This is a genomic window from Filomicrobium sp., from assembly GCF_025698805.1.
GTDB lineage: Bacteria > Pseudomonadota > Alphaproteobacteria > Rhizobiales > Hyphomicrobiaceae > Filomicrobium > Filomicrobium insigne.
The window spans coordinates 1-57,671 of sequence record NZ_JAILWT010000009.1 but is presented as its reverse complement, the minus strand read 5'-3'; the positions used below and the strand labels follow the sequence as shown (position 1 = coordinate 57,671).

Genomic DNA, 57,671 nt, shown 5'->3' with positions numbered 1-57,671 from the left:
CGGCGCTACGACAACGCCCGCCATGGCGATGTCAACAGCCGTGCCCGCGCCGTTGATCTCCTCAACTACTCACTTACCTCGCAGCTTATCCCAGTGCAGCTGCTGAGAGGTGCAGGGGTTCACGCCCTCAAGGCACTCTCTCCTCTGCGCCGCCGCATCATGGCTGCAGGCCTCGCGCCTGCCGGTGATCCGCCGCCGCTCATGCGTGAAGCCGACACGCGAGACGCAACGTTTGCGAGCAGGCGCACAACACTGTAAAGGCTACCCGGCCCGCGCGGATTAGGCTCCTGAAAGCCAGGGGATCAACCGGCGGGCGCGCATCGTCTCTGGAAAGAATCTGTCACGAACCCGCATGAAACCCGCCGCTCGCTTTCGCGACATTCAGTTTCGCCTGGAATACGTCGTACTGCGCTGCGTCATCGCTGTCGTGCGGGCGCTTCCTCTGGAAGTCGCGACATCCGCATCTGCAAGGGCGTGGCGCCTTCTGGCTCCCCGCATCAACCCCAAACGACACAATCGCGCGCTGGCCAATCTCGCGATCGCCTTCCCTGAGAAGAGCGAAGAGGAACGGCTCGCGATCTGTATGGCCCATTGGGAGAATCTCGGCCGCGTCATGGCTGAGACCATGCAGATCGATCGTATCATCGCCGAACCCGATCGCATCGTCATCACGAGCGCCGCAATGTTCGGTCGTTACCGTGACAAGCTAGGCCCGGCAATCGGCATCTCGCTACATATGGGCAATTGGGAATTGGCGATCTGGCCGCTGACGCTCGCGAACGCCAATCCCGCCGCGATCTACCGTTCCGTCAACAACCCATATGTCGACGAATACCTACGCGCACAACGCAAAGATCTTTACACTGGCGGCCTGTTCGGGCGGGGCAAAGTCGAAGGGGACCACGGCGACGACCGCAAAACGGCGCGCGTGATTACGGACTACGTGAGGAAGGGCGGCCGCCTCGGAATGGTCTGCGATCTCTATGACCGCACCGGAATCCCAGTGCCGTTTTTCGGCCAGCCAGCCAAAACACAAGCCATCGGAGCCATGATTGCGCGTCGCGTCGGCGCACGTCTCTGGCTCTCACGCTGCAAGCGTATTGGGACCTCGAGCCGCTTCGAAATCGAATTGAAGGAACTCCGCGTCCCTCGCACCGCTAATCAGTCCGAAGACATCAAATGGATCATGACAGCGATGCAGCAGGAGTTCGAAGCCTGGATCCGGGAAAGTCCCGAACAATGGATGTGGTCGAACCGGCGCTGGAGCTAACAAACCCACACCGAAGCTTTAGCCTTCACAAACAAAAAGCGGCCAGCCTGATCGGCCAGCCGCTTTTCGTAATGACATAACCGCGGGATCACCCGCGACGCCGGATTAGCGCGAGTAGAACTCGACCACCAGGTTCGGCTCCATCTGCACCGGATAAGGCACGTCGGAAAGAGCCGGCACGCGTAGAAGCTTCGCGACCATCTTACCGTGGTCAGCTTCGATATAGTCAGGTACGTCGCGCTCAGCGCTCTGGCTAGCTTCAAGCACCAGCGCCATCTGCTTACCCTTCTCACGAACTTCGATCACGTCGCCGATGCGAACGCGGAAGCTCGGAATGGTCACGCGGCGGCCATTGACTGAAACATGGCCATGGCTGACGAACTGACGCGCAGCAAAGACCGTCGGTACAAACTTGGCGCGATAAATCACAGCATCAAGACGGCGCTCGAGAAGACCGATGATATGCTCCGACGTCGAGCCCTTGAGACGCACAGCTTCTTTGTAAATGCGGAGAAACTGGCTCTCGGTGATGTTGCCGTAGTAGCCCTTGAGCTTCTGCTTGGCGCGGAGCTGCTGGCCGAAGTCGGAAAGCTTGCCGCCACGACGATCGCCGTGCTGACCAGGCTTGGATTCACGCTTGTTTACCGGGCTCTTCGGGCGGCCCCAGATGTTCTCGCCCATACGACGGTCAAGTTTATGCTTGGCGCGAATGCGCTTCGTCATTTCTTAGCACTCCAATTTAAGTTGCATATAGTTTTTGATTTGGAGCGCCCCTTCCTCTGCGCCGACCGGAAGGCCGGAGCCGACAGGTAAAGACGGAGACGCATTGAACCGGAAGTCCAAATCGCCGCCAATACCGCAGGTGCGCAAAAAACAACACGGGGCCGACCATAGCCCCGTGAAGACCTCAAGCGTTTACAACCGGAACACGCGGACGTCAACCGGCTAAAAACGTACGCTATTTCTTGGCTGCGTTGTCGAATTTGCAGATATCGGCGTTGAGATCCGGGCCCGCCTTAACGTAGGTGGCGATCACTTCCGTAACCTTGGCCTTCTGCTCTTCGGTGCAAGTCGCCGCCGCGGGCGCCTTGCTTTCTTCGACGACAACTTCCTTATCGCCATCCTTTTCAACGAGCTTGATCTTGCCCGTCAGCAGCATGACGGTCGTCAGGTGAAGCTGGGAAATGTAGACAAGCTGCTGCTCGCTCCAGGACTTTTTATTGACCTCACGCCGCATCAACGACTGATAGTTACAGATCTGCTCCTCCTTGAGGTCGCAGATCTGCGCATGTGCCGAAAGCCGTCCGACACGAATAACCTCACGCGCAACGTCTATCGGGACCATGACCGCATCCTTCTTGGTCTTATCGATCATGATCGTATCGCCGTTGGGCGGAGTAAACTGTGAAGGCACCAACTGCCACGCATAGTTCATGAACGTGCGCACGGACTTTTCGCTAAGTTCCTGTGCGTAGGCCGGAAACAAAACAGCCACCACGCAGGCGATCCCGCCAACAAGACCCAGCCCCGCCTTACGATTCATCCGCATCTCCAATCAGCCCCCGTCTGCCCGCCGCAGATTTGATTTGCTCGCTTTATTGACGTGTACGTCGCTCAAAATTCCGGATGTGTCATGCTTTTTCATGAGCGTAACCGCGCACGTGGGCTTCAGCTTGAGTTGCCGAGCCTCGCTGTTGTCCATGCCACACCCGCCGGGCATCGCTCTGCTGAAAACTTGGCTTGAATAAGGCGGTTGCTGCTTAAGATTTTCGCGCGGGACCCTTGCCACGGACCAGTGTGGCAACAACGCCACGAAGGGTGCGGATTTCCTGCGCGGTTGGCTCCATACGTGTGAACAAGGTGCGCAAATTGCGTACGACCATCGGCCGCCGTTCGACCGGGTTAAAGAAGCCGTGCCGATCAAGCTCACTCTCCAGATGTTCGAAGAAGCCAAGCTGCTCCTGTTTCGTCGCCGGACGATCTGCTCCCATATTAAGTCCGGTTTGAAGCGGCTTTTCGTAAGTCGTGACACGCCCGAGGCTTTGCTCTTCGCGGCCCTGCATCCAGGTATAACCCAGAATCAAAACGGCCTGTGCGAGGTTCAAGGACGCGAATTCGGCGTTCACAGGGATCATGATGAGGGCGTCGGCATCAGCCAGTTCTGCAGTTTCCAACCCATTCCGCTCTCGCCCAAATAACATACCGCAACGCTGTCCCTCGGAGATTCTCCGTGACATTTCCGTAACAGCCTGATCTGGCGTTAAAATGGGTTTCCGAAGGTCGCGTTGCCGCGCGGTCGTTGCACAAACCCAGGTCAGATCCGCCGTAGCATCAGAGAGTTTCTCGAAGGCAACCGCGTCGTCGATAACGTAATTCGCCCCTGATGCAGCAATCCGCGCTTTTTCATTCGGCCATCCATCGCGCGGGGCAACGAGACGCAGCTCATCGAGCCCAAAATTCGCCATGGCGCGCGCCACCATACCGATATTGTCTGCAAGTTGCGGCTCCATCAGAATAACCGCCGGGGTCTGCCCTTCTTCGGCGAAAGGGGTCCCCTGAATGTGGGCGCGACGAATACCGTGACGTAGTTTGCGAATAACGCGCCGCGCCCAATACCAATACTTTTCGCCAGACCACGTTTCGGCCAGGGTCTCAAGACTCTCGGATTGCGCAGTACGGACGCCAGGCCCCTCTAATCGTAACGAACCATCGCCGATAATAATGGCCGCGTGATCCCGAGCGAACGCGTCAAAACTGGTTAAACCCTGACTTTCCGTACGGCGACGGCATCCCGGACAACTCGCTTTGTCGGCCTCACATCGCCGCTCGGCGCAATAACGCAGCACATCATCAAGGCTGGTCCGATCTAATCCCGTCAGAGAAAATTGATCCAAGGCACCGTCGATGGAGCCTTCATGGCAGGCATGTACAACAGCGCCAACCGATACGGACGAACCTGAGATAACCGGAACTGGTAGATCACCAGTTATGTCGACTGATATTTTCAAACCGTCGTTGCGAACGTGTTTCAAGTTTCTTGCGGCTCCTGGTGGGAGTTTGCTGAAGGTTGGATTAGCCCTTCGGTCTGCTTGTTGTGCCTTGGGCGGACGGCTAAGGTGCGCCGCGAAACCCCGAATTAAGGCAGTTGAGGCCCAGATCATATGCAAAAAATCAAGGTGACCGGCACCGTCGTTGAGCTCGACGGCGATGAGATGACGCGCATCATTTGGCAGTTCATCAAAGATAAGCTGATCCACCCGTATCTTGACGTCAATCTCGAGTACTACGATCTGGGCATCGAAGAGCGCGATAGAACGGACGATCAAATCACCGTCGACGCTGCCAACGCCATTAAGAAGCACGGTGTCGGCGTCAAGTGCGCAACGATCACGCCGGACGAAGCACGCGTCGAGGAATTCGGCCTCAAGCGCATGTACCGCTCGCCCAACGGCACGATCCGTAACATCCTTGGCGGCGTTATCTTCCGCGAACCGATTATCTGCAAAAACGTGCCGCGGCTGGTTCCCGGCTGGACGCAACCGATCGTCGTCGGCCGTCACGCATTCGGCGACCAATATCGCGCAACAGATTTCAAGTTCCCAGGCGCCGGCACTCTAACGATCAAATTTGTTGGCGAAGACGGACAGGTGATTGAGCACGAGGTGTTCAAGTCCCCCGGCTCCGGCGTTGCCATGGCCATGTACAATCTCGACGAAGCAATTAAAGACTTCGCGCGCGCATCAATGAACTATGGCCTGGCGCGGAATTACCCCGTCTATCTGTCAACGAAGAACACGATCCTGAAAGCCTACGACGGTCGCTTCAAGGACATCTTCCAGGAGATCTACGAGAAAGAATTCCAGGATAAATTCAAGGCCGCCGGGATCACCTACGAGCACCGTCTCATTGACGACATGGTCGCCTGCGCGATGAAGTGGTCGGGCGGTTATATCTGGGCATGTAAGAACTACGACGGCGACGTTCAGTCCGACACGGTCGCGCAAGGTTTCGGTTCGTTGGGCCTGATGACCTCCGTTCTGATGTCTCCAGATGGCCGTACCGTCGAAGCCGAAGCCGCCCATGGGACGGTGACGCGTCACTATCGCCAACACCAGGAGGGTCGTGAAACCTCGACCAATTCCATCGCATCGATCTTCGCCTGGACCAGAGGCTTGATGCATCGCGCGAAACTCGATGGCAATGAAGAACTCGCCAAGTTCGCGACAACCCTTGAAAAGGTATGTGTCGACACGGTTGAAAGCGGCTTCATGACGAAGGATCTCGCTTTGTTGGTCGGCCCCGACCAGGCATGGCTGACCACAACCGGCTTCCTCGACAAGGTCGATGAAAACCTCAAGATCGCGATGGGCGCCGTCTGATACGCCGCACACAAATTTCGCGACGAAAAAAAGCCCTGACAGTTTATGACTGTCAGGGCTTTCCTATAGGAGAACGCAGAGCTTAGCGGGCTGCTTGTTCCAGGAGCTTGTTGGTAGCAGCGATCGCTTTTGTGATCGCGTCGTCGCAGCTTACATACGCGGGCGTTGCTTCATTCCAGTTGCAGTTCTTGATCTCGCTAATGAGCTTCTCAGCAAAACGCTGTGCCTGCTGCATCGAGCTTTCCAGTTCGCCGCAGATCGGCTTGAGGGCGGGTTTCGAAGCCGCCAAGTGCCGCGCGTCCTCGATAGCAGAAGAGACAGGGAACTTGCCGCTGACAGATTGTGCAGATTCGGTACCAAGCAGAACCGAGCAAAGCTGCCGCTTCCAGATCGTGACATCGGCGCCAAAGCGGATGAGACCAAAGTTCTCCACCGGCAGCATCTCACTGGCCGCAAACGTGTTGGCAGTCAGCTTCTCAGACTCTTGCAAACGCTTGCCAATCGCTTCGACTTCATCTTTGTTTTTATTGGCCTTCTCGGAAATCTGAACAACGTTTTGGCTGATCTCCGATGTCGCAGCTTCCTGCTGCTGAATGAGGTTGAACAACCCGCGGATCCGCTCGGAAACTTCGCTAACCTCGTCTCCGACATTCTCGATAATCGAGCTGACCTGGCGAACGATATCACTGCCCGCCTCGACGGACTTCAGGCTCTCTTTAACCGCAACGCTGATCTCGGCCATCTCATTCGTCAATGCCTCAACGCAATTGCGAATTTGCTGGGTCGCCTTGCCTGTCTCCACCGAGAGTTCTTTTACTTCGGAAGCAACAACGGCAAATCCGCGACCGGCCTCTCCGGCACGCGCAGCTTCGATCGTGGCGTTGAGCGCGAGAAGGTTTGTCTGACGGGCAATCGAATCGATAGCACCTGTCATGGAATTGATCTGGTCGACAGCGGTCTGCAACTCAGCGACGCGCTCTCCGATATGGCTGGAACGCTGCTGAATAGCCTGCATCGCATCGATCGCGCCGCGGCTGTCGTCAGTACAGCACCGCATCGTATCCCGCGCGGATTCCGCTTGCGTTGTACTGGTGCGTGAAGATTCCGCCAACTCGCTGATAGACGCCGCGAGCTCGACGACGGCGCCCGAAATCGATTTGGTCGAGTCCGCGACTTCGCGGAAGTCGTGATAGACCCAGCCCATATTTATGGCGGACTCGCCGGCCTGTGCACCCAGCTGGCTCACAGCCTGCAGCTGTGCAGAATTTGACTTCTTCACAAGCGCGACAAGCTGTTCCAGCGTTTCTCCCAAGCGTCCATCAGCGGCAATCTTTGCCGTTAGATTAGAGCGTACGAGATCCTCAAGAGCAGCCAGCACTTGATTATCGACAACTGCCATAGAAGGGGCCGCCGATGTTTGAATGATCTCGCGGTCCTGCGTCGGTTTTCTCTGAAACGATAGCACGGACTTCTCCGTTCGAAATTTCGGATATGGGGATGCTGATAAACTCAGAAAATCACGGAAAAAGCGTTCCTCGGGCAGGAGACTATAGTGCAGGGCTTAACTTGAGCTTAATTATAATACAGCCTCAAACCGAAGCCGTTGCCGCGACATCGGTCGTCGCTACATAGACACAATTCACGCGTTTTTTTCAGTAAAGCGTTTTTCGAACCAATATTTTGAGTTTGTTTTATTTTTTGAGGTTTTTCATGCCTGAAGAAGAGCAGACAACCCGCATTCGCAAAAAGCGCTTACGGCTCGGCTCATTTGGTCAGGTTGTAGCGGTCGCCAGCAGCTTGTTCGCAATGGCATTGCTATACTTGGGCTATGATCTTTTAAGAACGAATCTGACGCCCTGCGAAGCTATCTTTCAGCAAACGTCCGTTGGATTGGCGACAAAGGTTTCCTTCCTGAAAACCGAAGGCGAATTGAAGATCGGTCGCGAACAACTGACCGAGCTCGATGAACGGGCTCAAATGACGGCAATCAATCTAAAGACCTGCTGCACAGTCCTCGACGCCGGACGCCTCGATCCTGAGCAGTTCCTGCAGTGCAAGGCAAACGCACGTGATTACGAATCGCGCGTTGAAGACATCGTTGCGCTCGTACGTACGGCAATGCAGGCAACTGACACGCCGTCGTCTTCCCCAATAACGCCTACTGCGGCCGCAGCATCCCCGACGAATACAGCGACGAGCACGTCCAAACAACAGGTCGACCAAGCCATTGCAAAGAAAGTCAGCGAAGCCCGGCAAGCTTCCAAAACGTTCAACCATCAAGTTGTCGAAGTTCGAAAGGAACAGGCGCTGCAATCTCTGGAAGCCGTACCCCCTCGGCATATCGAGATCGACGCGCGGGAAAGCGAACCCAACAACGACAGCCTGTCGACCAATCAGCTTGGATTGAAGACGTGGATCGCGGCATCGATTGATCCACCGAAAGACGCAGACTTTTTCACTTTCACGACGCCTGCGGAATACCGAGACTGGATCAGGATCGAAATAGAAAATCGGTCCACAACGCTTGAGCCACGGATCGAATTGTTCGATGCAGAAAAAACCAGCCGAGGCTCTGTGCACAAGACGACCGCGGGAGCCGATATTGTTTACACATTCGTCGCCACGCCCGACACGCGTTACGCAGCTAGAGTAAGCAACCACTACGGCAACAGCGTTGGCGTCTATAATGTGCGCGTCGTTCCAACAAAGAGCTATGATGCGTTCGAACCAAATGACGGGCTGCTCACGGCAAAGCCAATCAATATCGGGGAGGGAATAGAAGCAGCGATAATGGACCCAGCCGATAGCGATTTCTTTAGCTTTGAAATCCCAGAAGGACGGGCTGAAACTGAAATACGGCTCGAAAACAGATCGACGACATTGCGCCCGGCCATTGTCATATACGACCCAGCCAAGTCTCAGATATCAGCAACATACAACACGACCGGCGGCGCCGACGTGACACAAGCATTCAAGTCCGCCCAACCTGGACGGTACCTTATTCAGGTGTACGATCACTACCGATCAGCCGCCGGCGCCTACACAATCCACATCAGCAGCAAATAAACCACCGTCGCGCTGTTTGGCGCCGTCCGCGGAGAGCCCTCTGCGTTAAGGCGGCGACTACTTCTTCGCCTTCATTTCTTGCGCCATGCGGGCATTGAGAGCACGGAAGTCCTGATCGAGTTGTGCGCAGGCCTTGGACTCTCCCTTGCAGTTCACGACCATATCGAGCGTGATGGATTCGCCCTCACGAACGGGGCGGCGACAGACCACAGCCGGATGGGCCGGATGCGAAGGCAAGGTGAAGGTCCACATGGCCCACGTCGACTTGTCCTGTAGCGCCACGTAATTGTCGTCGCGGAACACTTCAGGAAGCTTTTCCGTGGTCGACAACTCAGACTGCAATTTCTCGGGATCTGTATTGGCACGCGCGCATGGGGAAGCGTCGGCCCAGGCACCACCAGCGGCAAGACCGACGGTCGTCACAAAGACGAGAGCGGCAACGCCGCAACGCGAAACATTCATCATGTCCTGCTTCCTTCCCGTGAACTGATTGTCGTTAGCCCGCGAGGCGGGTTTCGATAGCCTTGATCGCATCGGCTGCTTTGCTGCCATCCGGACCGCCCGCCTGAGCCATGTCAGGTCGGCCGCCGCCACCTTTGCCACCGAGGGCTTCAGCACCGACACGCACCAGATCAACAGCGCTGTAGGTATCCGTCAGGTCTCCGGTCACACCAACGGCGATGCCAGCCTTACCATCTTCGGTAACACCAACCACGGCAACCACGCCAGACCCCACTTGCTTCTTACCGTCGTCGATAAGTCCGCGCAGATCCTTCGGGTTTAACCCTTCAACCGTACGCGCCAGAAGCTTGACGTCCCCCACGGTGCGAACCGCAGATCCGGAACCCGTGTCGGAAGCCCCTGAGCCGCCGAGCGCAGCCTGGCGCTTCGCATCGCTCAGTTGCCGTTCAAGCTGTTTCTTCTCCTCAAGCAGTGCACGAACGCGATCAAGAACTTCCTCCGGCCGCGTCCTAAGCATGGCCGCAGCCTCACGAAGCCGTTCGTCTTGCGACGCAAGATATGCGCGCGCGCCGTCCGAGGTCAGCGCTTCGATACGACGAACGCCGGCGGCACTCGCGGATTCACCGACGACCTTGATGAGACCGATGTCGCCGGTGCGCTTGGCATGCGTACCGCCGCACAATTCGACGGACCAAGCTTTGTTGGCCTTCTTGCCCACGGATTCGGACGCATCCCCAGGTGTATAGCCCATGGAAACGACACGAACTTCATCTCCATACTTTTCGCCGAACAGCGCCATCGCCCCCGACTCCATCGCGTCGTCGAGTGCCATCAGGCGCGTTTCAACAGGAACGTTCTGAACGACAATCTCATTGGCCCGACGCTCGACTTCGCGAATTTCATCAGCCGTCATCGGCTTGGGATGTGAGAAGTCAAACCGCAGACGCTCTGGCGCAACCAACGAGCCCTTCTGAGCAACGTGCGTTCCAAGCACCTGGCGCAAAGCCTCATGCAGAAGGTGCGTTGCAGAGTGGTTGGCGCGCGTCGCTGTCCGCCGCGCATGATCAACTTCGAGACTGACGGGTTCGCCGGTTTTGAAGGCCCCGCTCTCAACCGTGCCGAAGTGAACAAAAAGATCAGACAACCTTTTCTGCGTATCTGTAACGCGGAACACGGCGCCCTTCGGTCCGCGGATAACACCCGTGTCACCCACTTGTCCGCCGGACTCTCCGTAAAAAGGCGTTTGATTCAGGATGATCTGAGCTTCGTCACCCGCCTTGAGGGTCTTCACGGGCTTGCCGTCTTTGATGAGCGAGAGGATCTCACCCTCGGTCGCCTCCGTGTCATAACCGAGGAACTCGGTGGCGCCGACCTTATCCCGCACTTCGAACCAGACGGTTTCCGTCGCCGCTTCTCCCGATCCTTTCCAAGCTTTGCGGGCCTCGGCTTTCTGCTGCTCCATAGCCGCGTTGAAAGCAGCATGATCGACAGCGATGCCGCGCGTCCGCAATGCATCCTCGGTTAGGTCGAGTGGAAAACCGTACGTATCGTAGAGCTTGAAGGCGACATTCCCAGAGAAGACGTCTCCCTTGCCAAGGTCGCTCGAAGCTTCGCTCAATAGGCCGAGCCCTTTGATCAGAGTCGTGCGGAATTTCGTTTCTTCAAGTTTGAGCGTCTCGGTAATGAGTGCGTTAGCCCGGCTAAGTTCGGGGTACGCTTCCGCCATCTGCCGCATCAACGCCGGAACGAGCCGATGCATCAACGGCTCCGTCGCGCCAAGAAGATGAGCGTGACGCATCGCCCGTCGCATAATGCGGCGCAGGACGTAGCCACGACCATCGTTCGCAGGCAGAACGCCATCCGCAATGAGGAACGAAACCGCGCGCAAGTGATCTGCGATGACCCTGTGGCTCGCTTTGTGCTCACCCGTCGCTTCTACATTCGTCAGGTCGACCGAAGCCGCGATCAAAGCGCGAAACAGGTCTGTTTCATAGTTATCGTGAGTCCCCTGAAGAACCGCTGCGATACGCTCAAGCCCCATGCCAGTGTCAATGGAAGGGCGTGGCAGGTCGACGCGCTCCCCAGGCGTAACCTGCTCGTATTGCATGAACACGAGGTTCCAAATTTCGATGAAACGGTCACCGTCTTCGTCCGGCGAGCCGGGAGGTCCGCCAGGGATATGCTCCCCGTGATCGAAGAAAATCTCCGAACACGGCCCGCAGGGGCCCGTGTCCCCCATCTGCCAGAAATTGTCGGATGTTCCGATGCGGATAATCCGCTCATCAGGAAAGCCCGTGAGCTTCTTCCAGATATCGAACGCCTGATCGTCCTCTTTATAGACCGTGATCAGGAGACGCTTGGGATCGAGTCCAAACTCCTTGGTGATCAGGTTCCAGGCCAATTCGATGGCGACATCCTTGAAGTAATCACCAAATGAAAAGTTGCCGAGCATCTCAAAGAACGTGTGATGGCGCGCCGTATAGCCCACGTTGTCGAGATCGTTGTGCTTACCGCCCGCGCGCACACATTTTTGCGACGTGACAGCACGCACGTAGTCCCGTGTCTCATGACCGGTGAATACGTTCTTGAACTGCACCATCCCGGCGTTGGTGAACATCAACGTCGGATCATTCCGCGGGACAAGCGGCGACGACGGCACTATCGCATGGCCGTTCTTCCCGAAATATTCGAGAAATGCGCTTCGGATCTCATTAACGCCGGTCATTCATCGCCTCGTGCTAGCGGTCGTAGAAAAAACGTGGGTCTGCCCCGCGTGCTATTCCATCCTGTCAGAGAGTGCCAACTCCAAGCCCTAGAGCCTGACGCCTCACGGGATTCGCGCGAAACGCTCAGGCTGTAGACTATTTCTCATTTCCAGCGAAGCGTATTCCGCCTGATCCCCGGCGCTTGAAGTTGTGCAAGCTGCCACCCGCCACGCCCGTCAGGTTACCCGGAAAAACGCCGGAAGAAGCAATGACGGCGAAAAACGGACGCGCAGGCTCCAGAAAAGTCGTCTTATCGATGTAGCGTCGCCTTCTCCGCCATCAAGATGGAACTGGAAGGCAACCGCTGCCTGACGCTTGCCCACCCCGCACCACGGGACAGCCAAAACGGCAGTTCGTCGCCGTTTTATCGGCGCACGCGCGCCCTGTCCAGGCAAGGGCTCCGGGACACCGAAGCCCTCTAAGCCAGTCGCTCAAGGCTAAAGAACGCGAAAGGCGGAGGGTCCGCTTCAGAACCACCCCGCCAACATCGCGAAATTTCGACTTAGATCAGATCTGTGTTCAATCAGCGCCGGGCACGCGATTTACGGCCACCGGCCTGATCGTCAGTGGTTTCATCCTCGCCAACAACCGCCGGCACCTCCGCCGGTTCACTGTCCTCATCTTCAGCGACGGTAGGATCAACCAGCAAATGATCCGCGACGAGGCCCGCGTTCTCGCGGATAGCCTTTTCGATCGTAGCGGCGATTTTCGGATTTTCCTTGAGGAACGTTTTCGTATTCTCGCGCCCCTGCCCTATGCGCTGGTCACCATAAGAATACCAAGCCCCCGACTTTTCGATAATGCCGGCTTTAACGCCCAGATCAACCAACTCTCCGACCCTGGAGACACCTTCACCATACATGATGTCGAATTCGACCTGCTTGAATGGTGGCGCGACCTTGTTCTTCACGACCTTAACGCGGGTCTGATTGCCAACAACGTCGTCACGCTCTTTGATCTGGCCAATGCGACGGATGTCGAGACGAACCGAAGCGTAAAACTTGAGCGCGTTGCCACCGGTGGTCGTTTCCGGGTTTCCGAACATGACGCCGATCTTCATCCGGATCTGGTTGATGAAGATGACCATGCAGCGTGATTTGGAGATGGAAGCCGTAAGCTTGCGCAGAGCCTGGCTCATCAGACGGGCTTGAAGGCCAGGCAGACTATCACCCATTTCGCCTTCAAGTTCCGCCCTTGGCGTCAGTGCGGCCACCGAGTCAATGACCAATACATCCACGGCACCCGAACGAACGAGCGTATCGGCAATTTCCAGCGCCTGTTCACCAGCATCTGGCTGAGAAATCAGCAAATCTTCTACTTTGACGCCCAGCCGCTTCGCGTAAACCGGATCAAGCGCGTGTTCGGCATCGACGAAGGCGCAAATGCCGCCCTTTTTCTGAGCCTCGGCCACAACATGCAGAGCAAGCGTGGTTTTACCGGAGGATTCAGGACCATAAATCTCTATAATTCGGCCACGCGGCAAACCACCAATACCAAGGGCGATGTCCAACCCGATCGAGCCAGTCGGCACCGCTTCAACATCGATCGACTTGTCGTTGGCCCCGAGCCGCATGATCGAGCCCTTGCCAAAGTTCTTATCGATCTGTTCGAGCGCGGCCTGCAGCGCCTTTTGCTTATCCATAGCTCCCCCTTCGAGGACACGAAGTTCCGGCTTGCTCATAACGCGATTCCCGATGTTGTCGTGAGTTGCAGATCATGTCCGCGAGTCACAACGTACACTTTTTGTTCACTGAGAACAAGGAGAGAACATAGCGCATTTGTCAGAGCTCAGTGCGCGCACTCCGTAAGAGAAAGCGTCACCACTGATGCAGTCATAGCAAATCAGCCGGTCCAGTTAAATCGCAGGCTCCTAAAACCCGTGTGAAGACAGTGGACACACGCAATGCGTTGCAACGAAACATGATCGCCGAAGCAACAAATGAAAACGCGCGGCAAGCATAACGCTTTGCCGCGCGCTCCATAACGGAAGCTGTCAGCCGATCTACCAGAGAGATGCGAGGAGGACAGCAGCCCCGACACCGGAAAGCGTTCCGACGCCAATGATGCCGAGAAGACTTACGAACGGAAGGACGACGTCAACAACCATGATACGCACTCGCCTTATGCCCCAATGAGAAAAGTTTTCCCCAGGGCTTATGGCAATCAGATGGCAAATTGTCTCACTGGCGGCAAAATTCGTGCAGGTTCGGGGCACATCAGTGGCGTGTGTTGCAGGAATACCCCATCAGTCAGCCACAAAATCTCAAAAAATCACACCCGCCTTATGTTTCGAGCTGCTCTTTCACCTTTGCCGCGAGTTGAGGCAACGAGAACGGTTTGGGCAGGAAGGCAAACGTTTCTTCACCCAGGGCCTGCTGGAAAGCCTCGTTCGGATAGCCCGACACAAAGATGATCTTGAGGTCGGGATTCGTTTTGCGCATTTCCTTCAGCATCGTCGGCCCATCCATCGCAGGCATCACGACATCGGAAACCACGATATCGATATTGCCGTTCTGTTCGGCCATGACATCGAGGGCCTCCAGGCCATCGGAAGCTTCGAGAACCTCGTAGCCTTGGCGGGTCAAAGCCCGGACGGCGAACGAGCGTACGACATCTTCGTCTTCGACCAGCAGCACACGCCCAGCGCCCGTGAGATCAGCCTTCTGCACGCGGTTCTTGGCTTCGACTCGTTCGGTAATCGCCGCTTCGTCCTTCTCATCGAGATGGTAACGCGGCAGGTATATGCGGAACGTCGTCCCGTCACCCAGCGAGCTCTCCGCATAGATGTGACCGCCGGTTTGCTTGACGATGCCGTAGACTGTTGCCAGCCCCAAGCCCGTGCCTTTGCCGACCTCCTTCGTCGTGAAAAACGGCTCAAAAATCTTGCCAATTACATCAGGCGGAATACCGGTCCCCGTATCGCTGACCTCGATCTCCACGTATTCGCCAGGGAGCATACCCCGCTGCTGCAAGCGACGGGACTCACGTTCGGTCAGATTACGCGTGCGGATTGTGAGACGCCCACCGTCCGGCATCGCATCGCGCGCATTGACCGCGAGGTTGATGACGGCCTGCTCGAGTTGAAGTTTGTCGGTCTTGACGTACCAAAGGTCACGGCCCGACGAGAGCTTCAATTCGATCTTTTCGCCAACGGAGCGTTTTAGCAGCGAAGCCAGATCGGTCATGACCTCACCCAACTGCAGCGGCTCAACCATAAGTGTCTGCTGACGCGCCAACGCAAGCAGTTTGCCTACAAGCCCCGCGGCTCGGTTCGCCGACGACTTAATGTTCATGATGTCGGCATGCGCCGGATCGGTCGGACGATGCGTCTGCAGAAGAAAGTCGGAAAAGCCGATGATTGCCGTCAGCATGTTGTTGAAGTCGTGGGCAACAAAGCCCGCGAGCTTGCCAACAGCGTCCATCTTCTGGCTTTGCGCAAATTTAGCCTCAAGAGCTTTTTGCTCAGTAACATCAATCGCATACAGGATTGCAGCTTCCGAAGAGCTTCCCGTATGCGTCAACGGGCTCATGTAGACGCGCCGCGTAAATTCAGACTTGGCCCCGACGACGATATCCACGGGCGGTATGTTGCCGCGCCCCGACAACACCTTCTCTAGCCCGTCGCCAATCGCCTTGCTCGTATCATCATCGCCGGTACGAGCGAGAACATCGAGAGCCGCCTCGCCTATGCCGCTCGTTCCATCCACGATCATGCGAGAGAACGCAGCGTTGGTGCTCGAAATCTTTCCATCCCGCCCAATCGTGGCAATACCAATCGGGGCGGACCGGAAAAAGCGGGCAAACCGGACGCCGGCAACCTCAGTTGTGGCGTCGTCGATTTCCTCCTCGCGCCGGTCCATGACGGCAATCACCATGCCACCACCAACCGGTTGCGAAAATTCGTCTGGATCGTCCGCCAACGCGCTCAAGGCATCGTTCGCCGTTTGGCAGACAATACGCACAGGCAAGAGGCGTCCGTCTTCGCAAACGAGATCCAGATCCGTGCTGACAATCTCGTCAGGCCGGCGCCGCCGGCGCATGTCGAGGAGAAGTTCGGCACCGTCGGCCGCAAGCAGATCCGCTAACTTGCTGACGCGCGTCGAGGCCCCCAGCTTGTCGGAAACGCCGAGCCATCTCGCCAGCGTGCCGTTCATATGAACGATCGCACCGTCGTCATCAGCTGCAAGCAATCCGATTGGCATCGTCTCGTAGCGCTCAAGCTGAAGCTCGTAACCGGCGACGGCTGCAGCCTGCTTCTGACGCTCCGAAGTAATGTCGCTGATTTTCCAGAGGACGAGCGGCCGCTTGTCTTTGGAAGCCCCACCTGATTGGAAAGGCGAGACGCTGATCCGAACCCACGTAATCAGTTCGCGCGGACCCAGCGCATCGTTCGCAAGCGTCACCTTGACGTCTTCACTGCGTGCCAAGCCTGATTGCGCCGCGCGGGTCAGTCTGAAAATGGCTTCAGAAGCTGCCGAACTGCCGCCAAGGCCAAGCTCTAACGCTGCAATATTCCCTGCTGCCGAACGGTCGAGAATGCGATCAAAACGCTTATTCGCCCACACCCGTGCCCCATCGTTACGCGTGAGCTGCAATGCCTCGTTGAAATCGTCCGCCAGCATCCCAGCGACGTCATGTCGGGACTGAGCCGTGCCAAAGTGGATATGCCCCACCATCCATCCGAAGATGAAAAATGCGCCCGCCATAGCAAGCAGCGAAAGCACGATCAGCAGAATGGGCTGTGCCGTCCCGGAGGCAATAAGTGCGATCAGAGCTGCACCAGCCCCCACCACAACAGCAATCAATCCGGCGTGCGCGCGCACGTCCGCAAGGACAGCAGGCCCGTCACCGAACACATGTTGTCGCTGTGTTCCAATTCCGCTCATAGGCGGGCAAGCTATACGATTCTGTTGCGGGCGGCTCTCAGAAGCCTGCGTACGCTTGTACATATACTCGATACACTCTCAGCCGACAGTATTCGGTTCTCGCAGAATGGGGCAATGACGACTGCGCCACGGCCACATTTGTAGGGGAAAACCCCACGCTAACACCCTTGCGACACCGCTAACTGTTCGATCATCAGAGTTAAAATGACATGAATTGCAAGCTATAGACGGGACAATAAACGCAATCCGCCAGCGAGATTTCAGAAGCTATTGCACGCATTCGGCTGGCACATCGCAAAACCGTCGAGGTCGATAGACGGCTCACCCCGCAAGGGGCAACCTTGAAGCATCAGCCAAAAAAGGGCGCGGCACCGTCCGCGCGGGAAATGAATGTTGGACATTCTCTATTATCTCGCGATCTTCGCCTTCGTTGCCGCATCCATCGTCGTTGGTGGCTTGCTTTGGCGCAGCTACGCCGAAGGTGTCAGCCCGACAGCGGGCTTATTTCGCGCCCGCCAGGAGCCCCGTCTCGACGTCGTGGCGCAAACGAACCTTGATGGTCGGCGGCGATTGGTACTCATCAGACGTGACGATACCGAACACCTGATCATGACCGGTGGTCCAGTGGATGTCGTGATTGAAACGGGCATCAAAGATGGCAAGCCAGTCGTAAGCAACGGCGAGGTCGTCGAGCCCACGTTTTCGCGTCCCGCACGCACCGCCGGCAAGACGGAAGCTTGAAAGGTTGGGGAGGGTGCGGCGCACTGAGGGGTTGCGATCATGAGCGCGCACTGGCAATCCTGTGCGGCATTTGACGCATCCAACTAAGAGCTCTTCATCGGCTTTTATGCCGTCTTTACGGCCATCTACAGTCAGAGTAGCTGCGCGGCCGACGAATAAACGCCGCCGCCTGAACAAGGATTGTCATGTTTGCGGATATCAGGCGGCTCGGCCTTTATGTGATCCTAGCACTTGTTGGCATGGGCGCGCTGCCTTTGGCCGCGCAGACGCCGACTGCACCACCGGCAACACCACCATCCGCAACGGGCGAGCCTGCTCCGGCCGGGGCACCGCCCGCCCGCCGTACGCAGTGGCCGTCTGAAAAGTTTGCGCAGCAGCCTGACGAAGCAAAAAAGGCCGAAGGCAAGGCGGAAAAATCCGCAACACCCGCCCAAACGAAAACCGAACCCAGCACCAATACCCCGACGGCAGACGGCACCCCAGCGGCAGCTCCGGCGCCAACCAATGGCAACGGTCAGGCTACCAACGGGGACGCACGGCCCGCAGCATCATCCGAGAAGTCGTCGGAAAGCGAGGCCCCGGCGAATACGGTCGCACCGACACCGACTGAGCTGCCCGCTGATATCACAAACGGCTTGAACCAAGCCCAGGGCCTTGAAAGCCGCATAGAAGCGCTGGAAAAAAGCGTAGAGCGCGTCAAAGGCCGCGATAAAGAGCTCATCGACCAACTCCCTGTGATCGAAGCCGTAATCGCGGACTCGCAACGTCTAGCCCGTGAACTCCGCCCCAAGCTCGACGATGTTCGATCCCAAATCAGCCGACTTGGTCCGGCGCCTGACGGCAAAGACATACCGCCAGAATCTGCCACGATCGCCGCGCAACGCAGCAGACTGAATGCCATAGCCGCAGCGATCGATGGCGCAATAAAAACAGCCGGCCTCGTTGAAGTTCGCGCACGACAGCTTTCCGGTCGTGTCCAAGAACTGAGACAAGATATCTTCACGCGCGACCTGTTGCGACGCTCACGGTCGCCACTGGCCCCAGCCTTCTGGGAGGAAATCTGGCGCGCTGTCCCGAGTGCCAAACTTCAAGTACAGGCAATTACCGCTGGCTGGTGGTCCAATGTTTTAATCCAGCTCCCGGCAACGATTGCTGTCATTCTGGGTAGCTTCGCATTCTACGCTGTATTGAAGCTTTTAATGTTGCGTCTGTTGCGCGGCCTTTCAGCATCGCAGATCGCAGATCCAGGTTTTTATTTGAAAGTGTCGATGGCCGGGGCTCAAGCCCCTTTACGGGCCATCCCAGCCATAGCTGGTGCAAGTGCGCTGTATTTCGGGCTCGATTTTCTGGGGTTGCTCTACCTCCAGGTCGGCTACCTAGCCGCGACGATCCTCGAAGGCGTTATCATTTACAAAGTCAGCACCGCCCTCGCGAGGGCGTACTTGCGACCCAACCAGCCTGCATGGCGTGTCCTGGAATTCGACAATCAGACGGCGCGGCGCCTTGCACGACTGATAAAGTTGATCGCCGCTGTCTACGTGATTGATCTCGCCTTACGAGAACTCATCAGGCTTCTTTATCTACCGCTGCCCTTCAGCATCGTAACGACCCTGACCGCCAGCCTCTTACTGGCCGTTCTATTCGCCTTGGTCTCCCGAATGCGTTTCCCACTATCGGTCGATAACGATAGCTCGCTAGCGAGACTGAGAGCAGAGCTCATTCGATTGCCCCTATTGCTAGCGGCCGTAGTGATCGTCGTCGCTCTTGTCGGGGGCTACATCGCCTTGGCGCGCTACGTCGGCAATCAGGTGTTGATGACCGGTTCTGCGATCATCCTTCTGTTGCTCTTCTACCTCGCCAATCGAGCAATAGCAGCGGAACCAGATCAAAATCCGGGAGCTCAAGCCGCGGCCGCAGATCCTCATGGTCTTTCGATCGACCTGCGGCGACGGATGGCAGGCATCACGGCTGTCGTACTGGACAGCATCCTCGTGGTCGTCGGCATCCCGGTTCTGCTGCTATCCTTCGGCTTTTCCACCGCAGACATCGGCAGCCTCGCAAACCGTGCTCTGTTCGGTTTCGAAATCGGCGGCGTCCAGATTTCACTTGCCCGCATCGCAATCGCTCTGGGCATCTTCGCTGTCCTTTTAACGCTGACACGCGTTCTACAGCGCTGGCTCTCCGAAACGGTTTTGCACCCCAAGCGCACGGATCAGGGATTGAGCAACTCGATCTCAACCGGCGTCAACTATCTCGGAATTGGCGTCGCATCGCTGGCCGCTATCTCCTACGCGGGCCTCGATATCACCAACATCGCGCTGGTCGCCGGTGCATTGTCCGTTGGTATCGGTTTCGGCCTACAATCAATCGTCAATAACTTTGTGTCGGGCTTGATCTTGTTGGTCGAGCGCCCGATTAAGGTCGGCGACTGGATCGATGTCGCGGGCCAGGGCGGGTACGTTCGTCGCATTTCAGTCCGTGCAACCGAGATCGAGACATTCGATCGAGCGAGCGTCATTCTCCCAAACTCGGAACTGATTACTGGTACCGTAATCAACTACACCCATCGCAACGCGATGGGGCGCCTGACGATACCTGTTGGTGTGAATTACGGAGCGGACCCTGAGCACGTCATCTCCGTCCTCATGGACATTGCGGAAAACTCATCGCTTGTAGCAAAACACCCAGCGCCGTTTGTCGCCTTTGAAAATTTTGGCGACAACGCATTAGAGTTCTCTCTCAGGGTCTATATCATCGATGTCGGCAAAACCTTGGGGACGAAGACAGAACTCCGCACCCAGATCGTCAAACGTTTTGCTGAGGAAGGAATTGGCTTCCCGTTCCCGCAACGCGACATTCATCTACGCGACCTGGACGGACTGAAGATCGTACTGGCCAAGCTCCTACAGAACCGTGCATCCGCGCAGCAGGTGAAGTCAGACAGAGAAGACGAGGCCCCACAAACCTGACACAGCAACGCCGTCTCTGTGATGATTATTGCGTCGCGGTTTGTGCGGAGGCCAGATCGATAGTACCCCGCATGGCTGCAATCGCGCGGCCATAAGCCGTAGCGCTCTCATCCGGTCTGGAAACGACAGGTTGAGAAACCTGCTGCGCTACAATCCTATTGTTCACATCCGCCACGATCCGCTTCTGATCGGGGTTACCCGCCGCCAGAACGAGCGTAACCGCCATGACCACGCCCGCAGACATCAAAACCAGACGTACTCTGTGCGGCAACCGGCTCGGCGTAAGCCGATCTGCAAGTTGGCGCGAAGCGGTATCATCCAGCATGTCGTGCAGCCTTTCGGTCCGTTGGCGGCGTCCACGTGGTTAACTATGGCGTTGCACTAGTTAACAATGCGTTTTGAGCTGCACCATTTTGGAACCGGGGCTCGCGGAGATTGCCGCGGGCAAGCGCAAGATCACAGCTTGCGCAAGCAAAAACACACAACTGAAAATCCGACGTAGGAATGGAACCGTACGCACTACTAGGCGTTTACGGCTGGCGGCACCGGCGCAAGACCGTCAGTCGGGCGCGCTGGTACAAGCGGGGCCGTGGCGTCTCGCGGTGGCTCCCCCGCCGCGAGACGACCTTTTTCAGTCTCCCCAAGCTCACCAAAACGCTTAGCCCTTAAAAAAGTTGCAGCAGCCTCAAACACAGCGCTCTGCCGCCGCGTTGACTTGGCACCAACCCCCTCTACAGTGCAGCGCAACAATCGTTATAAAATGAAATAGGAAAGCCCACCGATGACTGTTACGCGCACGCCCGCCAAACACTTCCAGCCTCTCGCCATCGGTGCGCCGGAACCCTTCCGTACTCTGCCAGTCCGGTTAGAGCGGATGATTCACTTCGTCCCCCCGCACAACGAAAAGATCCGCGCCAAGCTCGGCGACATGATCAAGAAGGTCGACGTCATCCTCGGGAACCTGGAAGACGCCATTCCAGCCACCGAGAAGGAAGCCGCCCGCGCCGGCTTCATCTCCATGGCGCAGGAACACGATTTCGGCTCCACTGGCCTCTGGACACGTATCAACTGCCTGAATTCACCGTGGGCACTCGACGACATCACCGCGATCGTCGCGAGCGCGGGCAATAAACTCGATGTCATCATGTTGCCGAAGGTCGAAGGACCGTGGGACATCCACTATCTCGATCAGCTGCTGGCACAGCTTGAAGCTCGGCATAACATCACGAAACCCATTCTCATTCACGCCATCCTCGAAACCGCCGAAGGTGTAAATAACATCGAGGCTATTGCTGCAGCGTCCCCACGCATGCATGGCATGAGCTTAGGCCCTGCCGACCTCGCAGCCTCACGCGGCATGAAGACGACCCGTGTCGGCGGTGGGCATCCTGATTACGCCGTGCTAGCCGACGCCGGGGAAGCCGGGGCACCGCGCATCGCTTATCAGCAAGATCTCTGGCACTACACCGTCGGCAAAATGGTCGACGCGTGCATGGCCTATGGTATCAAGCCATTCTACGGACCCTTTGGTGACTTCTCTGATCCGGCAGCGTGCGAGAGCCAGTTCATGAACGCGTTCTTGCAGGGTTGCCTGGGCGCTTGGTCTCTTCACCCTAGCCAGGTCGACATCGCCAAAAAGGTGTTCAGTCCCGATCCTGCCGAAGTTGACTTTGCAAAGCGCATCCTCGAAGCCATGCCGGACGGGACAGGCGCGGTTATGATTGACGGCAAGATGCAAGACGACGCGACGTGGAAGCAGGCAAAGGTCATTGTCGACTTGGCGCGAATTGTCGCATCCAAGGATCCAGAGCTGGCAAGCGCCTACGGCCTTTGAGCCAAGGCAGGTGTGGCGGCCATACCTTGGCCGCCCATCTTTCACCTATCGAACGTGTTGACAGGACTGATGCAGTCTCGTGGAATACCAGAATGGGTTCCAAAAAACGAAACAATGAAGTTCTGAAAGCAGTCATGGGCACGGCCGATAAAATTAAAAGCGCCAAATACAATGTCGGAGAGGTGGTAAGGCACCGCCACTACGGCTTTAGGGGCGTTGTGTTTGATATCGATCCGACCTTCGACAACACGGAAGAGTGGCTTCTCGCGATCCCAGAGGAAATCCGCCCTGATCGCGAACAACCATTCTATCATTTGCTCGCTGAAAATGCTGACAGCGAATACATCGCCTATGTCTCGGAACAGAATCTGGTGATCGACCAGACTGGAACACCGCTGCGTCACCCGCAGATCGAAGAGCTGTTCCATCAGGACGAGGAAGGCCAGTTCCAGCCCCTGTTTTTGCAGGCACACTGACCCGCACACGCAGCGTCAAAAATTCATTTGTGGGCGGGTGAGCCGAGCCGCCCGCAGAAGGCGCATGGCAGCGGCTAAAACTATCTCCACCCTCCATCCAAGCAAAAAAACAGCGCCGCCGAAAATAACGGCAGCGCTGCGACTGGTCCTGAACCGGGGAACCTCAAGTCGACGCGGGAAAAAACCGCACCGACCATGAAAATTGATTACTTCTTCTTCTCGTCCTTCTTGGCCGCACCAGCCTTGTCCTTCTGAGCGTCCTGGAACGCCTTCATGGCAGCCTTCTGGCGCTCACGAATTTGCGCCATCAACTGGCTTCGTGCCTTTGCGTACTGCTCGTTATCGACGGGCTTACCGTCATGCGCTTCAGCAAAGCCGGACAGCGGAACAGGGAAGCCAATCGGCTGAGCGCCAGCGTTGACCGCGAGGATCATCAGGCCACCGCCCTTCTTCATTTGATTGATGAGTTCCGGCGTTGCCTCGGCTTCAGCCGTGCAGCCTGCAGCATGGCACAGCGAATACTCAAGCTTGATTGGCTTGAGTTCCTTCTCATCAATCTTTTCGTTATTAGCGGCCTTCGTCCACTGCTCTTGACTGTAAACCGCAGCGCGGACACCAGCCGGAAGCGCCATACCGAGCGGGACCATCACCATCAGGCTCTTGTGATCAGCGCCTTCAACATCGCGGATAGCCGCCGAAACCAGAACCATGCCAGTATTGCCATCGAGACGTTCGTGGTGCGTCAGGCAAATCGTCTTATCTTCACGGACGACTTTGCCTTTATCTTTTTTGTCCACACCCGTAACGACAGGGGCTTTCTCACACAATTTCACCCATGCGCTCTGACTGGCGGCCGGAGCTTGGGCCGCCGCCTGCTTTGGAGCCGCGCCCTTCTTCTCCTGCCCATGTGCCGGCATGGCAATTGCCGCTGCCGCCATCAGTGCCGCACCAAGCGCAAACCGCTTGGACTGCCATACCTTAATAGTCATTTGACACATCAACCTTTCGTTGAGAGCTAGTCCCGCCAGCTCAGCCCCTCTTTGGCGCAAACACTGCGCTCTATTTTCTTGGCCACAATCACGCCAGCGCGATCGCACTAAGGCGTGGAATAAGGCGATCGCGTGACGTGACGTATGTTGAATTTGTATTGTTAGACCTCATCAGACACATCGTGGCAAATCCGCAACGCTTAGGCTTTCGAAGTTCACGCCAGAGGCTTGGCCGTCTGCCTCTATTGCACCAACAAGTGTGGTAGAATTCAGCCGAGAACGAGACGACACGGCTCACCCCGGTTGTCAGCACACCACTCAAAGGATTTGTGAACCCGTGATTTCTACTCAACGCGATGGTGTCATGCGGCTGTGTCTGACCGCGGCCGCCTTGCTCAGTTTTGCCGTTTTGCCGTCTCCAGCGTCAGCTGTCAAAACACACGCCATCGCCATGCACGGTACACCTAAGCATTCGGAAGGCTTCAAGCATTTTGATTATGTCAATCCTGACGCGCCGAAGGGTGGTCGCTTGCGCCTTGGCTCCCAAGGCTCATTCGACAGCCTCAATCCCCTGATCATTAAGGGCGACCCTGGTGCGGGCCTACGCGAATTTCTCTATGAAAGCCTGCTGACACGCGGCCTCGACGAACCTTTCACGCTCTATGCGCAGCTTGCTCAGCACGTCGAACTGGCGCCGGATCGCAGTACGGTCACGTTCCACCTCAACCCCGACGCGCGCTTTTCGGACGGCCACCCGGTAACCGCAGATGATCTCCTATTTTCATGGCGCGTCCTGCGCGATCATGGCCGCCCCAACCATCGCGCGTACTACACAAAGGTCACGAAAACCGAGCGGCTTTCCGATCTGAGCGTCCGCTTCGATCTTGAGCCCGACGACCGTGAACTGCCACTTATTCTGGGCCTGATGCCGATCCTGCCGAGCCACCTTCTCGATGAGGACACGTTTCAGCGCACGACGTTGACCCCCCCTATAGGCTCAGGCCCCTATAAGATGGCACAGGTCGACCCCGGCCGTTCCATTGTGTACGAGCGCGACCCAGACTGGTGGGGCAAGGATCTTCCGATCAATCGTGGACGCTTCAATTTCGATGAGATCCGTTTTGATTATTATCGTGACGACGCCGCCATGTTCGAAGCATTCAAGTCTGGCAGGATCGATATACGCCCAGAAGAAGACCCCTCGCGCTGGGCGGAAGGCTACGACACCCGCGCGGTGACCAATGGTAACATCATAAAAGGCGAATTCGATATCGGTTTGCCGGCGGGCATGTCTGCTCTCGCCTTCAATACCCGCCGCCCTGTCTTCGCTGACCAGCGCGTAAGGCAAGCGCTGATCTATCTCTTCGATTTCCAGTGGATCAACCGCAACCTCTATCATGGGCTTTATAGCCGTACGCAGAGCTACTTCGAGCGTTCCATGCTCGCCAGCACCCGCCAGCCTGCCGACGCGCTCGAGAAAAAATTACTGGCGCCTTATCTTTCGGAGATAAAGCCGGAACTCATGATGGGAGAATATCAATTCCCCGTATCTGACGGCACAGGACGTAATCGTGAGAATTGGCGCACCGCCCTGAAGCTTCTAAACGACGCCGGCTACAAGCTCGAAGGCGGCAAGCTGCTTTCACAGGAAACCGGTCAACAGCTCAGCTTCGAAATATTAGCCGCAACGGCAGCCCAAGAACGTCTTTTCTTAGGCTTCGCGCGCGACCTTGAACGCCTCGGCATTAAGCCGCGAATTCGCGTAGTGGACAGTGCGCAGTATCAGTCGCGGCTCAAGACATACGACTACGACATGATTCAGACACGCTGGCCTTCCTCACTTTCGCCAGGCAACGAGCAGCTCTTCCGTTGGTCATCGGCGTTGGCCGACCGTGACGGCACCTTCAACTACCCGGGGGTCAAGAGTCCCGCCGTCGATGCCATGATCGCTGCCATGCTGACGGCCGAAGCACCAGAAGACTTCGTGTCCAGCGTGCGCGCTCTTGACCGAGCGCTGTTGTCGGGAGATTACGTAATTCCGCTCTACCATCTGCAAAAGCAATGGGTCGCTTACTGGCACCACCTCGGCCAGCCTCAGCAGACATCATTGTTTGGATATCAGGTCGACACATGGTGGAGCGCCACCATTGAGAAGGCCCAGGCGGTTGAAGCATCCCATAACGAATAAAACGCAAAGCAGTCACCTCGGCTTTTCAGGGCAGCCTCCCCCCAAGGCCTTAAATCTCGCAGCGTATTGTCTTGCTCCGGCCTCCCAGCGCCCCCCCGACAAACCTGCGCTGATCGTCATTGAGGATGTCTCCGCCAAAACACCGGCTGAGGTCTGGACATACGGCGAACTCGATGAAGCGGTGCGCCGCGTAGCCGCCGGACTAAGCGCTCGCGGGTTGCCGCGCGGCAGCCGGATCGTCCTAAGCCTCGGCAATACGAGCGCCTTCCCGCTGGCCTTTTTCGGAGCAATCGCAGCCGGATTCGTACCGATCCCGACGTCAGCGGCCCTCACACCGTCAGAGCTGGCATTTATCGTCGCCGACAGCGAAGCCGAACTTGTCATCTGTGACGATGAGCAGGCAGCCAGCGCTTTGCCATCAAACGTAGCACTGTACGGACGCAGCGAGCTGCATCACCTGATCGACTTTCCAGAAAGCAGCGACTACGTCGCCACACATTCTGATGATCCGGCATATCTGATCTACACATCCGGGACCACAGCCTCCCCCAAGGGGGTGATCCACGCCCACCGCGCCGCGTGGGGGCGCCGCCCCATGTATCAAGGATGGTACGGCATCACGCCTGAAGATCGCGTTCTACACGCTGGGGCATTCAATTGGACCTTCACACTCGGCACCGGACTGACGGACCCGTGGGCTAATGGCGCAACCGCCATCATCTTTACCGGCGAAAAGAACCCTGCCGTCTGGCCAAATCTGATCGAGAAAACCGAGGCCTCAATTTTTGCTGCCGTACCAGGTCTGATCCGTCAGATCCTGAAATACGCAGATGTCGACCCGACACGGATGCCGACTCTCCGCCATGCTCTCATTGCAGGCGAAGCGCCTCCACCGGACCTTTTTGAGGAATGGACAGAGCGCACGGGCCGCCAGCTCTACGAAGCACTCGGCATGAGCGAAATCTCCACGTACATTTCCTCAAGCCCAACCGTTCCCAGAAAGTCTGGAACAGTTGGCCGAGCACAACCGGGTCGCAGCATCGCAATTCTCAGCGAAGAGGCTGGGAACGAACCTCTTGCGCCCGGAGAGCCGGGCCTCATAGCTATCCATCGGACAGATCCAGGCTTGATGCTCGGATATTGGAAGCGGCCGGACGAGGAAGCCGCGGTGATACGCGGCGATTGGTTTGTCGGTGGTGATCTTGGCGTCATGGATAGCGAGGGCTACATCAGCCATCTCGGGCGCGCCGACGATGTCATAAAGGCGCTCGGATACCGGATTGCCCCGCAAGAGGTTGAAGCCGTACTCGTGCAACATCCTCATGTCGCAGAATGCGCATGCGCAGCGCTGGAAGTCAGCTCTGGCGTAACTATTCTCTGCGCGTTCATCGTTGCCCAAAATTCCGGCTCACCTCCTCGGCAGGATGACTTGCTCGCCTTCGCAGCCTCTCGCCTTGCAGCCTACAAATGTCCGCGCGAGATCCGCTTCATCGACAAGCTGCCCCGTACCGCCAATGGGAAGATCAAACGATCTATTCTGAGCAAAGAAGAAGAACCAATGGAAAATTCGGAAACCAGATAGAAACAAACGAGGAAACATCATCCGGGAAAAATAAGAACATGCCAACATTATATAACTTCAGATAACGGTATATCCTTAAACACCCCTTTAAATTGTTACGGAACCACCTAGCTTGTGAAGCGTTAGTCATTTCAAGTTTTGCAAGTAACTAGGAGGAAGCAACATGAAGTCTGTAGCGACTGTCGCGGCATTGCTGGTCGCAGCAATTGCAAGTCAGCCCGCACTGGCGCAAGACAAAAAGGGCGGAGAGAAAGCAGTGGAAGTAGCGGGCCGCCCAGCCCTTCCAACTGATTCCGCCAAAGCAGTATTTGAAATGCGCTCGGAGTGGGGAACGAAACCCAGCATGAGCACAGCGCAACCCGAAAAGTCCGAGAAGAAGTAATCTGATCGGGATCACAGGGTAACGATTTCGGGGTCGGAGAAGTCTATTCTCCGACCCTATTTTTTACGCGACCTTACGCTCGCGTTCCGCAATTTCCGCCAACTGCTTTACCAGCCCCCGAACACCCTTCAGGCGCTGTTCGGGTAGATCCCATTCCGCTTTGAACACCAGCTTATGATCGGGCAACAATTTGATAAGCCCGCGGGATCGCTGCATCAGTTCGACCAAGCCTTCCGGATTGGGGAAGCTGTTCTGATGGAACGACAACACCGCGCCCTTGGGACCAGCATCAACCCGGCTAACGAAAGCTTGACGGCACAAACCTTTGATCTCCATGACATCCAGAAGATGGGTAACCTCTTCCGGCGCGGGACCAAAGCGATCGACCAATTCCGCTGCAAAATTGTCGATATCCGCACGTGTCTCAAGGCTGGCCAACCTGCGATAAAGTCCCAGCCTCAGCTGTAGATCTGTGACGTAACTCTCGGGGATGAGGATCGACGTACCAAGCGAAATTTCCGGACTCCACTGATCCTTCAACTCGCCGCCTTCGCCGCCCTTCATTGCAGCCACGGCTTCTTCCAGCATCGACTGATAAAGCTCGAAGCCAACTTCGCGGATGTGCCCGGATTGCTCTTCGCCAAGCAGGTTGCCCGCACCACGAATATCCAGATCGTGCGACGCTAACGAAAAACCTGCCCCTAATGAGTCCAATGAATTTAAGACCTTGAGCCGCTTCTCGGCGCCTTCCGTCAGAGCTTTGCCCGGTGGCGTCGTAATGTAGGCATACGCACGCGCCTTCGAGCGGCCCACCCGCCCGCGCAGCTGATAAAGCTGCGCCAAGCCAAACATATCGGCACGATGGACGATCAGCGTGTTGGCATTGGGCACATCGAGACCGGACTCGACGATTGGCGTCGACAAGAGAATGTCGTAACGCCCCTCGTAGAACGCAGTCATGACGTCTTCCAACTCAGTTGGCGTCATCTGCCCGTGTGCCGTCGCCACGCGAAGTTCGGGCACCGCTTCTGTCAAAAATTCTCTGACATCAGGAAGGTCGCTCAATCGCGGGACGACATAAAATGCCTGACCGCCACGATACCGTTCGCGGCGAAGTGCATCGCGCACAATGACGGGATCGAACGGCGAGATATACGTGCGCACAGCCAAACGATCGACCGGCGGTGTCGTAATCAAAGACAGCTCGCGTACACCCGTCAACGCAAGCTGAAGTGTCCGCGGAATAGGCGTCGCCGATAGCGTGAGAACATGAACATCTTCACGTAGCTGCTTGAGGCGTTCCTTGTGCGCGACACCGAAGTGCTGTTCCTCGTCGATCACCAGCAGCCCGAGCCGGGCAAACTTGATCGACTTGCTGAGGAGCGCGTGGGTTCCCACAACGATATCGATTTGCCCGTTTGACAACCCTTCCTTCACTTCAGCCAGCTCTTTAGCACCCACAAGCCGGGAAGCCTGCGCCACATTGAGCGGCAATCCTTTGAACCGGTCGCTAAATGTCTTGAAGTGCTGACGGGCAAGAAGCGTCGTTGGGACGACAACTGCGACCTGAAGGCCGCTCATCGCAGTCACAAAGGCTGCACGCAACGCGACTTCCGTCTTGCCAAATCCAACGTCGCCACAAACAAGGCGATCCATTGGACGGCCCGCCCCAAGATCCTCGATCACCGCATCGATACTGGCGGCCTGATCCTCGGTTTCCTCATACGGAAAACGCGAGACAAACTCTTCAAAGGCCCCAGCCGGAGGGGCCAACGCCGGCGCCTCGCGCAATTGCCGTAGCGCTGCGATTTTGATGAGTTCGCCAGCAATTTCCTGGAGGCGCTTCTTGAGCCGAGCCTTCCGCGATTGCCATGCGACACCACCCAACCTGTCAAGCTGAGCCGAACCGTCCTCCGCACCATAGCGCGTCAACAGTTCGAGGTTCTCAACCGGCACGAACAGTTTGTCGCCACCCGCATAGATCAGCTCAAGGCAATCGTGCATCGCGCCGAGTGCGGAAATCGTCGTAAGCCCTGCAAAGCGGCCAATACCATGATCGGCGTGCACAACGAGATCGCCAACGGAAAGGCTCGTTGCTTCCGTAAGAACGTCCACAGCGCGACGGGCTTTCCGCCGCGGTCGCACCAGCCTGTCGCCAAGAATGTCCTGCTCACCGATAACCGCGAGTTCGGGAGTGACAAAACCCTGCTCCAAACCGAGCACAGCCATGGGCGTGACGTCCGCCGGAAGCTCCAGAGCCGCATCAAAACTCTCAACGTTGCGGGTCTCCTTTAGACCGTGATCGTTGAGCAATCCGGCAAGCCGCTCCCGAGCACCGGGCGTCCACGCCGCAATCATCACGCGCCGATGTTCACGCTTTAGCGCCGCGATATGACTGACGACAGCGTCGAAAACATTGACGTCTCCTGCTAGGCGCTCGGCCGCGAACGTTCGTCCGGGGCGGCCATTCCATGAGCGTACGTCCGCGCCTTCGCCCGTCTCAAACGGGTTCAAACGATAGACTTGGCGCTGCCCCAGAAGTTCACCCCACGCTTTCCCATCAAGGAACATGAGGTCTGGCGGCACAGGCTTGTATGGAGGCGCGCCGAAGGCTTCGACCTCAAGCGCCTGCGTGCGCGCTTCGTAATGTTCCGCAATCTGCTCGAAACGCTGCCGCACAGCCTCATCGGCGCGGTGGTCGAATGAAATGGCAGAATCCGGCGCGTAGTCCGCCAATGTATCGAGTTGCTCATGAAAGAGAGGAAGCCAGTGCTCCTGCCCCGGATAGCGGCTGCCCGCACTCACGGCCTCGTAGAGCGGATCGCTGCCTGTCCCTCCGCCGAACAGTTCGACGTAACGGCTGCGAAAACGGCTGGTCGCTGCATCCCCCAGCGCCAGTTCGGAAATCGGCATGAGCACAATCTTCTGCAAAGGCTTGAGTGTGCGCTGCGTTTCCGCGTCGAAGGATTTTATGCTCTCCAGCGTATCGCCAAAGAAATCGAGCCGAACCGGATTGGTTCTGCCCGGCGGAAAAAGGTCGAGAATGCCACCCCGAACCGCATATTCTCCCGGCTCCATCACCGTCCCAGTGCGCGTAAATCCCGCGAGCTGTAATCGCGTGATCAATCGCCCCATATCGATCCGCTGCCCAGCTGCCATCTGCTTTAAGGAGCTGCGGACGAAGGCGACCGGAGGCACCCGTTGCAGGATCGCGTTGACGGTGGTTAGCACCAGGGTAGGCGCTTTCCGACGCCCGATCGTCAGCTTGGCCAGTGCCGCGATGCGACGCGCCACAATATCGGAATTAGGCCCAACCCGGTCATAGGGGACCGTATCCCACGCTGGAAAAGAGATCGTGCGAATTTGCGGCGCGAAGAAGCGCAGCGCACCCTCGAGCTGGTCGACCCGGCGATCGTCGCGCGCGACGTGGATCAGAATACCCGCATGCCCCTCAGCGCCTTGCGCTTCCTGAGCGAGCTTGGCCAGCACAAGTGCATCCAGCCCCTCCGGGACACCTGTCAGCAGCAGATCGTGGTTTTTAGGGGTAGCGCCGCTCATAATAGCTAACGTCGTTCCTTAAATGTGGGCCGATGACTGTTCGGCGAAGCTCAGGACAATCCGTGAAACGATCTGAGCGATTGAATGAGGTCAGCAAATTCCGGTTCGATGGGCGTCCGGCGATCCGCATCCGACGCGGAAAGTATCCACGATTGAACATCTGGATCGGCTAGAGCGAGAAATCGCTCGAAACTATCCAACGCAGCCTCATCCATGGCCTCTAGATGCGCTTCCGCATACCGGCCCATCAAAAGGTCCATTTCTTTTGTACCGCGATGGTTGGCCCGGTATAGCGCACGGCGCCGTCGTATATCGAGGCTCTCGTCCAATTGTCCCTCTCCTGTTCACCCGTCACGGTATTCCTTGGCAGCGTTTCGCGCCGACAGGTCTCAAGCCGAATTAGCAGACCGCACCCGAAGCCGCCTCAGACGGCACCTAGCTCAGGGAGACATTGCTTCTTTGACAGGTTGCGTTCCTATAACGCCTACAAGACCTTGAGAAAAGCGGGGACCAGGCAAAACACGCATGCTCCGCAACCCCAAAACCGGACTTGATCGGGGTATAAGCGTTTTTTGATCCAACACGTCCAAACAACACACGTACCCCCAAACGGAATTCCGTCGTATGCGGCCCGATCAACTCCAGCCTCTGTTTACCCCAGCCCAATCCTTGACCGGCATCGGTCCACGACTGGTCGCGTTACTGCGCAAAGCCCTGGATTTGCCCGCTGGCGTCAGCGAAGCCCGCATCATCGACCTGCTCTGGCACACGCCCACAGGTGTTATCGATCGCCGTGCTGAACCCACGATCAGCCACGCCGTTCCTGGAACCATTGCCACTCTTAAGGTGCGCATCCTCAAACACCGGCCCTCCCCGCGGGGCAACAACAAAGCGCCCTATAAGGTCACCTGCGAGGATGACAGCGGCCGCATTGATTTGGTGTTTTTTAGAGCCGAACGCAAATTCATTGAGCGCCAGCTCCCCGTAGGCGAGGAACGCTACATCTCCGGCCGCATCGAACTCTACGGCGAAACGCTGCAGATGACGCATCCAGATTACATCGTCGCAGCCGACGCCCGCGACGATCTGCCCATGCTTGAGCCCGTGTATCCGCTGACAGCAGGATTGTCGGGAAAAATCCTGCAGAAGGCAACGCGGCAAGCCCTGGAGCGGCTCCCGGACTTACCCGAATGGCAAAATCCGAGCTGGCTCGACCAGCAAAAGTGGCCCTCAGCCGCTGAGGCGATCGCGCGCATTCATCGGCCACAAGACGCGACCGATATATCGAACGGAGCTCCAGCCTGGCAGCGGCTCGCTTATGATGAGCTGTTTGCCGGTCAGGTCGCGCTCGCACTAGTCCGCCAGAGCTTGAAGTCCCAGCGCGGCCGTGCGGTAAAGGGCGACGGTACCATTCGCCAACGTATCTCTGACGCCCTCCCCTTCCAGCTCACTGGCTCTCAGACAACGGCGATCACAGAGATCGCCGCCGACATGGCAAGCCCAAGCCGTATGCTGCGGCTTCTTCAAGGCGATGTCGGATCCGGCAAGACCGTCGTTGCGCTTATGGCCATGGCGATCGCGGTCGAGGCCGGAAGCCAGGCAGCCCTGATGGCCCCAACCGAAGTTCTGGCCCGTCAGCACCTGGAAACCATTGCCCCGCTCGCCGAAAAAGCAGGGCTTCGGTTGGGTCTTCTCACCGGCCGTGAGAAAGGTGCGGCACGCAAACACGTTCTGGCCGCCCTAGCAGCCGGTGAGATCGACATCCTCATCGGAACCCATGCGCTTTTCCAACCCGATGTCCAATTTCGCGATCTCTCCGTCGCCGTCATCGACGAGCAGCATCGCTTCGGCGTCCATCAACGCCTTGCGCTGCAAGCCAAGGGAGGCGATGGCGGCGCAAACGTCCTCGTCATGACCGCAACCCCGATACCGCGCACGCTCGTTATGACGCACTACGGCGACCTCGATGTTTCGCGATTGAACGAGAAGCCGGCCGGGCGCAAACCGGTCGTCACCACCAAAGCCTCCGTGGAACGCCTGGAAGACGTCGTAGATGGATTGCGACGCGCGTTGGCTTCAGGCGCCCAGGTCTACTGGGTCTGCCCGCTGATCGAAGGCACGGGCACCAGCGAACTCGCTGCCGCTGAAGAGCGCCACGCTCACCTGAGCCAGATTTTCGGCGAGGGTGTCGTTGGTCTCCTTCATGGCGCGATGAACGGGACAACAAAAGATCAGACCATGGCGGCATTTTCGGCAGGTGATCTTCGTATCCTAGTCTCGACGACTGTGATCGAGGTCGGTGTCAACGTCCCGAACGCCTCAATCATGGTGATTGAACACGCCGAGCGTTTTGGCTTGGCTCAGCTTCATCAGCTGCGCGGACGCGTGGGCCGCGGCAGCCGCCAGTCGTATTGCGTACTGCTGTTCAAACCACCGCTGGGAGAAACCGCGGAAGCACGTCTCGACATGATGCGCGAAACGGAAGATGGCTTCTTGATCGCAGAAAAGGATTTGGAGCTACGTGGCGGCGGCGAGGTTCTCGGCGCACGCCAGAGTGGGCTCCCGGCCTTCCGTATTGCCAATGTGCCAAACCAATCCGAATTACTGGCAGCAGCCCACGATGACGCCCGTATGTTTCTCGCTGAAGACCCTAAGCTGACAAGCGAGCGCGGAAAGGCCGTTCGCCTCCTGCTCTATCTGTTCGAATGCGATGAAGCGGTACGCTTGTTCCGGGCCGCTTAACGCCCCACAGACAAACGCTAAGCCTTTGGCTTTTTCGGAGGCACGGCACCCGCGCCGAGTGCCGCCAATCTGGCCTGATAGTCTGGCACGACCATGCCCGCCGACAAAATAATCTTGGCGGCGTCTTCGGCAGTCATATCCAGAATAGTCACATTCTTCCGCGGCACGAAGCAGATGAAGCCTGTCGGCGGAACAACACCCGTTGGCATGAAGACCGCAATCAGATCCTCGCCAGCGTCGTTGACCTTGATGTTGATCTCACCCGTTTTTTCACTGGTCACAAAAACAAGCGACCACAATCCCTTCGACGGAAATTGGATCAGGCCGACCTTTTGAAAGCTCTGGTTCGGCCCTGCCGCAACCAGCACACCCTCAAACACCTGCCGAAGCCCGCGATGCACGTTGCGAACAATCGGCATGCCATCCAGCATCTGCACACCGAAACTGATGAGCGTACGGCCAAGGAGATTCGCGGCCAGCGCACCGATAACCATTAGCCCAACGATACCAACCAGAAGGCCAATCCCGGGCACGGCAAACGGCAAATATGCTTCCGGCAGATACCGTTCTGGCAAAAGTGGCTTGATCCACGCGTCCGCGATGTTGATCAGCGACCAGACGATGTAGAGCGTAATGGTAACCGGTCCGACGATAATCAGTCCGGTAAGAAAATAGTTGCGCAGTCGTGCACCAAACGTCACCCCCGGCCCATTAGGAAAAGCCGTAATAGGCCCGAGTTTTGGGCCTTCAGCGGCCTCTAGCTCAGGTGCTTCCGTCTCTTCCTTGTCACTCGGCTTCGTCATGACCCGCTAACTCACTTGGCGCTACGCGAATGAACGCTCCCCCCTCGCGGTAACTCTGCCCGCCGGAAAGTTGCCCCTAAAACCACCGCACATGTTGTCACGGGAAGGGCCGAAGCTGAACACATGCTTTCGTCTTTTCGCCAGTAAACCACCGCACGCGTATCAGCAGATACCCGCTAAGTTAGTTCTTAGCGACCATGCAATCATACCCGCCGGCCTTGAGCGCCTTGCAGACGCTCGCCGTGTCGTCAGCCTTGGCAAAAGGCCCGATGCTGATCCGGTAGAAGGTGCCCATGTTGCCGAACACCGTCTCTTCGATCTCAGGTACACGCGCCCCTAAAATACTCGCGTGCTTTTTGGAGAGTTCCAGCGCCAAACGTTCCGCTTCGTCGCGTGAACGCACAGCCGCGACCTGAACCTCATAGCGCCCTTTTAGCTTTTTAGTGGGCGCGGCAGCCTTAGACGGAGGAGCAACAGCGGCCTGCTTGGTGGGACGCGCCGCGGTCTGCCATTGCTGCGTCGGCGGCGGCGTTGGCGTTGCGCCCGTCGATTTTTGCGTCGTACTATCCCAGGCGGAAACTGAAGGCCCCGTTGACGCAGTTTCTAACCCGCTCGCCGGCGGCGTATCGGAGGCGCTTGGACTGGCGTTCGCCGATGAAGAGGACCCGCCACCAAAGAGACCTGAAAAGAAATCGCCGACGCCTGACAACGGATTGGACGATGAACCTGACGACGACGATACGGTCGTCGAAGAACCTGAACCACTGGAGGATTGGCTCGACACCGTCGTGCCCGAGTCAGCTGCACCTTTCGCCTCGACCATTCCGGGGTCTTTCAGCCCCGCCTCACCGTAAGCTGCACTACGATTTTCCAGCGCTGTCTTACGTTCCGTCTCCGTCAATCCCTCCTTCAACCAGACCGCGCTGGTCAGATCCGAGATCGCTTGCGCTGGGCGCCCCGAGCGCCGATTGGCGAGCCCCCGATAATAAAGCGCTTTCGCCGTATCCTTAGGTGCCAGTCCACCGCTTTTGAGACCTTTGGTCAATTCGGCGATGGCTTGATCCATCTTGCCCTTTTCGAACGCTTTCACGCCGGCGATCACATCCTTGCGGGCTTCAGCGGGATCTTTCTTCGAGGCATCCTCGGAAACAGTCTGCGCCAGAACGTATGTCGGCTGCAGGCTCGCACCACCGAGGACCGACAGCCCGGCGGCGAACGACGCCACCGCAAGCCTTTGCCATGTCCTTGATTGTCGTACGCTCATAGACAGGTCCCCTCGTCTCGACACGGACGCCACTACCCCCAAACTTCGTTTTGAGAAGGCTAAGTGAAACAGGCTATCCAGGCAAATTCTTGGCCCAAAGGATCGACTTAGAATTCCGCCGCCTACACCCTATTCCACAGTGACCGATTTCGCCAAGTTCCGCGGCTGATCTACATCCGTCCCCATAAATACAGCTGTGTGGTAGGCAATCAGCTGTGCCGGCACGGCATAGATCAAAGGATTGGTGAACGGATGCACATCAGGAATAGTGATATGCGCAACGACGTCACAACCAACTTCATCTGATTCGCCATTCGAAACGAACACGATTTGGCCACCTCGCGCAGCCACCTCCTGCACATTCGATACTGTCTTGTCGAAAAGTTCGTCTTTTGGCGCGACCACGATGACCGGCACACTCTCGTCAATCAACGCGATTGGCCCATGTTTCAGCTCACCAGCCGCGTAGCCTTCTGCGTGAATATACGAGATTTCTTTCAACTTTAAGGCGCCCTCAAGAGCCAGTGGAAAATTGACGCCCCTGCCGAGATAAAGGACATCCCGCGCCCGTGACAGGTCGTGCGCAAGCGCCTCGTAGACGCTCTCGTCACTCAACATCGATGAAATGTGACGTGGCACTTCCATCAAAGCACCGACGAGCTCCTGCTCCAACTCGGCACTGATCGCCCCCCGCGCACGTCCCAGCGCAATAGCCAGAGCTGCCAGCACAGCAAGCTGACAGGTGAACGCCTTGGTCGACGCAACGCCAACCTCGGGCCCGGCAAGCGTCGGCAACACGGCATCGGATTCCCGCGCGATTGTCGAAGTCCGCACGTTGACGATAGATGCAATCCTCTGCCCCTGAGATTTGCAGTATCGCAAAGTTGCCAGCGTATCGGCTGTTTCTCCTGATTGCGAAACGAAGACGGCCAACCCGCCCTCAGGCAGCGGTGGTTCGCGATAACGGAACTCCGACGCAACATCGATCTCAACCGGCACCCGCGCGTAGCGCTCGATCCAGTACTTACCGATAAGCCCGGCATAGTACGCCGTACCGCAAGCTGAAATCGTCACACGCGAGAGCTTCGACAGATCGACACCCAGATCTGGAAAGTTCACGCGACCCGCCGCCATATCGATCAGATTAGCCAGCGTATGACTGATGACCTCGGGTTGCTCGTGTATCTCCTTGGCCATGAAGTGACGATGATTGCCCTTGTCCGCGATCTGAAGCCCTGCAGACGAACGCATGATCGGACGTTCCACCCGCTCACCGTTCGCGTCGAAGATCTCCATCCCTGAACGATGCATGACCGCCCAGTCGCCCTCTTCGAGGTACGTAATCGCGTTGGTGAAGGGGGCCAGCGCAATAGCATCCGAACCCAGATACATTTCACCATCACCGTGGCCGATAGCCAGCGGGCTGCCCTGCCGCGCCGCGATCATGAGATCGTCGTGCCCAGCAAACAGAATGGCCAACGCAAAAGCGCCCTTCAGCTGAGCAAGCGCGGAACGCACAGCGGCAACCGGATCATCGCCACAGCATTTGAGCTCCTCGGTAACGAGGTGGACGACGGCTTCGGTGTCGGTCTCACTGTCAAAAGTATGGCCAGCGGCCTGCAACTTTGCGCGCAGCTCGCGGAAGTTCTCGATAATTCCATTGTGAACAACCGAGACCTTGTCCGACATATGGGGATGAGCGTTGGTCTCGCTCGCCTTGCCGTGGGTTGCCCAGCGCGTATGACCGATACCGCTGCGCCCGCTCAACGGCTCCGCACGAACCCGGTCCTCAAGATTGCGCAACTTGCCCTCGGCACGCCGCCGTCCAAGGTGACCATTCTCCACCGTCGCAATCCCGGCGGAGTCGTACCCGCGGTATTCGAGCCGCCGCAAAGCCTCGATGAGATCTTCCGCGACAGGTTTCGATCCTAAGATGCCGACAATTCCGCACATACCTCGGTAGCCCCCTTCGCCTGCCCTATCCCAATGGACGAGCTAATGGCATGCACATCTAAGGCCAACTCACAAAGTATTTCCGGCGATTTCACCGGGAAAGAGCGATGTTGGCGACTTTCGCGTTAACCTTTACGGCGCTGCATCATCGCGCGATATTTTGCCGCCCACTCGGGACGGTCCTCGCGCTTGGCCCTGACAATCGCAAGACTGTCGGGTTCCACGTTTGTCGTGATCACGCTGCCAGCCGCGACATAGGCGCCATCTCCGATCCGGACCGGCGCAACAAGCGCAGAGTTGGAGCCAATGAACACACCCGCGCCCACCTCGCAGCGGTTTTTGTTGAAGCCGTCGTAATTACAAAAGATCGTCCCAGCGCCGATATTGGCCCCTGCGCCCACTGTGCCATCGCCAATGTAGGTCAGGTGATTGGCCTTGGCGCCCGGGGCGAGAACTGCGTTCTTCACTTCAACAAAGTTGCCGATATGCACATCCGCGCCCAGTTCTGTCCCGGGCCGTAAGCGCGCGAAGGGACCAACCTCCGCACCGGTATCGATCCGCAATCCTGCAGCGCTCTTGCGATCGGCGCCTTCAAGGTAAGAGTTGGCCTTGATCCAGACCCCCTCCCCGACGGTGACACCCGGCCCAATAAACACGTTAGGCTCGATGGTCACGTCCTGCCCAAGCACGGTATCAAACGACAGCCACACAGTGTCCGGCGCAATCATCGTCACGCCCGCCCGCATGGCTGCCAAGCGTGCTCGCGTTTGCCAGATGCTCTCCGCCACAGCGAGTTGATCACGCGAATTGACGCCCAACACCTCATCCATTTCACACGTCACGACCGCAGCCTTCAGCCCATCCCGGCGAGCGATTTCAACGGCGTCTGTGAGATAAAATTCACCCTTGGCGTTATCGTTGCCGATCCGGTCTAGCACCGCCACCACGTCAGGCAACCGGAATGCCATCACACCAGAGTTGCACAGCCTCACATTTAATTCGTCGGCACTGGCATCCTTGTGCTCGCGGATCGCAATCAGGTCACCGGACGCATCCGTGAGCAAGCGCCCATATCCTGTGGGATCGTCCGCCTCGAAGCCGACTACCGACACACCTGCTCCGGACTCCAGGCTGGAAACAAGCTTGGCGAGGGTCTGCGGTCTCATCAGCGGAGAATCCGCATAAAGCACGATCACATCACCGCGCTCGGCAACAAGCTGATCACGCGCAGCGAGAACCGCATCCGCTGTTCCTGCCTGATTCTCCTGGACAAAAATGGAAGCATCCGGAGACCAACGCACCACCTCCTTGCGCACATCATCCATACCGGGTCCAATGACGACGCTGATCTTCGCGTGCGAAATGCCCGACGCCAGCGCTAGCACGTGCCCCAACATCGACCGGCCGGCGATTTGATGCAGCACCTTCGGCTGCCGCGAGTACATGCGTGTGCCCTTGCCGGCGGCCAATATCACGATCGAAAGCGAGCGGTCGGTCATCGGGGCTCCACATTTGCTGATATGCCAGCCCAACCGGCAGGGCTTGGCCTAAAGGTCGGGCAGCGCAATTTGCCAAGTGCATAGCGCCCTAGGGCCCTGCCGCGCAACCGGCAGCGGAGAAGGCTGGGTTCGGCGGCGCACTGCATTGATCCAACTCGTCCACAATCCGTCCACAGCGTGTTGAGGCGCATCGCAGCCGACCGTTTGCTTCCCCATCGCGACTCAGCCAGCGTCACATTGACAAGAGACTTGCCGCGGCCTGGCGTCGACGAGCGCAGGCGGAATACCAGCCCAGCGCGAAGCAATGTTCTCTCAATGAACAATAAAATTTGGGGCCTACGGCACAGGAAACTCGATCACCATTTTGCCGGCTCATCAACAGGTCAGCGGATTTGCGCAATGCAAAAAGTCAAGACGGCACGGGAAGCAGGTGGACGTCGTAAGACGAAGGGAAGGGCATTGCCATTCCTTTACGTTCTCTTTTGGAGCTTCGCGGGCGCCGCCTCAGTCGCATATCTCGGGGTCATTTTCACCGATCCTGACTTGGTCAACGCACTTTCCACGCCAGCCTCCACTGATTCACCCTCAAGTCTGTTTACCGATGAGCAGGTTGCGAGCCCGGCAGCGCGCGCGCTCAGCGACCGCCTGTCCAACGCAAAAGTGGAACTCTCCAAGCTCCGCACAGAATTGAATGAACATAAGCAGGCTTATGCGGAGGGAGAGCCCCAGGAAGTCGCGCCTTCCGAGGCAGTGCCGACAACATCCGCTGACGACGATCGCGTCCCGGCCGAACCTCAAATGACTGCTGCAAATGAAACCGCCCCTGTGCCGGTCGTGCCCGGTGTCGTGATCCCGGGACTGAGCATCGTTGATTCAGCGACACAGCATCCCGGTATGCCACACCCCAACATGCCGATGACAACGGCTGCCCCTGAACAACCCTCGCCTCCGAGCTCGGTCAGCGAAGTCGCCATCGTGAACACGACGATTGTAAATGGCTCCAACGCAGGTTCGCCGATCGAAACCGGCGCGCTCCCAGTCGTACCGCCCCCGGCTCCAGGTGTGCGCCCGAAGCCAAAGCCGGTTGCCGTCGTAGCAATCTCCAAACCTAAACCCGCAGCACAGCCGCAGGCTGCGCCAACAAAGGCTGCGGCCCCACCAACAGGACCGACATCACAGGTCGTCGCCTTTGGCCCCGCAACGGTCACACGGGCCCCAAAAACGGTGGAGATACCCAAAATCGGTGTTCGCTTGGCTACGGCGCCGACGCTTGATGCCCTGCGTTTGACATGGAACGCTATGCGGGAACGTCACGGCGACGCGTTAAAAGGGTTATCTCCGCGCTACGTAAAAGAAAGCGTTTCGAGCACTGGGCCTTATGCCTTGGTGGCCGGCCCCGTAGCCAAATCCACGGACGTGCTCGAAATCTGCGCCGGGCTAGGCGGCGAGGTTCGCGAATGCGCCCTCGCCACGTTCGAAGGCAGGTCGCTTTAAAGGATGAGATGGACCTCAAAAAAGAGATCCATCCTTTAATCCTTACACGCCCATCTGCTTCCGATAGCTTTATTAAAGACTGTCGGAAGAGGCGCCAAACGTATCGCAAGCTTGCATCTTGCCCGAGCTAAAGCCGGTCTTGAACCAGCGGACGCGCTGCGCTGCGGAACCATGCGTAAACGCATCGGGCACAACATAGCCCTGCTGCCGACGCTGAATCATGTCATCGCCGATCTGACTCGCAGCATTCAAGCCTTCCTCGATATCGCCGGCCTCAAGACGGTTCTTCAACTGATCGTTGAGATTGGCCCAGACGCCAGCGAGACAGTCCGCCTGAAGCTCCATCCGCACTTGTAGGGCATTGGATTCACGCTCGCCCATGCCGCGCTTGGCCTGCTGAACCTTTTCGGCGATCCCCAGGAGCGTTTGCACATGGTGTCCAACTTCGTGAGCGATCACATAAGCCTGAGCAAAATCGCCCGGCGCATTGAAGCGGCGCTTGAGCTGGTCATAAAACGCCAGATCCACGTAGATCTTCTGATCCAACGGGCAATAAAATGGCCCCATAGCGGACATACCCATTCCGCAAGCCGTCTGCGTGCCCCCACTGAATAGGACGAGCTGCGGATCTTGATATTGACGGCCGAAAGACTTGAACACCCGCGCCCAAACATCTTCGGTATCAGCCAGCACCCGTGAAATGAAAACCTTCATTTCATCGTTGCTTTCGGATTTGGGCTCAGTGCCCGGCAGTCCCGGAATATCTAAAGGCGAGCGGTCCGCGGTCCGTCGGTTGACGTCCTGCGTCTGCGGCATTTGCGGAATATCCGGGAAATTAATGCGCCCGTTGCCGCCACCCCCTGTGAGCAGCTCCAGCGGATTGATACCGAAGAGCAGCATGATCGCGCCGATGATCAAAAGCGTCGTGATGCTGAAACCACCACGGCCACCGATCGGGATGCGGATCCCACGTCTACCACCAGGCATACGAAATCCGCCGCCACCGCGTCCGCGCCTGTCTTCGACGTTGGAACTCTGACGGTCCTGCTCATCGTAGCGCATCTGTTTCTCCGACCTTTCTATCGACGCTGGCTGAGCCCATAGTGCATGGCGCCGAGGTCGACTCAATATTCATATTCGCAACGAAAAGACTGTCACTCGGCCTTCGGCATCGCAGGCGCTTCGATCTTGTCTTCCTCAGGGGACTTTTTAGGTGGAGCCAAAGCCTTTGGAGGCTCAGGCTGAACCACGGTTTTAACAAACGATTTCGTCTTTGAGGGCGAACGCAGAAGAGCCTTTACCGCACGAGAACAAGCTACCGGGCCGTCGTTCGCATAAGCCTCATGATTCTTTTCAATTTCCTTGAGTTCATAACGGTAATTGACCATCAGCCCATGCGCCTCTCGTAGCCCCTTTTCGGAGGTATCGCCCAGCCAATTGATGCGTTCCAGGCGGGCACCGTTACCGAGATGGAAACGCGCCACCGGGTCGACCGGCTTGTTGTCAGCGGACTTCGCCCGCAGAAAATAGTCCGCGGCCAGCGCCAGGACTGAAGCCTTCAGCTCTGCATTTTCCTGCTCGGAGGAAGCCCAGGAAGCAGGCTTGAGAGACGTAAGCACCTCGCGATCCTCCTCCGTGACGACTTCGCTAGCCGCATCCAGGCTCTCTTTCTCGAGCCAGCGCGCGAAAGTCGGCACCGGTGACAACGTCACGAACGTTTTCAAACTGGGCACTTCCCGCACCAGCTCTTCAACCACCTGCTTGATCAGGAAGTTACCAAACGAAACGCCCTTGAGGCCTTCTTGGCAGTTCGAAATCGAATAGAAGACTGCGGTCGTGGGATTTTCGATCGGTTCGGACTTTGCCGGCTCATGCAAGACAGGAGCAATGGCGCCTGGGATGTCCTGCATCAGCGCCACTTCCACAAAGATCAACGGATCATCGATCAGCGATGGATGGAAGAACGCAAAACAACGCCGATCCGCCGGATCAAGCCGACGTCGCAAATCCTCCCAGCCCTTGATCTCATGCACCGCTTCGTAAGCGATAATCTTCTCAAGGATTGAAGCCGACGTCTGCCAATCGATACGGCGGAGCACCAAAAATCCGCGATTAAACCAGGAATAGAGAAGATGGCGCAGATCGGAATCGACGACCGTCAGTTCGGGATACTTTTTCAGAAAACCCAACAGGTCGCGCCGCATGGCGACAAGGTCAGCGGTAGCTCCGGGCGCCAGATTGAGCCGCCGGAAGAATTCCTGTCGCGGACTCTCGACCGCTTTCTGCAGATTCAGAAGAGAACCTGGGGACGGTTTATCCAGGTAAGCGCGGGCAGCGTCGGCAACGCGCGAACTTTCTGGGGTCAACGTATGCGCGATATAGCGGAAAAACGCTTCGCGCTCCTCTGCTTTCAGAAGTTTATAATGGTGCAGAAGCTGGCGTGCGATGGCGACGCCTGAAGCTTCACCACGTTCGGACACCAACGCTTGCACGAGCGCTTGCAGGCCACGGTCGGGATCCTCCCGGAAGAGAGATTTAGGCAAGAGAGAGCGGCCTTGCTCGGCGACCGTGTTGAGCAGTTCCTGCAAAAACGAAACATTCATGGGCTGACCTCTCCTATCGTCAGTCTCGATCCGTTGTCACAAGGCTAACTGCAACGGCTTATCTCAGCCAGATCTCTGAACATTAACCAATCATCAACCATCGCGCGTCAAGATTTGCTTAACCATTCGATCAGCTTAACTATCCAATCGGCCCGAGGAGGCCCCGCAAATGGCAGGAGACGCGCTCAGTGCTCGTATGACCTCCAGCCTCAACAACGTCAAGAACGACACAGGTCGCACGGCATATTGCGGTCCCTTCGTTCTTTCCGCGCTCACAGGCTTCCCGATTAGCCGCGTGGAAGAAGAGGTCAATCGGTTCAGGGGGCTGCCGCCTGATGCCCCTATAAAAGGCACAGACGCGGCTGAGGTTGCAGCAGCTGCTTCAGCGCTCGGCTACGAGATGAAGTTGGGCCATTCGTTCGAGCACTTGCCGCGGAAGGAGCGGCCAACTCTGTGGCAATGGATGCAAAAGCCACGGAACGCCTGGGTGCATTACCTTCTCGCCATAAATCGCGGCAAAGAGGGTCACTGGATTTTGATCAAGGGGGTCAAGATCTGCGATACATTCACAGACGGGCAATGGAAATTCGTTTGCGACGGCCCCCATCGGGGCAGCCGTATCATGGAGATCTATCAGATCAAGCATGCAACGAGTTTCTAGAACCAACGCAAAGCTCTAAAACGTTCTAAAGCAGCCCGAACGGCCCCTACGCACCATCCAGCGGGAGCCACATAAGAACGTAGAATTTATAAAGCTGGAATATGCTCGAACCCCTCCCAGGGCTGCGCGCAAGTCGCCAGACAGGCCACTTGACGCAATCCTAACGGCAGACCATCTTGCCGCCCGTCGGCCACTGTGCCACCACCCGAGCCCCTGAACTGGACAATTTCGCCCCATGAGCACCGATTCCGCCGTTCGCCAGTCTGGAACCGTCACCCAACGCGGCTCAGTGTCAACTCTTGGTCTCTGGGTCACAGGGTTATCGGTAAGCCTCCTCGTGGTCACCACCTTCATCATGCTCACGATGGGCCTTCTGATCGGATTTTCCGCATCCTTCGGGCTTCCATTGGTCGTGACCGAAGTCCTCGCCGCGCCGATCGTCTTGATCACCCTTTGGATGGCGGTTTGGACATGCTCTCGCGTGATCGACGTCGAAAAGCGTTTGGCTAAAGGTGCCGGCGGCCCGCCTGACCCAGCGATGCACCTACTCAAACCGTGGGTAACCACAAATGAAAGCAGGTAAGTCCAGCGGCGAATCTGTGCGCCGCTAGAAGTTACTTAAGCGCAAGATCGAAAACTCGCGCTTCATCGCTATTATCTTGAGATCAGTCCTTGGCACGCTCGACGTAGGAGCCGTCCGCCGTCATGACAACGACGCGCGTACCGCTTCCAATGTGTGGCGGAACCATAATGCGGGCACCGTTAGAAAGTAGGGCCGGCTTATATGACGAAGATGCTGTCTGACCTTTTACGACAGGATCGGCCTCAACAATTTCAAACGTGACGCGCTGCGGCAGTTCGATGGCAATCGGATTACCTTCATGCAGCGAGATCGTGCAGGTCATGTTCTCGTCAAGCCAGACGGCCTGATCTCCGATGACATCCTTCGGCACTACGATTTGATCGTAGGTTTCAGGGTGCATGAACGTATACCCACTCTCGTCTTCGAAGAGGTAGTTGTAGTCGATCTCCTCAACAAAAGCGCGCTCAACCTGGTCCGTCGTCCGGTACCGCTCAACAATTTTGACGCCATCCGCGATGCGGCGCATTTCGAGATGCGTAACGGGAGTTCCCTTGCCCGGATGAATATTTTCCGCGTTCATCACGACAGCAAGCTTCCCGTCGAGATCGAGCACGTTGCCTTTGCGCACCGAGCTTGCGATAATCTTAGGCACATCAGTCTCCATTGTTGTTCGCCCCTGGACGCGCGGGCTTACGGGCTCCGCAGCGGTCGGGCCGCTTGAATTGATACCGGATCGCCGGTTTCTACCTGTTCACACGCCCCAGGCCAAGTGCGCCGACCCTAAGCGCGATCTTCGCACCTCAAAGAACCTGCCCATGTCCCCCTCAACACCCTGGTGGCGTCCCGCCTACCACACCGATCGACGCCCAATCCTTCTCGCGCGCAACAAGATCAAGCGCTTAGTACGCAACTGGTTCCACGAGCAGGATTTCGTTGAGGTGGACACCGCCTGCCTGCAGATTTCCCCCGGCAACGAGACCCATCTGCACGCATTCCGGACCGAGCTTATTGGTACCGATCTCGGTATTGGCGACTACTATCTACACACAAGCCCCGAGTTTGCCTGCAAAAAACTGCTCGCTGCGGGAGAACGCAACATATTTACCTTCGCACCCGTGTTCCGAAATCGCGAGCGGGGCTCCCTGCACCACCCTGAGTTCACGATGTTGGAATGGTATCGGGCGGACGAACCCTTCAAACGCGTTATGGCCGATTGCATCGAAATCCTCCGAATCGCGGCCAAAACAACCGGTCTAGAGACGATTCAATGGCGCGGACGCACATGTAATCCGTTAGCCGAACCAGAGAACCTCAGCGTCTGCGAGGCTTTCTTGCGACACGCTGGCATCAACCTGCAAACGACATTTGATGCCACGACGACCGACCGTGACGCGCTCTATCGCGCCGCAACCGCCATTGGGATCGCTTGCGCGGAGGACGACACTTGGTCCGATATATTTTCGCGCGTGCTGACGGCTAAGGTGGAACCGCAATTGGGAATGGACCACCCCGTACTGCTGACGGACTATCCCGCGTGCGAAGCCGCACTGGCACAACGCAAACCCGACGACGAGAGGCTAGCGGAGCGTTTCGAGCTCTATGTTTGCGGCGTCGAACTTGCGAATGGCTTTGGCGAACTCACCAACCCTGCTGAACAACGCGCGCGTTTCCGTGCGGCTATGGATGACAAAGAGCGCATCTACAATGAACGCTACCCAATCGACGAAGATTTTCTGGCAGCCCTCGAAACCATGCCACCAGCATCCGGCTGCGCGCTGGGCTTCGACCGTGTAGTGATGCTGGCAACCGGTGCACAACGCATCGATCAGGTTATCTGGACACCCCTCCCACAATGAGCACGACCGACCAACCGATCAAGACAGTGGGCCAGTTGATCGTTGCCGGTCTTACACCTCCAGATCAGCACGATGACCTTGAACGGCTGACGCAACACTATGCGCTCGCCATTACTCCAACGATCGCAACGTTGATCGATCCTACTGCCGGGCATAAGGACCCGATCGCCGCACAATTCGTACCGAGCATGCCGGAACTCGATCGGCATCCCGAGGAGCAAGACGACCCCATTGGCGACGACACCTATGCCCCAATCAAGGGCATCGTGCATCGCTACGCCGACCGCTGCCTACTGAAACCGGTAAGCGTCTGTCCAGTCTATTGCCGCTTTTGCTTTCGACGCGAAACCATCGGCCCCGGTCATAACGGCCAACTCACGAGCAGCGAACTCGAAAAGGCAATCGGGTACATCGCGCAGCATCCCGAGATCTGGGAAGTCATCCTGACAGGCGGCGACCCGTTAGTTCTGCCGCCACGACGCGTCCGGGAAATCACGCAACGACTCACTGGCATTCCCCACGTACGCGTCATCCGCTGGCACTCACGCGTGCCCGTCGTCGATCCGGACCGCATAGATACCGCAATGGTTCAGGCACTACGTTCGCCGGAGAAATCCGTCTACATCGCACTCCATGCCAATCATCCCCGAGAACTAACCAATACCGCACGCGCTGCATGTGCGAGTCTCATCGACGCCGGCGTCGTCATGATTAGCCAGAGCGTCTTGCTGAAAGGCGTCAACGACGACGCAGATACGCTCGAGACATTGATGCGGACCTTTGTCGAAATGCGGATCAAGCCCTACTATCTGCATCATCCGGATTTGGCCCCTGGCACCACACACTTCCGCCTGCCTATCGCGAGAGGACAAGAGATCGTCGGGGAACTGCGTCAGCGTTTGTCGGGCCTCGCGATGCCGACCTACATTCTCGACATCCCAGGCGGATACGGCAAAGTCCCGATCGGTCCCGGTTACATTCGCGGGAACGGACAAGACCAAAGCTACGAAATCACCGACCGCAAGGGCAGGACACATCAGTATCGCGACTGCTGCGCCGCGCCGGAGGACGACTGAACGCAATGCGAGCGCGCTTGATACGCACCGGCGTGTCCATACACTCTGCAAAAGTCCGCTGCATCCTGGCCCTTCTCGTCGTCGGGTCGGCGTCATACAGTCTCGCCCCAATTCAGGCCGCTCCGGCAGACAAGCCGGTTCTGATGGACGCTTGGCGAAATATCTTCACAAGACCCAAAACAATTCCCACGCCGCCGAATACCCCCTCAACCTCGGCGAAGGTGGAATTGGGAAAATTGCTCTTCCATGACACCCGCCTCTCCGGCCCCCAAGATCGCAATTGTGCCACGTGCCACCAAGCCGACCTCGGCTACAGCAACGGAAAAGCGCTCGGCCCTGGACGCGATGGCAAGGACCTCACGCGCAACGTCCCCAGTCTGCAAAACCTGGCTTGGGCCAAGCGGTTTTTCTGGGACGGCCGTGCGCAATCCCTTGAAGAGCAGGCCTCCGGCCCTATCCTCAATGCGCTTGAAATGGCGGGCAACTGGCCGGAGATCACCGCGCGGCTCAAAGCTGATTCAGCAATCACTGAGCTGTTTGAAAGGGCTTTTCCTCACACGACCACAACCGATCCAGTAACGCCGGACCATATTGTCGAAGCGCTCGCAGCCTATGAGCGCACGTTAATCTCGCCTGTGACTCGCTTTGACCGATTTATCGCAGGTGAAGCCAACGCCCTGAGCACCTTCGAACAGCAAGGCTTTGCGCTATTTGTCGGACGTGCAGGATGCGTAGCCTGCCATGGCAGCTGGAGATTCACCGACGACCGGCTCCACGATATAGGACTACCCGCATCCGCTGGCAGCACCGACCATCAGTCCGACGACACCGCGAGCCAGACATCCTTTAAGACGCCAAGCCTTCGCGAATTGCGTTACTCCGCGCCTTACATGCACGACGGATCAAAGACCACACTGGAAGACGTCATCAAGCATTACAACGGGGGCTTCACCGAAAGGCCTTCTCTCTCGCGAAACATCGTTCAGGACCTGAACCTGACCGCGACCGAACGCCGGGCGCTTATCGCATTTCTAAACACATTGAGTTCGGACTAACACCGTCCTAGCCGCCAAAATAAAGACCCCGAGGCATTACCTCGGGGTCCTACTTTGGTCCGCGTACGCGAAGTAAATTTGGCCCAATATAACTGACCACTCCCGCGCCTTATTCAATAAACGGACCTCAGTAACAATACTGGCGCAACGTCCAGCCTTTGACCTTGCATTTCTCTTCGCCGTTCACGATGGAGCAAACACGGTTCGGCAACCGTTGATAGGAACAGTAGTACCCACCAGCCGCTCGACCATCGAAGCCATGCATCGGCTTATTGAACTTATAATCCTGCGAATAGAAGGTACGGCCGCGCGCATCCGCAGGCGTTGCAGAAATCAACGAAGCAACAGCAATCATCGTCGCGACCGCAAAAAGACCCATCGAAGTTGATCTGGAAATCGTCATCGTCCTGCTCTCCTAGTCATCCAACGGGGTTTGCCCGTCGAGCCCTTGATGATTTCCAAATTATACTCCCAACCTCTGGCGCGCTGTTCCCGCCGTAACGCGGGCAAGATTTTCTCCAATCAACCGCTGATCATCAAATCCAATTTGGGGACTTTCCCAACCGCCACACAACGTCCCCACAAAAAGGGGGGAGCCCCAATATACCATCTATTTCGACAGCGGAAAAATCACAGTTTTAACAAGCACTAAAAACAACAGAGCAATGAATGACTCAAGCCGCCATTCCCATCTGCGAAGCTTCAATTCCTAAACGCAGGGTACTTGAATAAGCGGGACGCTCCGTTGCTAGCGCCCAAATCAAGCGCTGCGGATTAAAGCCCCAATGAAGGTTGAGCCGCAGTCGAGCTGCGGCCACCACTGCAGGATAAAAAATGTCATAGCCGCGCGCCATTAGAAGCGCTCGCAACCGACGCGATTGAAAGATATCTACGAGACACCAAAAACGCATCAGCGCCACAACACCACGCTCAGTGCCGCCCTCAAAATCATTCCAGAAGCGATCTTCAATTTTCGCGCGATCCACGTCGGTCACGCCGCGCAGGAACAGTAATCCATGTTCACACTCAACCATGATCTGGATCAGCAGCCAAAGATCGGCAGACGCGGCCCGTGGCACATCACTCAAATCCATGTTCGACGTGGGCGCGGCCGTCATGAATGCCTCTCCTGATTGTCCGATAAAGAGCCAGTTGGAATGTGACTATGCGTGCTGAAAGACCTGCCACGGAGACCCCGTCAGCAGAATGATGTCGAGAGGGCACACGCCATAAACCAGGAAATCAACTTCATGACCGACGAGGCGACCGTTTTGATTGACGACCTGATCCTTGTTGAAACGGAATTTCCGTCCGTCGTTGGTCGCGATAACCCCGACCTGCAATCTTTCATCAAACTTCGTGATGTGACCGTACATGTCTGCAACTTCCTACTTAAGAAAACGTCCGTGCGCCGCGCACCGTCACGACATCGCTCGGTATGTCTGTAAAGGTGCGGGTTTTTGTGGAGGTGCGCTGTTCCTTGCGCGACAACGAAAAACAAAGAAACAAAAAACCCGCCACGAAGGGCGGGTTTGGTGGGCATAGTGTAACTTCGTTTTATCTAGAAACGCATTAATTCCAAAGATGCAATCCGCGTACGAAACACCCTGACCGGTGTTCCTTCCGTTTTATTTTTCACGAAAAAAGGCATCTACCCGCATGCCAGGCAACAACGGCACGTCCCCTGCGAATTCGAGCGTAACTTCCAACACCTCAACATCCGTCGGACGCCGTGGGCCACGCTGCGTAATACCTGGGTTGGACAGCGCCGGGGCAAGCTTCACGACCTTTCCGGAAAACTCCTGACCGGGATAGCTGACACTCTTCACGTAGGCATCCTGACCGACCGAGATCTTAGAGACATCCGCTTCGTCAACTTCAGCGGTGACCTGAAGGACCGACATGTCGCCAATCACAATTAGAGGCACACTTGGCGAGGGCGCCACCATCTCACCGGTTTTCGCCTTCAACTGAAGTACGCGTCCAGATTGAGGGGCACGAATACGAGTTTTATCGAGTAAAGCTTCCGCGATAGCGACTTGCGCACGAGCCTCACTGACGGCAGCTTCCGCTTGGCTGGGTGCAGGGAGTTTCGAATCCGCCTGCGCCTGAGCGACCTTAACGCGAGCACGCTGGACGCGATCTTCCGCCTCACGCAGACGGCGCCGCGCATTCTCCAGCGTCTGATCATTCACGCTGCCGTCACGCTTCCCGTTCAACGCATAATCGAGTTCGATCCTGGCACCCGTTACAGCCCGTTCCGCACGGTAGACCTCATCCTCGGCATCCCGCACATCTCTGCGGTTGGAATTGAGTTGCTGGTCGTCACGTGCTTTTTCGCGGACATCCGCCTGTGTTTCCGCAGCAGCAAGGCGTGCCCGGGCCTCCGCATCATCCAATTTGATGAGAAGCTGGCCTTCTTCCACATCGTCGTTGACCTTGATGGACACTTCTGTAACCCGGCCGATGATGGCTGTGCCAACTCCAACCTCGCCACCTTTAGGTTCGACGCGTCCGGGAGCAGCTGCGACCCACGCAACTTTTGCCGAAGCCGCGACAGGAGCGGGAGAAGCCGTCACACCGCCATACTGATTGCTCGCCCAATAGCCGGCGAAAGCTGCCAGGCCCAACGCCGCGATTCCACCTATGATCTTAAACATGGTCATGGCTCCCATTCGCCGCAGCAGCAGCGTGCTCCCCTACAGAGTTATGATTTACAATTTCACCCTGCGAAGGCCGTTCATCGCCAACGATGAAACCATCCTCGATACGAATAATGCGATCGGCATATTTCAGCGTCCGGTGGTCGTGCGTAACGGCAAGTACAGCGCGGCTCGTATCCCGGGAAACTTCCGCGAGTAACGCCATAACCGCTTGTCCGTTCTCAGAATCCAACGCGGCGGTGGGCTCATCGGCTAAAATCACGGAGGGCGAACCGGCAAGCGCACGGGCTATCGCGACGCGTTGCTTCTCACCACCCGACAGTTTGCTCGGATAAGTATTGATGCGATGTGATAACCCGACGGCATTAAGCGCTGACGCAGCTCTCTGTGGTGCGTCGGCCGGAAGCTGATCGCGCACGTCGAGGGCCAGCATCACGTTTTCCAATGCCGTAAGCGTCGGAAAAAGATTATAGGATTGAAATACAAAGCCGATGTGGTGACGCCGCAAGTCAGCCATCTCCTCGGGAGACATGCCGGTCGTGTTACGCCCGGCAATCTCTAACTCTCCAGAGTTTTGCGTCAGAATACATCCGAGGATCGACAGCAATGTCGTTTTACCACTACCCGAAGGCCCCATGAGCAATGTCAGCTCTCCAGGCTTCAAGTCGAGATCGATCCCTTTGAGAACCTGCACTTCACCCGCACCGGTACCAAAAACCTTTTTAATTTGACGGGCAACGAGCAGCGGTTCGGCAACCGAAGCGCTCGTACTGAAATCGTTCATATCGTCCTTCCTGATGGATACTTTTTATTTCGTAGCAATCGACGTCAGTATCTCGATATGCCGCAATTTCTGCAGTTCCCAGCACAACACCAAAGCGACGACGATGCCGCACTGGGGAAAAGAAGCCTAGCGGCTGAAAACCCCCGCCGGATCAATGCGTGTGACCTTGAAGATCGCTGAAACAGCAGCAATCGTGCACATGCCGATTGTGACGAGGAACAACAACAGCGCGAGGCCCGGTGTCATTACCACATTGAGGGTCGTCCCCTTTGCCGCAGCAAATATTGCAAGCGTCAGGCTCATGCCCAAGGCATACCCCACAACAGCGCTGAACAAGGCCTGCAGGAGAATGACCTGAATGATATAACGCGATGAAGCTCCAAGTGCCCGCAACGTAGCAAATTCGTTGATGTGATCCTTGGTGCTGGAATAAAGCGTTTGTGCGACAATAACGATGCCCACGATCAATGCCAGCGCCGTACCTGCAATAAGCCCAGACCCCGCGGCCGTGTGAAACAGCCAATAATTGATACTCCGCGAACGAAACTCTCCACGCGTGAGAACCTCAACATCAGGAAGACGCTCCTGTATCCGGGCCTGCACCGTCGCGATGTCAGCATCCGGCTCAACTTTCACCAACGTGTAGGCGCCCTGTTCTTGATTGGCCCGCAGCATCGATTGGGCCCGGCCCAGGGTTGTAAACACATAAGGCATGGTCGTGAAGGAGCGGATGCCTTTTGTCACAGCGCCGACGGTGACGGTCTGACCATTTATTTCTGCCGGATCGCCGAGCCCTGTGACATCGAGGTCTTTAAAATAGGTCTTGTCGACCGCAACAGCCTTCGGAGCGGCTAGTTCTTCCACGCTCCCCTCAATGACATTCCAGGGCCGAAATCCCCCCTGCGTCCAATCCGACCCGACAAGCAAAACCGTCGTCGCTCCGCCGTTACGCTTTCGCCAGCGGGAGAAACCCATAACCAATGTTTCAACACTTGCTACGCCCGGAACTGAGAGTACCGCATAACTTTCACGGCCCGGCAGCAGCGATGGATCATCGACGCTCTTCGTCCCAATCGGTACGACCCAGAGCTCTCCTTCCGTCTGATCGATAACAGCAGCAATCGTACGTTCGATCCCGAGATAAATCCCTGATTGGAATGCGAGCAGGACGACAGAAAAGACGATGCCGACAAGCGTAACAAACAAGCTCAAACGATCATGGAAAAGGTTTCGGTAAGCCAGCTTCGGGGCCATCCGGAGACGTTTGCTATTGCCAGCCGGGGCAATCATCCCACCACCCGTCTCACTTATATCCTTGCTCGCTGTCATGTTAGTCGGTCCTTCCCCGTCTCCGCAGACCAGCCGCGCCTAATCAATACGGGCTTTTATTTCCGCGCGCACTATCTTGATTAATGAAAATGGCAGCTTCGTCCGTTGTTCCGATAACGCAGCGCCAACCACCACAAGTTTTATGGATTTCCGCAAGGCACATTGATTGTTAGGCCAGCACTCGGCACAAATTTCTTGCACGTCAGCTCTTTATTGATGCTTTGCTCAGGAGGAGGAACGTGCGCGACCTGTGTGTCCGCAATCTCCGCTTTTGGGGACTCCGTCCGAACATCAATAGTCTTCAGGTGCACGGTGTCGCTTTGGCTATTGTTGTCGATCGCAACGACAGGAATAAGCGCAGTAGCCCCGGTAACAGCTGAAGCTTTGACGGGAACGGCCTTTTGCACCTCTGCCGCCTTCACAGTTGCAACTTCAGCTCTAACGACCTCAACCTTCTGGTCTTCCCGCTGTGCGGCGACGAGCTTCCGTGCACGCTCTTCAGCCTTTAGCCGTGCCGCCCTCCGGCGTTTCGCCTCACGTTCTTTAGCCTCGGTAATCTGCGCATGCCGCGCAGCCGCCTTACGCGCCGCAATGTCATTCTTGCGCTTGTGACTGAAGTTGCGCGTGTGATGAGAAGAGCTTGATTTGTAATGAGCACCATTTGAATGCGCGTTGAATACACCAAGTGGACCACCAAAATTGAGACGCACACCACCTCCGGCGTGCACCGGCGAAATACTCGAAGTGATCGCCAAGACGGCAAACGCACCCCCTATAATCCCGGTCAAAACTTTATTCATGACGAGTTCCTTCTGACGGCCCAGCGCCCTATCAATTTTTCACTGCGTTCCAACGCTGCAAAACTTCATGTCCTGCCAAGCAATGTGCCCTTGACCAGTCGAACCCGCTGTTCCGACAGATACAGAAATCGAATTATTTCTTGAAAGCTGACAAAGACTTCACGCTGCGACAGAAACCTTGAAGCGTGTCACCGTACTCTCCCGCTCCTCAGCGGCGTCTCCCACGAGACGAGCGATGAATGCCGTAGATCTTTCAACAACAACGTCGCGCTGCCGATCGACCGTAACGATGTGGTAGCTATCCTCCAGCACGGTCACTTCGACCGGTCCCGCAAGCTTGCTCTGGAGATACCAGGCATTGTTTAGATGCGCGTAGTCGTCTTCACGCGGATGAAGAATAAGAGCGGGTTGTTGAATTTTGCGGACTTCGCGTTTCACTGCCGAAACAAGGCGGCGATGCTCCAGAACCGCGCAGCCAGGCGTGTTGCGCAGGCCTGATGTCCCCGTTTCGCCGTCTACCAGCGCACGAACTACGAACTGCCGGATACGGTCGTCTTTGATCCCGTGCGGGTGAAGGTCTGGAAACTTGATGAGGTTTGCGATGCGCTTGGATCGGACAAGCTTAAACAAGCGCATATACCAAGGGATGAGCCAGCCATTCACCCAGAGCGTCGGTGAAAACAGCGTCAATCCGTGAACCTTATCAGGGTGGCGAGCTGCCAGCAGAAGACCGAGAACAGCACCCGTAGAAAGGCCTCCGACAAATACTCTGTCGCAATTCTGGGAAAGTTCGAAAAGCGCGTCTTCTACGCTCTTGTACCAATCCTGCCAGCTGGTTGCCTTCAGATCCTCAACACTGCCGCCATGCCCCGCCAGTCGCGGGCAATGGACCGTGTAACCCTGACGTGCCATTCCATTGGCGACATAACGCATCTCGGTCGGGCTGCCACACAGACCATGGACGAGGAGCACACCGATCCGGCCACCTTTTATTTTGTAGGTATCCTGCTGAACGATCATGACGCCTTCCGCCCTGTTTGAACCCGATGGCTCAAACCTAGGCAGCGCGTGAGGCAGGCGCTGTTCCTCAGGAAACCCGCAAATCGTGTTGGAAAAAATTACTGGTAAGGGCGTTACCCCTCACTCAGGAGCCCTCGAAGTAAGCTGCAAACACCTCGGAGCGTACGAGTTCGCGTGCCGTTTGCGCCTCCAGATCTCGGTGCGGAGACCGGTAATAGGCCCGCAACTCGGGACGCCGACGCCACTTATCCTCTTCTGCGGCGGTAGCCTTACCGGGATGAAGCAAAACTTCCACCGCCTCTTCACCGTGATCGCCAGCAGCCCGCTGCAATGACCTGAGGCTTGCAGCAACACCCGCTTCAATTGCGGGAACCGTCATCGCTCCAGTATGCAACACTCCAAGGAAGGCTGGGTTAAATCGGATATCCGCAGCCTGCAATTTTCCAGTCATAGAACCCGCCAAGCGATTGAGCACGCCCCACTTGACGGTATTGAGACCCAGCGCCGTCTTCAGATTGTCGACACCAGGGGACAGATGCCACGGCTCCCGCGGAACGCGCACATAACCAACGTCCACCGCCGAGCGAGAGGCGAGAACGGCATCGAGAACAAACCCCAAAGCATGGATGTGGGTATGGCTGTCGATGCGAAGTTGATCCACCGGCCGGTGGAGAGCCGCTAAAGCCGCGCCCCCTCGAACAAGCTGAGCCGTAAATTCTCGTTTTATCTGTTCGCTGAGCGCCTGCTTCTTGACCAGATCCCCCGTAATCCACTGACGAACGAGATCCTGAAACGTTGTCGATAACGCACCTTCGCCGTCGACGAGCAATGGAACCTCCCCGGCGGCACTTAAAGGCTGACCTTCGAGAAGATTAAGATGCAGGCTCACCCGAACGTGCGGCCGGACGGCCAAAGCGTCAATCGCCTCATCAAACGCGAGCCCATTGCAAATGAGACTGACGGAACGCACACCTCCCTCGTCGATCGCCGCAACGATAGACCGGGTAATCCCCCGGCTGAGGCCGATATCGTCGGCGTGCAATATGAACCTAGGCACCATGCTCTTTGCGTTTCTCACCAGCGCGGACGTTACAGGACTCACATCTTCAATATAGCGTGCGGAGCAAATGATCCCCTTCAACAAAACAATAACGGCCGCGCTCGGATGAGCACGGCCGTCATGCGCGTACAGAAAGAGAGTACGCTAACTAGGCTTAGCGGAACAGCGACAGAATGTTCTGGCTGTTCTGGTTGGCCAGCGACAGAGCCTGGATGCCAAGCTGCTGCTGAACCTGCAGTGCCTGCATACGCGTGGACTCTTCGTTCATGTCAGCGTCAACAAGCGTCGAGATACCACGATCGATGGCATCGCTCAGAGCCGAGACGAACTCTGACTGAAGATCGATACGGCTCTTGGCTGCACCGAGGTTCGTTGCAGCATCCGTCATTTCCTGCATGGCCTGATCGACGGCCGTGATGAACTCGTCGATGTTTGCATCCGTGACTGCAGCACCCGAGATATCCATCTCGGCCGTGCCGTCTGTGCTGGCGATAACGATCGTGCCGGCAGCACCAATCGCCCCCGTCGCAGCAACGCGGTTCGAAGCGAGGATGCCACGTGCGTCGGCGGTTGCAGCTCCGTTCTGGTTGAACAGGAAAGTCGATGAAACGTCGATAGAGATCGTGCTGACCGAGACACTACCGCCGCTCCGCGAGAAGGACGCAACGACCTCCTCACTTGCCGTGTAGCCGGAGCCTGCCGTGGTATCAACGTCCAGCCAATTCTCACCCGTGAATGAAGCTGAGCTTGCAATCGACCGGAGCTGGTTCTGCAGCTCATCGATTTCCGTCTGGATCTTCGCGCGATCAGCACCTGGCTGACGGGCAAGAACCAGCTTCTTCTGCAGGTCCGTCATGACGTCGATGGATTTTTCCATGG

The 57,671-nt window shown here is 57.1% G+C and carries 46 protein-coding genes and 1 pseudogene (1 of these 47 running past the window's edge); 18 read left to right on the top strand and 29 right to left on the bottom strand.

What is annotated here, in order from left to right:
* Positions 1-258: the 3' end of an FAD-dependent monooxygenase gene (locus K5845_RS18610; RefSeq protein ID WP_287959667.1), read on the top strand. Its footprint begins 1,005 nt before the window's first position; 258 of the gene's 1,263 nt are visible here — the last part of the coding sequence; its start codon lies beyond the left edge, outside the window; its stop codon occupies positions 256-258.
* Between the two features lie 94 nt (positions 259-352).
* Complete coding sequence (locus K5845_RS18605; protein WP_046478519.1) at positions 353-1,270, top strand: lysophospholipid acyltransferase family protein; 918 nt, start codon at positions 353-355, stop codon at positions 1,268-1,270.
* Positions 1,271-1,375: 105 nt separating this feature from the next.
* Here K5845_RS18605 and rpsD read toward each other — a convergent pair whose 3' ends face one another.
* The 3 genes from rpsD to K5845_RS18590 all read right to left on the bottom strand — a co-directional run bounded on the left by rpsD (position 1,376) and on the right by K5845_RS18590 (position 4,302).
* Positions 1,376-1,993 carry a 30S ribosomal protein S4 gene (gene rpsD, locus K5845_RS18600; RefSeq protein ID WP_046478518.1) on the bottom strand — a complete coding sequence of 206 codons (618 nt, stop codon included), beginning with the start codon at positions 1,991-1,993 and terminating at the stop codon, positions 1,376-1,378.
* 235 nt (positions 1,994-2,228) lie between these two features.
* Positions 2,229-2,813: a hypothetical protein gene (locus K5845_RS18595; protein WP_046478517.1), complete on the bottom strand. Its 585-nt coding sequence runs from the start codon at positions 2,811-2,813 to the stop codon at positions 2,229-2,231.
* A gap of 217 nt (positions 2,814-3,030) precedes the next feature.
* Complete coding sequence (locus K5845_RS18590; RefSeq protein ID WP_287959666.1) at positions 3,031-4,302, bottom strand: RNA methyltransferase; 1,272 nt, start codon at positions 4,300-4,302, stop codon at positions 3,031-3,033.
* Between the two features lie 129 nt (positions 4,303-4,431).
* Here K5845_RS18590 and K5845_RS18585 point away from each other — a divergent pair, with 129 nt between their 5' ends.
* Entirely contained in the window at positions 4,432-5,649 is a 1,218-nt protein-coding gene (locus K5845_RS18585; RefSeq protein WP_287959665.1) for an NADP-dependent isocitrate dehydrogenase, read from the top strand.
* 82 nt (positions 5,650-5,731) lie between these two features.
* On the opposite strand, the gene K5845_RS18580 is transcribed toward K5845_RS18585, so the two are convergent.
* Positions 5,732-7,114, bottom strand: coding sequence for a methyl-accepting chemotaxis protein (locus K5845_RS18580; protein ID WP_287959664.1), 1,383 nt, complete (start codon positions 7,112-7,114; stop codon positions 5,732-5,734).
* A gap of 245 nt (positions 7,115-7,359) precedes the next feature.
* On the opposite strand from K5845_RS18580, the gene K5845_RS18575 reads away from it, so the two are divergent.
* A complete protein-coding gene (locus K5845_RS18575; RefSeq protein WP_287959663.1) occupies positions 7,360-8,715 on the top strand; it encodes a PPC domain-containing protein in 1,356 nt (451 codons plus the stop codon).
* 57 nt (positions 8,716-8,772) lie between these two features.
* Here K5845_RS18575 and K5845_RS18570 read toward each other — a convergent pair whose 3' ends face one another.
* The 4 genes from K5845_RS18570 to K5845_RS18555 form a co-directional block, all read right to left on the bottom strand.
* Positions 8,773-9,180: a hypothetical protein gene (locus K5845_RS18570; RefSeq protein WP_052743975.1), complete on the bottom strand. Its 408-nt coding sequence runs from the start codon at positions 9,178-9,180 to the stop codon at positions 8,773-8,775.
* Between the two features lie 31 nt (positions 9,181-9,211).
* The gene (alaS, locus tag K5845_RS18565; RefSeq protein WP_287959662.1) at positions 9,212-11,902 is read right to left on the bottom strand and encodes an alanine--tRNA ligase; all 2,691 of its coding nucleotides are present in this window, start codon (positions 11,900-11,902) and stop codon (positions 9,212-9,214) included.
* A 563-nt stretch (positions 11,903-12,465) separates the two neighbouring features.
* Positions 12,466-13,623 carry a recombinase RecA gene (recA, locus tag K5845_RS18560; protein ID WP_046478512.1) on the bottom strand — a complete coding sequence of 386 codons (1,158 nt, stop codon included), beginning with the start codon at positions 13,621-13,623 and terminating at the stop codon, positions 12,466-12,468.
* Between the two features lie 601 nt (positions 13,624-14,224).
* Positions 14,225-16,828 carry a hybrid sensor histidine kinase/response regulator gene (locus K5845_RS18555; RefSeq protein WP_287959661.1) on the bottom strand — a complete coding sequence of 868 codons (2,604 nt, stop codon included), beginning with the start codon at positions 16,826-16,828 and terminating at the stop codon, positions 14,225-14,227.
* Between the two features lie 390 nt (positions 16,829-17,218).
* On the opposite strand from K5845_RS18555, the gene K5845_RS21245 reads away from it, so the two are divergent.
* Together K5845_RS21245 and K5845_RS18545 are read left to right on the top strand one after the other, a co-directional pair.
* On the top strand, positions 17,219-17,569 hold the full coding sequence (locus K5845_RS21245; RefSeq protein ID WP_353736557.1) for a hypothetical protein: 351 nt from the start codon (positions 17,219-17,221) through the stop codon (positions 17,567-17,569).
* 185 nt (positions 17,570-17,754) lie between these two features.
* Positions 17,755-20,538, top strand: a complete 2,784-nt coding sequence (locus K5845_RS18545) for a DUF3772 domain-containing protein (RefSeq protein WP_287959660.1) — start codon at positions 17,755-17,757, stop codon at positions 20,536-20,538.
* Between the two features lie 25 nt (positions 20,539-20,563).
* Here the strand turns inward: K5845_RS18545 and K5845_RS18540 are convergent, their stop codons facing one another.
* Complete coding sequence (locus tag K5845_RS18540) at positions 20,564-20,863, bottom strand: hypothetical protein (protein WP_046478509.1); 300 nt, start codon at positions 20,861-20,863, stop codon at positions 20,564-20,566.
* A 456-nt stretch (positions 20,864-21,319) separates the two neighbouring features.
* Between K5845_RS18540 and K5845_RS18535 the strand changes: the two genes are divergently transcribed.
* Together K5845_RS18535 and hspQ are read left to right on the top strand one after the other, a co-directional pair.
* Positions 21,320-22,372: an HpcH/HpaI aldolase/citrate lyase family protein gene (locus K5845_RS18535; RefSeq protein ID WP_046478508.1), complete on the top strand. Its 1,053-nt coding sequence runs from the start codon at positions 21,320-21,322 to the stop codon at positions 22,370-22,372.
* Positions 22,373-22,506: 134 nt separating this feature from the next.
* Positions 22,507-22,848, top strand: a complete 342-nt coding sequence (hspQ, locus tag K5845_RS18530) for a heat shock protein HspQ (protein ID WP_046480393.1) — start codon at positions 22,507-22,509, stop codon at positions 22,846-22,848.
* Between the two features lie 206 nt (positions 22,849-23,054).
* Here the strand turns inward: hspQ and K5845_RS18525 are convergent, their stop codons facing one another.
* Complete coding sequence (locus tag K5845_RS18525) at positions 23,055-23,837, bottom strand: invasion associated locus B family protein (protein WP_046478507.1); 783 nt, start codon at positions 23,835-23,837, stop codon at positions 23,055-23,057.
* 364 nt (positions 23,838-24,201) lie between these two features.
* Between K5845_RS18525 and K5845_RS18520 the strand changes: the two genes are divergently transcribed.
* The 3 genes from K5845_RS18520 to K5845_RS18510 all read left to right on the top strand — a co-directional run bounded on the left by K5845_RS18520 (position 24,202) and on the right by K5845_RS18510 (position 27,989).
* Entirely contained in the window at positions 24,202-26,025 is a 1,824-nt protein-coding gene (locus K5845_RS18520) for an extracellular solute-binding protein (protein ID WP_502814148.1), read from the top strand.
* Entirely contained in the window at positions 26,003-27,607 is a 1,605-nt protein-coding gene (locus tag K5845_RS18515; RefSeq protein ID WP_244464917.1) for a class I adenylate-forming enzyme family protein, read from the top strand. The genes K5845_RS18520 and K5845_RS18515 overlap by 23 nt, the downstream gene beginning before the upstream one ends.
* Positions 27,608-27,770: 163 nt before the next feature.
* Complete coding sequence (locus K5845_RS18510) at positions 27,771-27,989, top strand: hypothetical protein (RefSeq protein WP_046478504.1); 219 nt, start codon at positions 27,771-27,773, stop codon at positions 27,987-27,989.
* 63 nt (positions 27,990-28,052) lie between these two features.
* On the opposite strand, the gene mfd is transcribed toward K5845_RS18510, so the two are convergent.
* A complete protein-coding gene (gene mfd, locus K5845_RS18505; RefSeq protein ID WP_287959659.1) occupies positions 28,053-31,547 on the bottom strand; it encodes a transcription-repair coupling factor in 3,495 nt (1,164 codons plus the stop codon).
* A 50-nt stretch (positions 31,548-31,597) separates the two neighbouring features.
* On the bottom strand, positions 31,598-31,876 hold the full coding sequence (locus K5845_RS18500; RefSeq protein WP_046478502.1) for a succinate dehydrogenase assembly factor 2: 279 nt from the start codon (positions 31,874-31,876) through the stop codon (positions 31,598-31,600).
* 283 nt (positions 31,877-32,159) lie between these two features.
* Here K5845_RS18500 and recG point away from each other — a divergent pair.
* Positions 32,160-34,289, top strand: a pseudogene (gene recG / locus K5845_RS18495) (ATP-dependent DNA helicase RecG); the annotation flags it as partial.
* A 17-nt stretch (positions 34,290-34,306) separates the two neighbouring features.
* Here the strand turns inward: recG and K5845_RS18490 are convergent.
* The 4 genes from K5845_RS18490 to glmU all read right to left on the bottom strand — a co-directional run bounded on the left by K5845_RS18490 (position 34,307) and on the right by glmU (position 39,808).
* Positions 34,307-35,092: a DUF502 domain-containing protein gene (locus K5845_RS18490; protein ID WP_052743978.1), complete on the bottom strand. Its 786-nt coding sequence runs from the start codon at positions 35,090-35,092 to the stop codon at positions 34,307-34,309.
* A 181-nt stretch (positions 35,093-35,273) separates the two neighbouring features.
* Positions 35,274-36,356, bottom strand: coding sequence for an SPOR domain-containing protein (locus K5845_RS18485; RefSeq protein ID WP_287959658.1), 1,083 nt, complete (start codon positions 36,354-36,356; stop codon positions 35,274-35,276).
* A gap of 129 nt (positions 36,357-36,485) precedes the next feature.
* Positions 36,486-38,309: a glutamine--fructose-6-phosphate transaminase (isomerizing) gene (glmS, locus tag K5845_RS18480; protein WP_046478499.1), complete on the bottom strand. Its 1,824-nt coding sequence runs from the start codon at positions 38,307-38,309 to the stop codon at positions 36,486-36,488.
* Positions 38,310-38,434: 125 nt separating this feature from the next.
* Positions 38,435-39,808, bottom strand: coding sequence for a bifunctional UDP-N-acetylglucosamine diphosphorylase/glucosamine-1-phosphate N-acetyltransferase GlmU (gene glmU / locus K5845_RS18475; protein ID WP_287959657.1), 1,374 nt, complete (start codon positions 39,806-39,808; stop codon positions 38,435-38,437).
* A gap of 399 nt (positions 39,809-40,207) precedes the next feature.
* Here glmU and K5845_RS18470 point away from each other — a divergent pair, with 399 nt between their 5' ends.
* On the top strand, positions 40,208-41,302 hold the full coding sequence (locus K5845_RS18470) for a hypothetical protein (protein ID WP_287959656.1): 1,095 nt from the start codon (positions 40,208-40,210) through the stop codon (positions 41,300-41,302).
* 72 nt (positions 41,303-41,374) lie between these two features.
* On the opposite strand, the gene ypfJ is transcribed toward K5845_RS18470, so the two are convergent.
* Together ypfJ and K5845_RS18460 are read right to left on the bottom strand one after the other, a co-directional pair.
* Positions 41,375-42,364 carry a KPN_02809 family neutral zinc metallopeptidase gene (ypfJ, locus tag K5845_RS18465; RefSeq protein ID WP_046478496.1) on the bottom strand — a complete coding sequence of 330 codons (990 nt, stop codon included), beginning with the start codon at positions 42,362-42,364 and terminating at the stop codon, positions 41,375-41,377.
* 92 nt (positions 42,365-42,456) lie between these two features.
* On the bottom strand, positions 42,457-43,905 hold the full coding sequence (locus tag K5845_RS18460; protein WP_090230185.1) for a malonyl-CoA decarboxylase: 1,449 nt from the start codon (positions 43,903-43,905) through the stop codon (positions 42,457-42,459).
* Between the two features lie 169 nt (positions 43,906-44,074).
* Between K5845_RS18460 and K5845_RS18455 the strand changes: the two genes are divergently transcribed.
* Positions 44,075-44,566: a hypothetical protein gene (locus K5845_RS18455; RefSeq protein WP_046478495.1), complete on the top strand. Its 492-nt coding sequence runs from the start codon at positions 44,075-44,077 to the stop codon at positions 44,564-44,566.
* Between the two features lie 235 nt (positions 44,567-44,801).
* Positions 44,802-45,149, top strand: a complete 348-nt coding sequence (locus K5845_RS18450; protein ID WP_046478494.1) for a hypothetical protein — start codon at positions 44,802-44,804, stop codon at positions 45,147-45,149.
* An 82-nt stretch (positions 45,150-45,231) separates the two neighbouring features.
* Here K5845_RS18450 and efp read toward each other — a convergent pair whose 3' ends face one another.
* The gene (gene efp, locus K5845_RS18445) at positions 45,232-45,801 is read right to left on the bottom strand and encodes an elongation factor P (RefSeq protein ID WP_287959655.1); all 570 of its coding nucleotides are present in this window, start codon (positions 45,799-45,801) and stop codon (positions 45,232-45,234) included.
* Between the two features lie 163 nt (positions 45,802-45,964).
* Here efp and epmA point away from each other — a divergent pair, with 163 nt between their 5' ends.
* From epmA to K5845_RS18430, 3 genes are read left to right on the top strand one after another with little or no spacing between them, the layout of a single operon-like run.
* Complete coding sequence (epmA, locus tag K5845_RS18440; RefSeq protein WP_287959654.1) at positions 45,965-47,005, top strand: EF-P lysine aminoacylase EpmA; 1,041 nt, start codon at positions 45,965-45,967, stop codon at positions 47,003-47,005.
* Positions 47,002-48,081, top strand: coding sequence for a lysine-2,3-aminomutase-like protein (locus K5845_RS18435; protein WP_287959653.1), 1,080 nt, complete (start codon positions 47,002-47,004; stop codon positions 48,079-48,081). The genes epmA and K5845_RS18435 overlap by 4 nt, the downstream gene beginning before the upstream one ends.
* 5 nt (positions 48,082-48,086) lie before the next feature.
* Complete coding sequence (locus tag K5845_RS18430; protein WP_287959652.1) at positions 48,087-49,136, top strand: cytochrome-c peroxidase; 1,050 nt, start codon at positions 48,087-48,089, stop codon at positions 49,134-49,136.
* A gap of 127 nt (positions 49,137-49,263) precedes the next feature.
* Here K5845_RS18430 and K5845_RS18425 read toward each other — a convergent pair whose 3' ends face one another.
* The 10 genes from K5845_RS18425 to K5845_RS18380 form a co-directional block, all read right to left on the bottom strand.
* Complete coding sequence (locus tag K5845_RS18425; protein WP_244464916.1) at positions 49,264-49,539, bottom strand: hypothetical protein; 276 nt, start codon at positions 49,537-49,539, stop codon at positions 49,264-49,266.
* Positions 49,540-49,810: 271 nt separating this feature from the next.
* Positions 49,811-50,230: a hypothetical protein gene (locus K5845_RS18420; RefSeq protein WP_287959651.1), complete on the bottom strand. Its 420-nt coding sequence runs from the start codon at positions 50,228-50,230 to the stop codon at positions 49,811-49,813.
* A gap of 69 nt (positions 50,231-50,299) precedes the next feature.
* Positions 50,300-50,512 carry a hypothetical protein gene (locus K5845_RS18415; protein WP_046478488.1) on the bottom strand — a complete coding sequence of 71 codons (213 nt, stop codon included), beginning with the start codon at positions 50,510-50,512 and terminating at the stop codon, positions 50,300-50,302.
* Between the two features lie 252 nt (positions 50,513-50,764).
* Entirely contained in the window at positions 50,765-51,796 is a 1,032-nt protein-coding gene (locus K5845_RS18410) for an HlyD family secretion protein (RefSeq protein ID WP_046480388.1), read from the bottom strand.
* Entirely contained in the window at positions 51,789-52,583 is a 795-nt protein-coding gene (locus K5845_RS18405) for an ABC transporter ATP-binding protein (protein ID WP_287959650.1), read from the bottom strand. The genes K5845_RS18410 and K5845_RS18405 overlap by 8 nt, the downstream gene beginning before the upstream one ends.
* Positions 52,584-52,709: 126 nt before the next feature.
* Positions 52,710-53,912, bottom strand: coding sequence for an ABC transporter permease (locus tag K5845_RS18400; protein WP_342027552.1), 1,203 nt, complete (start codon positions 53,910-53,912; stop codon positions 52,710-52,712).
* A 140-nt stretch (positions 53,913-54,052) separates the two neighbouring features.
* Positions 54,053-54,712, bottom strand: a complete 660-nt coding sequence (locus tag K5845_RS18395; RefSeq protein ID WP_287959649.1) for a hypothetical protein — start codon at positions 54,710-54,712, stop codon at positions 54,053-54,055.
* Positions 54,713-54,871: 159 nt separating this feature from the next.
* Complete coding sequence (locus K5845_RS18390) at positions 54,872-55,732, bottom strand: alpha/beta hydrolase (RefSeq protein WP_046478485.1); 861 nt, start codon at positions 55,730-55,732, stop codon at positions 54,872-54,874.
* A gap of 124 nt (positions 55,733-55,856) precedes the next feature.
* Entirely contained in the window at positions 55,857-56,792 is a 936-nt protein-coding gene (locus tag K5845_RS18385) for a carbohydrate deacetylase (protein ID WP_287959648.1), read from the bottom strand.
* Between the two features lie 154 nt (positions 56,793-56,946).
* The coding region (locus K5845_RS18380) for a flagellin (RefSeq protein ID WP_287959647.1) at positions 56,947-57,671 on the bottom strand (725 nt) is incomplete at its 5' end.

What these genes read in the sequence shown, in the direction of transcription:
- K5845_RS18605 (WP_046478519.1), top strand. Translation starts at nt 353, where the DNA reads ATGAAACCCGCCGCTCGCTTTCGCGACATTCAGTTTCGCCTGGAATAC.
- rpsD (WP_046478518.1), bottom strand. Translation starts at nt 1,993, where the DNA reads ATGACGAAGCGCATTCGCGCCAAGCATAAACTTGACCGTCGTATGGGC.
- K5845_RS18595 (WP_046478517.1), bottom strand. Translation starts at nt 2,813, where the DNA reads ATGAATCGTAAGGCGGGGCTGGGTCTTGTTGGCGGGATCGCCTGCGTG.
- K5845_RS18585 (WP_287959665.1), top strand. Translation starts at nt 4,432, where the DNA reads ATGCAAAAAATCAAGGTGACCGGCACCGTCGTTGAGCTCGACGGCGAT.
- K5845_RS18575 (WP_287959663.1), top strand. Translation starts at nt 7,360, where the DNA reads ATGCCTGAAGAAGAGCAGACAACCCGCATTCGCAAAAAGCGCTTACGG.
- K5845_RS18570 (WP_052743975.1), bottom strand. Translation starts at nt 9,180, where the DNA reads ATGATGAATGTTTCGCGTTGCGGCGTTGCCGCTCTCGTCTTTGTGACG.
- alaS (WP_287959662.1), bottom strand. Translation starts at nt 11,902, where the DNA reads ATGACCGGCGTTAATGAGATCCGAAGCGCATTTCTCGAATATTTCGGG.
- recA (WP_046478512.1), bottom strand. Translation starts at nt 13,623, where the DNA reads ATGAGCAAGCCGGAACTTCGTGTCCTCGAAGGGGGAGCTATGGATAAG.
- K5845_RS18555 (WP_287959661.1), bottom strand. Translation starts at nt 16,828, where the DNA reads ATGAGCGGAATTGGAACACAGCGACAACATGTGTTCGGTGACGGGCCT.
- K5845_RS21245 (WP_353736557.1), top strand. Translation starts at nt 17,219, where the DNA reads ATGTTGGACATTCTCTATTATCTCGCGATCTTCGCCTTCGTTGCCGCA.
- K5845_RS18545 (WP_287959660.1), top strand. Translation starts at nt 17,755, where the DNA reads ATGTTTGCGGATATCAGGCGGCTCGGCCTTTATGTGATCCTAGCACTT.
- K5845_RS18540 (WP_046478509.1), bottom strand. Translation starts at nt 20,863, where the DNA reads ATGCTGGATGATACCGCTTCGCGCCAACTTGCAGATCGGCTTACGCCG.
- K5845_RS18535 (WP_046478508.1), top strand. Translation starts at nt 21,320, where the DNA reads ATGACTGTTACGCGCACGCCCGCCAAACACTTCCAGCCTCTCGCCATC.
- hspQ (WP_046480393.1), top strand. Translation starts at nt 22,507, where the DNA reads ATGGGCACGGCCGATAAAATTAAAAGCGCCAAATACAATGTCGGAGAG.
- K5845_RS18525 (WP_046478507.1), bottom strand. Translation starts at nt 23,837, where the DNA reads ATGACTATTAAGGTATGGCAGTCCAAGCGGTTTGCGCTTGGTGCGGCA.
- K5845_RS18520 (WP_502814148.1), top strand. Translation starts at nt 24,202, where the DNA reads ATGCGGCTGTGTCTGACCGCGGCCGCCTTGCTCAGTTTTGCCGTTTTG.
- K5845_RS18510 (WP_046478504.1), top strand. Translation starts at nt 27,771, where the DNA reads ATGAAGTCTGTAGCGACTGTCGCGGCATTGCTGGTCGCAGCAATTGCA.
- mfd (WP_287959659.1), bottom strand. Translation starts at nt 31,547, where the DNA reads ATGAGCGGCGCTACCCCTAAAAACCACGATCTGCTGCTGACAGGTGTC.
- K5845_RS18490 (WP_052743978.1), bottom strand. Translation starts at nt 35,092, where the DNA reads ATGACGAAGCCGAGTGACAAGGAAGAGACGGAAGCACCTGAGCTAGAG.
- K5845_RS18485 (WP_287959658.1), bottom strand. Translation starts at nt 36,356, where the DNA reads ATGAGCGTACGACAATCAAGGACATGGCAAAGGCTTGCGGTGGCGTCG.
- glmS (WP_046478499.1), bottom strand. Translation starts at nt 38,309, where the DNA reads ATGTGCGGAATTGTCGGCATCTTAGGATCGAAACCTGTCGCGGAAGAT.
- glmU (WP_287959657.1), bottom strand. Translation starts at nt 39,808, where the DNA reads ATGACCGACCGCTCGCTTTCGATCGTGATATTGGCCGCCGGCAAGGGC.
- K5845_RS18470 (WP_287959656.1), top strand. Translation starts at nt 40,208, where the DNA reads ATGCAAAAAGTCAAGACGGCACGGGAAGCAGGTGGACGTCGTAAGACG.
- ypfJ (WP_046478496.1), bottom strand. Translation starts at nt 42,364, where the DNA reads ATGCGCTACGATGAGCAGGACCGTCAGAGTTCCAACGTCGAAGACAGG.
- K5845_RS18460 (WP_090230185.1), bottom strand. Translation starts at nt 43,905, where the DNA reads ATGAATGTTTCGTTTTTGCAGGAACTGCTCAACACGGTCGCCGAGCAA.
- K5845_RS18455 (WP_046478495.1), top strand. Translation starts at nt 44,075, where the DNA reads ATGGCAGGAGACGCGCTCAGTGCTCGTATGACCTCCAGCCTCAACAAC.
- K5845_RS18450 (WP_046478494.1), top strand. Translation starts at nt 44,802, where the DNA reads ATGAGCACCGATTCCGCCGTTCGCCAGTCTGGAACCGTCACCCAACGC.
- epmA (WP_287959654.1), top strand. Translation starts at nt 45,965, where the DNA reads ATGTCCCCCTCAACACCCTGGTGGCGTCCCGCCTACCACACCGATCGA.
- K5845_RS18435 (WP_287959653.1), top strand. Translation starts at nt 47,002, where the DNA reads ATGAGCACGACCGACCAACCGATCAAGACAGTGGGCCAGTTGATCGTT.
- K5845_RS18430 (WP_287959652.1), top strand. Translation starts at nt 48,087, where the DNA reads ATGCGAGCGCGCTTGATACGCACCGGCGTGTCCATACACTCTGCAAAA.
- K5845_RS18425 (WP_244464916.1), bottom strand. Translation starts at nt 49,539, where the DNA reads ATGACGATTTCCAGATCAACTTCGATGGGTCTTTTTGCGGTCGCGACG.
- K5845_RS18420 (WP_287959651.1), bottom strand. Translation starts at nt 50,230, where the DNA reads ATGGATTTGAGTGATGTGCCACGGGCCGCGTCTGCCGATCTTTGGCTG.
- K5845_RS18415 (WP_046478488.1), bottom strand. Translation starts at nt 50,512, where the DNA reads ATGTACGGTCACATCACGAAGTTTGATGAAAGATTGCAGGTCGGGGTT.
- K5845_RS18410 (WP_046480388.1), bottom strand. Translation starts at nt 51,796, where the DNA reads ATGTTTAAGATCATAGGTGGAATCGCGGCGTTGGGCCTGGCAGCTTTC.
- K5845_RS18405 (WP_287959650.1), bottom strand. Translation starts at nt 52,583, where the DNA reads ATGAACGATTTCAGTACGAGCGCTTCGGTTGCCGAACCGCTGCTCGTT.
- K5845_RS18400 (WP_342027552.1), bottom strand. Translation starts at nt 53,912, where the DNA reads ATGACAGCGAGCAAGGATATAAGTGAGACGGGTGGTGGGATGATTGCC.
- K5845_RS18395 (WP_287959649.1), bottom strand. Translation starts at nt 54,712, where the DNA reads ATGAATAAAGTTTTGACCGGGATTATAGGGGGTGCGTTTGCCGTCTTG.
- K5845_RS18390 (WP_046478485.1), bottom strand. Translation starts at nt 55,732, where the DNA reads ATGATCGTTCAGCAGGATACCTACAAAATAAAAGGTGGCCGGATCGGT.
- K5845_RS18385 (WP_287959648.1), bottom strand. Translation starts at nt 56,792, where the DNA reads ATGGTGCCTAGGTTCATATTGCACGCCGACGATATCGGCCTCAGCCGG.